We start from the raw sequence: 50,230 nt of genomic DNA on the forward strand, positions 1-50,230 counted from the left end.
CGGCCCTATACTTGGGGGTCATGTCGACCGCCGATCCCGTCTTTCTGCTGTTCACCACCTGCCCCGACGTGGCCTGCGCCACGCGGCTGGCACACGCGCTGGTGGACGAACGCCTGGCGGCCTGCGTGACCCGCCTGGACGGCGCGCACTCGACGTACCGCTGGCAGGGCCAGATCAACGAGGACCCGGAGGTCCAGCTGCTGATCAAGACCACCGGCTCCCGCCTGGACGCGGCCATCGCCCGCGTGCAGGCCCTGCATCCGTATGAACTCCCCGAGTGCATTGCGGTCGAAACCCGCGCCGGCCTACCGGCGTACCTGGATTGGATTCGGGCGCAGACCCGTGAGGAAAGTGATTGATGACGCTGCTTCGTCGTGTTGCCGCGCTGTGCGCGCTGCTGGTGCTGTCCCTGCCCGCCTGGGCCGTCAGCGAGAAAGACCTGCTTCCGGTGGACGAGGCGTTCGGGCTGACCGCGCAGGCGCGCGACCGCGACCGCATCGAGGTGCGCTGGTCCATCGCCCCGGGTTATTACCTGTATCGCCACCGCACCACGGTCAAGCCCGAGGCCGGCTTCGCCGCCGACGCGCTGCAGATGCCGGCCGGCAAGAAGCATCACGATGACTTCTTCGGCGAAGTGGAAACCTACCGCGAGCGCCTGGTCGCGGTCCTGCCCGGCAAGGCCGCCGATGGCACCGATACCGTCACCCTGGAAGTGCGTTACCAGGGCTGCGCCGACGCCGGCGTCTGCTACCCGCCGCAGAAGCGCACGCTGCAGGTGAAGCTGCCGGGCGCCGCAGCGGGCCGCACCGATGCTCCCGCCGCGCTGCCTGCCGCCGCGCCGGGCGCTGCCTTCAACACTCCGCTGTCCGGCGGCCTGCGCCTGCCCGGCATGGCCGCCAGCCAGGCGCTGCCACTGCCCTCGGAAAAGGCCTTCGGCTTCGATGCGATCGTTGGCGACGGCAACACCGTGCTGCTGCGCTTCAGCCCCGCGCCGGGCTACTACCTGTATCGCGACCGCACCTCGCTGAAGCTCGAAGGCGCTGCCGGCATCCGTGCGGACAAGCCGCAGTGGCCGGCCGCACGCTCGCACCGTGACGAGCATTTCGGCGACGTGGCCGTGTATTTCGACCAGATCGACGTGCCGCTGCCGCTGCACCGCAGCCGTCCCGACGCGGCCGATGCCACCCTGGTGATCACCTTCCAGGGCTGCCAGACCGACGGCATCTGCTACCCGCCGATGACCCGGCGGGTGAAGCTGTCGCTGCCGGCGGGCAAGGTCAATGGCACCAGCAGCGATGCCAGCGTCAAGCAGGAGGTGATCGCCCCGCTGCCCAGCCGCGACAAGCGTGCGCTGGCGCGCGACCGTGCCGACAACGGCATCGCCACCCAGCCGATGCTGATCCGCCCCAATGAACCGGTGCTGCCGGTGGCCGAGCAGGCCGCCCCCGACGCCAGCGCCGACAACGCGCTGCGCACGCCGCCGCCGGGCAGCAACGACACCACGCCGACCAGCCTGGTGGTGGCGCTGCTGCTGTCCCTGCTGGGCGGGCTGATCCTCAACCTGATGCCGTGTGTCCTGCCGATCCTGTCGCTGAAGGTGCTGGGCGTGGCGCAGAGCGGGGAAAGCCGCCAGCGCGCGCGCAGCCATGCGCTGTGGTACACCGCCGGCGTGCTGGTCGCGTTCGCCGCGATCGGCGGGCTGGTGCTGGCCCTGCGCGCGGCCGGCCAGGCCGCAGGCTGGGGCTTCCAGCTGCAGCATCCGTGGTTCATCGCCGCACTGGTCTACCTGATGTTCGCCGTTGGCCTGAGCCTGTCCGGGGTGTTCACCCTGGGCGGCAGCCTGGGCGGCATCGGCCAGTCGCTGGCCTCGCGCAGCGGGCCGATGGGCGATTTCTTCACCGGCGTACTGGCCTGCGTGGTCGCCAGCCCGTGCGTGGCCCCGTTCATGGGCCCGGCGCTGGGCTTTGCCTTCACCGCGCCGGCACCGCAGGCGATGCTGGTGTTCCTGGCACTGGGCCTGGGCCTGGCGCTGCCGTTCCTGCTGATCGGCTTTGTGCCGTCGCTGGCACGTCGCCTGCCGCGCCCGGGGGCGTGGATGGAAACGCTCAAGCACGTGCTGGCCTTCCCGATGTACGGCACCGCGATCTGGCTGCTGTGGGTCCTGGGCCAGCAGCGCGGCGTGGATGCGATGACCCTGGTGCTGGGCGGCCTGGTGGTCCTGGCGCTGGCGCTGTGGTGGTTCGAGCGCAGCCGCTGGCGCAGCCAGCGCGTGGCCGGCCTGCTGGCCACGCTGCTGATCCTCGCCGCGCTCTACCCGGTGTGGGGCGTCACCCGTCTGGCACCGCCGGCCAAGGCCGCGCAGGTGGCCAGCGACAACGTGGTGGCCTACTCCCCGCAGATGCTCGATCGCCTGCGTCAGGACAACCGCGTGGTGTTCGTCAACATCACCGCCGACTGGTGCGTGACCTGCAAGGCCAACGAGCGCACGGTGCTGGCCACCCATGCCTTCGAGGACACCCTGCGCCGCACCAACGCGGTGTACATGCGCGGCGACTACACCAACGTGGACGAGCAGCTCACCGCCTTCCTCAACGAGCACAAGGCCGTGGGCGTGCCGTTGTATGTGGTGTACGGCCCCGGCGCTCCGCCGACCGTGCTGCCGACCGTGCTGACCCAGGCCATCGTCGAAGAAGCCCTGCTGCGCACCGCGCGATGAGCATGCGGCTGCCACGCCGGTATCTGGTGGTGGCCGCCCTGGCGGCCGCCGCCGGCATCGCCGCCGGTACCTGGCTGCATGGCACGCCACCCAACGCCGTACCGGCCCCATCGCGCGAGGCGCCGGTGGCCGGCCCCGGTGATCGTCTGCCGGCGATCACCCTGCCCGATCTGGATGGCCGCCCGGTTGACCTGTCGCGCTTTGCCGGGCGACCGCTGCTGATCAACGTGTGGGCCAGCTGGTGCGGCCCGTGCGTGGAGGAAATGCCGGTGCTGGCCGCGTTCGCCGCCGCACAACCGGCCGACGGCGTGCAGGTGCTCGGGCTGGCCCTGGACACCGCCGAGGGCGTGCGCACATTCCTGGCGCAGGTGCCGGTGGACTACCCGATCGTGCTCGATACCCCGGGCCCGGCCGACGCCAGCGTGCGGCTGGGCAATGCCCAGGGGCTGCTGCCCTACACCGTGCTGGTGGATGCACAGGGGCGCATCGTCAAACAGAAGCTGGGGCCCTTCGCCCACGGCGAGATCGAGGCCTGGGCCGACACGCCCTGACTGACCGGCATGTTCAAGTCCCTTGTGTTCCAGCTGCACTGGCTGTTGGGCATCACCGCCGGCACCGTGCTCGCGGTGATGGGCCTGACCGGCGCCACGTTGGCGTTCGAAGACGAGATCATGCGCGCGGCAAATCCGGCCTTCGCGCACGTTGCCGCGCAGCATGATGCCGGTGCGCAGCCGCTGGAACTGACCACACTGGTGCCGATGCTGCAGCAGGGGCAGGCGCGTGAGATGCAGCGCCTGCGCGTGGACGCCACCGGCAAGCGCCTGTCGGTGGCACGCTTCGCGGGCGGCCAGGAACACTGGCGCTACTTCGATCCCTATACCGGCGCGCCGCTGGACGATCTGCGCGGGCTGGGCTTTTTCGCCTTCGTCGAAGACCTGCACCGGCACCTGGCCAGCGGCGAGCGCGGCAGTCTGGTCACCGGCAGCTGCGCGATCGCGCTGGTGTTCTTCTGCCTGTCCGGCCTGTACCTGCGCTGGCCGCGCCGGTGGTGGCACTGGCGCACCTGGCTGGCAGTGGAATGGGCACGCAGCGGGCGCAGCTTCCTGTGGAGCCTGCATTCGGTGGTGGGCACGTGGGTCCTGCTGGTGTACCTGATGATCGCGCTGACCGGGTTGTGGTGGTCGTTCGACTGGTACCGCAGCGGCGTCACCCGGCTGCTGGGCGGCACCGATACCGGGCAGCGCGTGGCACCGGTCGGGCGCGGCGCGCTGGATCTGCACAAGGTCCAGGCCACGCTGTATGCGCTGGACGGCGTGCGTGGCGGCTACATCGACCTGCGCTTCCCCGCGAAGCCCGGCACGCCGCTGACCGCACGCGTGCAGGGCGACAACGCCGCGCACGACCGCGCGCAGGACCTGGTGCAGCTCGACCCCGCCAGCGGCGCCCTGCTCGACTATGCGCCCTATGCCGGCCAGGATGCGGGCGGCAAGGCGATGGTCAGCGTGTTCGCGCTGCACTCGGGCAGCTTCTTCGGGCTGCCCGGGCGCATTGTGGTGATGCTCTCCAGCCTGTGCATGCTGGTGTTCTTCATCACCGGCTGGATGCTGTATCTGGACCGCCGCCGGAAAAAGCGCGAGGTACGCGCTTCGCGCCTGCCGCTGGCCACCGCACCGGGCGATGGGCAGGCGTGGCTGGTGGCATTCGCCAGCCAGAGCGGGTTCGCCGAACAGCTGGCCTGGCGCGCCGCCGCGCAGCTGCAGGCGGCCGGGTTGACGGTGCAGGTGCGCCCGTTCGGGCAGCTGGATGACGCCGCCCTGCAGCAGGCACGCAGGGCGTTGCTGGTCATCAGTACGTTCGGCGATGGCGAGGCACCGGATGCCGCGCGTGCCGCCGAACGCCGCCTGCTGACGCGATCGCTGCCGCTGGCGGGCCTGGACTACGCCCTGTTGGGCCTGGGCGATCGCGAGTACGCCCGTTTCTGCGGTTTCTCGCGCAGCGTGGACGCCTGGCTGCAGGCGCAGGGTGCGCAGCGCCTGTTCGCCCCGGTGGAGGTGGACCGCGAGGACCCGCAGGCGCTTGCGCGCTGGCAACAGCAGCTCGCCGAGATCAGCGGCATCGACGATCACGCACCGTTGCCCCTGCAGCCCGCGCTGCAGGCATGGACGCTGCACGCACGCCACCTGCTCAACGCGGGCAGCGCAGCGGGGGCGATCTGGCAGGTGGCGCTGCTCCCGCCGGCCCACACGCACTGGCAGGCCGGCGACATTCTCGAGGTGGCGCCGCGCCATGACGCCGCGCATGTCCGCGCGGTGCTGGCCAGGCACGGACTGGACCCGGCACAGCCGATCACGCTGGACGACACCGCCACGACGCTGGGCGACGCTGCGGCAGGGCGCGTGCTGCCCGACACCGCCACGCCGGTGGCTGACGCCACTGCCTGGGTGACCGCGCTGCCGCGGCTGCCGCATCGCGACTACTCCATCGCCTCGGTGCCCGGCGACGACCACCTGCACCTGGTGATCCGCGTGACGGCGCTGCCCGATGGCCGGCATGGTCTGGGCTCGGGCTGGCTGTGCGTGCACGCGGAGACCGATGGCACCGTGCACGCGCGCGTGCGCCGCAACACCGGCTTCCACCGCCATCCCGAACACGCGCCGATGCTGCTGATCGGCAACGGCACCGGCATTGCCGGGCTGCGCAGCCTGCTGCGTGAGGCGGCCGCGCAGGGCGACCGCGGCCACTGGCTGGTGTTCGGCGAACGGACCCGCGCCCACGATCATCTCTACCGCGACGAGATCGCCACCTGGCAGCAGGACGGGCATCTGGCCCGCGTCGACCTGGCCTTCTCGCGCGATGCCGACGGCGGCGGCTACGTGCAGCACCGCCTGCGTGACGCGGCCGGAGCCGTGCAGGCCTGGGTGGCGATGGGCGGCAGCGTGTACGTCTGCGGCTCGCTGCACGGCATGGCCGAGGGCGTGGATGCGGTCCTGCGCGAGGTACTCGGCGAGGACACGGTGGACCGCCTGCTCGACGACGGCCGCTACCGCCGCGACGTGTACTGAGCCGCGGCGGAAGGCCGGTAGACCGGCGTCACTCGAACCAGCGGCGCAGGTAACGCGCGGTGGCGCCGTGGCGCGCGCGGCTCACCTGCGCAGGCGTGCCTTCGGCCACGATCGTGCCGCCCGCCTCACCCGCCCCCGGGCCGATGTCGATCACCCAGTCGGCATCGGCGACCACGCGCAGATCGTGTTCGACCACCACCACGCTGTTGCCCGCGTCCACCAGCCCGTGCAGCTGCGCCATCAGCTTGTCCACATCGGCCGGATGCAGGCCGGTGGTCGGCTCGTCGAGCACGTACAGCGTGCTGCCGCGCTGGCTGCGCTGCAGCTCGGTGGCCAGCTTGATGCGCTGCGCCTCGCCCCCGGACAGCTCGGTGGCCGGCTGGCCCAGGCGCAGGTAACCCAGCCCGATATCGCGCAGCAGCTGCAGCGGCCGCTGCACGGCGGGCTCATCGGCAAAGAACGCGAGCGCTTCCGCCACGGTCATCGCCAGCACCTGCGCGATGTTGCGACCGTTCCACTGCACCTCCAGCGTGCGGGCGTTGTAGCGCTGCCCGTGGCAGGTCGGGCACGGCGCATACACGCTGGGCATGAACAGCAGTTCCACATGCACAGAGCCTTCGCCTTCGCAGGTGTCGCAGCGGCCCTGGGCGACGTTGAACGAGAAGCGCCCGGCACCGTAGCGGCGTGCCTTGGCCATGCGCGTGGCCGCGAACAGGCGGCGCACGTGGTCGAACAGGCCGGTGTAGGTGGCCAGGTTGGAGCGCGGTGTGCGTCCGATCGGCTTCTGGTCGACATTGACCAGCCGGGTGATCCCATCCACATCGCCCTGCAGCCGCCCACGCGTGCGCACGATGGTGTTCGGCTGCGGCAGATCGCTGTCGCTCTCTTCCACCGCCGGCTCGTGGCCGAGGTGCTCGCCGACCAGCTCCACCAGCGCCTGGCTGACCAGGCTGGACTTGCCGGAGCCGGACACGCCGGTCACTGCGGTGAACGCACCCAGCGGAAAACGCGCGTCCAGCCCTTTCAGGTTGTTGCGATGCAGCCCGCGCAGGGCCAGCCAGCCCGATGGCGGGCGCGGCGTGCGGCGTGGCGTTGCGTGATCCTCAAACAGGTACGGCGCGGTCACCGACGCGGCGACCGTGCGCAGGCCGTCCGGCGGCCCGCTGTACAGCACCTGCCCGCCCTGCTCGCCGGCGCCGGGGCCGACATCGACCAGCCAGTCGGCGCGGCGCAGCATCTCCAGGTCGTGTTCAACCACGAACAACGTGTTGCCGGCGGCCTTGAGCTGGTCCAGCGCACGATGCAGTGCTTCGCCGTCGGCGGGGTGCAGGCCGGCGGTAGGCTCATCGAGCACGTAGACCACGCCGAACAGGCTGGAGCGGATCTGTGTGGCCAGGCGCAGCCGCTGCAGCTCGCCCGGCGACAGCGTGGGCGTGGCGCGGTCCATCGACAGATAGCCCAGGCCAAGATCTTCCAGGGTACCGATGCGATCGACCAGGTCGCGCGCGATGCGCTGGGCGGCGATGCGCTTCTCTTCGGACAGGTCCGGGGTACGACGCACGTCGCTGCCGCCGGCATGCGCGTTGCCCCCTGCCGCCACGCGCTGGGCCGTGGCCTTGCGCCCCGCCGCGCGGCTGCGCGAGGCGCGCGCCACCGGCACCTCGAAACGCCCCTCTGCGGCCGGACGCAGCACCTGCGCCATCGCCGCGAGCGACAGCTGCGACAGCGCGCCGATGTCCAGGCCCGCGAACGTGACCGACAGCGCCTCGCGCTTGAGGCGCTTGCCCTCGCACACCGGGCAGGCCGCGCCGATCATGTAGCGTGCCACGCGCTTCTTCATCATCGCGCTCTGCGTGGTGGCAAAGGTGTGCAGCACGTAGCGGCGTGCACCGCTGAAGGTGCCCATGTAGCTGGGCTCTTCCTTGCGGCGCAGGGCGGCGCGGGTTTCGGCCGGAGTGAAGCCTGCATAGACCGGCGCCACCGGTTGTTCCTCGGTGAACAGAATCCAGTCGCGCTGCTTCTTCGGCAGCTCGCGCCAGGGAATGTCCACGTCGTAGCCGAGTGTGACCAGGATGTCGCGCTGGTTCTGCCCGTGCCAGGCCGGCGGCCACGCGGCGATCGCGCGCTCGCGGATGCTCAGCGACGGATCGGGCACCATCGACTGCTCGGTCACTTCGTACACATACCCCAGCCCGTGGCAGTTCGGGCAGGCGCCCTGCGGCGTATTCGGCGAGAAGTCTTCGGCATACAGCATCGGCTGCGCGGCCGGATAGGTGCCGGCGCGCGAATACAGCATGCGCAGCAGGCTGGACAGCGTGGTCACGCTGCCCACGCTGGACCGCACGCTGGCGGTGCCCCGCTGCTGCTGCAGCGCCACCGCCGGCGGCAGGCCCTCGATCGCATCCACGTCCGGCACCCCGACCTGGTCGATCAGCCGCCGCGCGTACGGCGACAACGACTCCAGGTAGCGCCGCTGCGCCTCGGCGTACAGCGTGCCGAAGGCCAGCGAGGACTTGCCCGAACCGGAGATCCCCGAGAACACCACCAGCGCATCGCGCGGCATGTCCACGTCGACATTCCTGAGATTGTGCTCGCGCGCGCCGCGTACACGGACGAAGGCGCCGGGTTGCGCCGGTGCTGCCGGCTTCTTTCGTGTGCTCATGCCTGCAGGATAGAGACCGCCCCCGCACGCGGCCAGTGAAGGCGCGTGCGGGGGCGACCGGGCCGCGTCAGGCGCGCGCCAGGCGGGCGCCGCGCGGGGCCTGCGGCGGCTCCACCTCGAAGGCAGCCACCGCCTGGGACAGATGCCCGGCCTGGCGCTGCAGCGCCTGCGCCGATGCCGAGGCCTCTTCCACCATCGTGGCGTTCTGCTGGGTGCTGCCATCCATCTGCAGCAGCGTCTTGCCCACCAGCTCGATGCCCACGCTCTGCTGCTGCGAGGCCGCCGAGATGCCCGCCATGATCGCCGTCACCTGCTGCACGCTGCCGACGATCTGCTGCATGGTCGCGCCGGCCTGGTCCACCTGGCGCGTGCCCGCGGCGACGGTGTCCACCGAGGCCTCGATCAGGCCCTTGATCTGGCGCGCGGCATCGGCGCTGCGCTGGGCCAGCAGCCGCACCTCGCTGGCAACCACGGCGAAGCTGCGTCCCTGCTCACCGGCACGCGCAGCCTCCACGGCGGCGTTCAGCGCCAGGATGTTGGTCTGGAAGGCGATGCCATCGATCACGCTGGTGATGTCGGCGATGCGGTGCGACGCCTGGGCGATGTCGCGCATGCTCGCCACCACCTGCCCCACCGAATCGCCCCCGCGCACGGCGATGTCGGCGGCCTCGATCGCCAGGCGGTTGGCCTGCTGGGCGGACTCGGCGTTCTGACGCACCGTGGCGGTGAGTTCCTCCATCGACGATGCGGTCTCCTCCAGGTGCGCGGCCTGGCGCTCGGTGCGGTCGGCCAGGTCGTGGTTGCCGCTGACGATCTCGCCGGCGGCGCCGTTGATCGCCACCGACGCCTGCTGGATGCGCGCGACGATGTCGGTGAGCTGCTGCACGGTGGCGTTGGCATCGTCGCGCATCTGCGCGAATACGCCTTGGAAGTCGCCGCGCATGCGCACCCGCAGGTCGCCCTGGGCCAGCGCCGAGAGCAGCGCCTGCAGACCGGACAGATTGCCCTGGAAGGTATCCAGCAGGCGGTTGATGCTCACCGCCAGGGTCAGCACGAAGCCCTGTTTGCCGGCCACGTCGATGCGGCCATGCAGGTCGCCCTGCGCGGCGGCATCGACCAGCGCGGCCACTTCGGTTTCCACCGTGGTCTCCAGCGCGCGGCTGCGCCACTCCACCGCCGCGCCCAGCAGGTGGCCGTGATCGACGATCGGCGTCACCACCAGCTGGTAGCGCGTGCCGGCGTGCACGATCTCGTGGCGGACGCTGCCGGTGCCGTGCAGGGCCTGCACGATATGGGCGAACACCGGGTGCAGCGCCTGTGCGGGACGCCCGCGCCAGGCCAGCTCATCAATGCCCAGCTCCGCCTGCAGCGCGCGGTTGAGCAGGCTCACCTGGCCCTGCGGGTCCAGCACCATCAGGCCGGTCTGCGCGCTGTCCAGCGCCTGCCGCGCACGCGCATTGTCGCGTGCGGTGGCGCGCTCGGCCTCGATGCGTTCGCGCAACCGCTGCTGCATGTGCACCAGACGCTGTGCGAGCTGGCCGATCTCGTCGTGTGGGTTGTGCACGGCCAGCACCGTGTCCAGACGATCCTCGGCGATGTCCTCGGCAAAGCGCAGCGTATCGGCGATGGGCCGGCGCACGGCGCGCAGCACCAGCAGCAGCGTGGCGATCAGCACCAGCGCCACCAGCGCCAGCGTCAGCGCAAACCCCACCGTCATCGCACGGGCCTGCGCCTGCTGCCGCTGGCGGGCGGCATCCAGTGCCGCCCCCTGCGCCTGCTCCAGCTGCTGCAGCGCCGGCGCGATCTGCGCGGCGGTGTCGGCCAGCGATTGTGCCTCCACGTCCAGCCCGACCCGTGCGGCGGTGTAGGCCAGCAGTGCGCCCTGATAGGCGTCCATGCGTGCGCGCAGGTCGTCCTGCGTGGCGCCGGGCAGGCCCGCGCCCGGCAGCGCCAGCTCGAACGGCAGGCGCGCCTCGCTGGCGCGATCGGTATGGGTGGCATCGCCGCTGAGCAGCAGCAGCGCTTCTTCGCGGCGCATGCCCTGCCACTGCGCCTGCAGCAGCGGCGGTGCGGTGGCGTCCAGCACGGTGGCCACGGCCGCGGCCGTCGCCTCCAGCTGCGCGCGCAGGCCCGCGTCGCCGCGGCCCATTTCATCGGCACGGGCATTGAGTGCGGCAATGCCCTCGGCAAACTCACCGGCGCGTGCGGCCAACGCATGCAGCGCCTTGGCCGTGCCCGGGTCGTGCGGGTCGCGCTGCAACTGCGCCAGCGTTGCCTGCAGACGCTGCTGTGCCTGCTGCAGCGCGGTGCGGTCGGTGTCGTCGAACGTGATCGCATAACGGGTCTGCAAGCGCCGTGCATCGGCCACCTGCGCGGCCAGGGCGGCGGCCAGCGCGGCATCCTGCTGGTGCGCGTCGAACGTCGCCGCCGCCCGTTCGCTGCTGTAGCGGGTGCCGGCGTAGACCAGGGCCACCACCAGCAGGCCGATGCCGCAGACCACCAGGCTGGCCTTCAGTTTGCGTGCGACACTGAGCCGCTGCAGCAGCCCACGGGCGCGGCGGATGAGAGAGACGGGCGATGCGCGTCCGCCGGGGCGGGCGAACGAGGGGAACAGGCGGCGGGGAACGGCCGACATCACGTACTCCAGGCGGAATGACGCATCGGTATCGGCCGCATCTGCCACGTCTTTAGCACTTTCTTCGCCTCGACCCGCCAGCGGTCGCGACTGCGCCCGTTGTACCCGGCGCAGGCGACGGCAAGATGACGGCCGCAGACCGCCCACCACCGCGCGACGCAGCGTTCCATCTGCTCCGGTGCGGCCGGCTTGACCTCAACCACGGTTGAGCCGCCACAGTGGCGGCACCTTCCCCCGTGGTGTCCGGCCCATGACCCCGCACGACTTTCACGCCTACCTGCAGCGACTCGGCGAAGCCACGCCACCGCCGCCCACGCTGGCAACGCTGGCCCGCCTGCAGCAGCGCCACAACGCCACCTTCCCGTTCGATACGCTCACCACCCTGCTGCGCGATGCCGTGGCCATCGACCTGCCCAGCGTGGCGCACAAGGTGCTGAACGAAGGGCGCGGCGGGTACTGCTACGAGCTCAATGGCCTGTTCCTGGCGCTGCTGCAGCAGCTGGGTTTCCAGGCACGCGCGATTGCCGCGCGGGTGGTGATGGGGGCGACCGACGACGTGCCGCCGCCGCGTACACACATGCTGCTGCTCGTCACCGTGGACGGGGTGGACTACAGCGTGGATGTCGGTTTCGGTGGCAACACGCCGACCGGGCCGCTGCGGCTGGACCAGCGCTTCCCGCAGGCAACGCCTCACGAGCGCTACCGGCTGGACCGGCACGGGGACACGTATTTACTGCAGGTGGAGGTGGGTGGCGAGTGGCGGCCGTTGTACCGCTTCGACCTGCAGGTGCAGGAGGCCGTGGATCACATCGTCGGCAACTGGTATGTCTGCACCCATCCGGCCTCGTCCTTCCCAGGCCAGCTGCGGGCGGCACTGGCCGGGCCCGGCTGGCGGCGAACGATCGGCGCCGCCAGCTATGCGGTACACCGCATCGGCCAGCCGAGCGAGCGGCGCGCACTGGTCGATGTGGATGATGTACTGCAGGTGCTGCGCGAAGACTTCGGCATCACCCCGCCCCCGCACCCGCGCCTGCGCGAGGCGATTGCCGCGTGGCTGCGCGGCGGGGCCTGACGGTCAGGCCTGGGTATCCACCTGGCTGCCGGTGGCCGGTTACTGCTCGGCATCCAGCCGTTGTACCGGCAGCGCCAGCACGGCGGCGGTGGGCATGACGCTGCCGAACGCATCGGCAATTTCGGTCAGCGCGGCGCGGTGCAGCGCGTCGGCGCTCACCACCCCGTTGCCGTCGTAGGCCTGCACGCTGCGGGTGGCGACCGCGTCGGACGGTACGATCACCTCATAGCCCAACGGCGCCGCGTCGCGGGCGGTGGTGGCCACACAGGCATGGCTCATCAGGCCGGTGATGATCAGCGTGCGGATGCCCCTGGCCTTCAACTGGGCGTCCAGGTCGGTGCTGGCGAAGGAACTCACCGTGGTCTTCCTGATGAGCGCGTGGTGGGCCGCCGGCTGCATGCCGGGGACGAGCTGCACACCCGCGCTGCCTTCGGCAAACACGGGTGCAGCGGCCGGATTGACGTGCTGTACGTGGATCACCGCGATGCCGTTGGCGTCGGCCATGCGCACCAGCCGCTGGCTGTTGGCCAGCGCGGCGTCGCCGTCGGGGATCGGCAGCCGGCCGGTGTAGTACTCGTTCTGGAAATCGATCACCAGCAGCGCGGTGCTGCCGGCGTGCAGCTGCTGCGGCGCGGTGGCGCCGCCGAGGGCGCGCAGTGTGGGTGCGTCGGCGGCGGTCGCAGCGCCACTGGCAGCGGCCAGACTCATGCCGGCGACGAGGGGAAGGATCAGACCTTTCATGCGGGGAACTCCGGTGCAGGGATGCGGGACGGGCGGCGATGTGCCGACGGCCGCCATTGTTCCGCCGCCCTGCACGGGCCAACAGTGGCCCGGATGCCATTCACTGCTAGGATCGGGCCATGTTGACCGCACCCGCCCCGCACCACGTCGCCGTGGTGGCCTACCAGCAGATCAGCCCTTTCCACCTCGCCGTGCCGTGCATGGTGTTCGGTGAGGACCTGCTCCGCCTCGGCGCGCCCCGCTACCGGCTGAGCGTGTGCGCCGCCGAGCGCGGGCCGCTGCAGACCCCGGCCGGCTTCAGCATCGACGTGGCGCAGGGGCTGGAGGCGCTCGCCGACGCCGACACCATCGTGGTGCCCGCCTGGCGCGACCCGGCCGAGCCGGCACCGCCTGCGCTGCTGGAGGCCCTGCGCACGGCCCACGCGCGCGGCGCGCGGCTGGTCGGGCTGTGCCTGGGCGCGGTGGTGCTGGCCCAGGCCGGGCTGCTCGACGGGCGCCGCGCCTCGACCCACTGGGTGTTCATGGACGATGTGGCCGCGCTGCACCCGCAGGTGCAGCTGCAACGCGATGTGCTCTACGTGGAGGACGGCACCCTGCTGACCTCGGCCGGTACCGCAGCGGCAATCGACTGCTGCCTGCATCTGCTGCGTCAGGACCACGGCGCCGAGATCGCCAGCCGCGTGGCCCGCCGCATGGTGGTCGCGCCGCACCGCCAGGGCGGCCAGGCGCAGTACATCGAACAGCCGCTGCCGGCCACGTTCGGCGACGACCGTCTGGCCGGGGTACTGGAATGGGCGCGGTTCCACCTGGCCGAGCCGATCGACATCGATACCCTGGCCGCGCGCGCCAGCATGAGCCGCCGTACCTTCACCCGGCACTTCCGCAACCTCACCGGCACCACCTTCACCCCGTGGCTGCTCGACCAGCGCCTGGCCCGCGCGCAACGCCTGCTGGAAACCAGCGACACCGCGCTGGAGCGCATCGCCGGCCAGGCCGGCTTCGGCTCCACCGCATCGCTGCGCAGCCACTTCAGCGCCGCCTACGGCGTGTCGCCGGGCACTTACCGGCGCACGTTCCAGGGCGCGCGGGCGGACTGACCATCGCGCACCGGCGCTACAGGTCGCGCCGCAGCAAGAACGGCGAAACGCGCGGCACGCCGCTGCGCTACCCTCCCCACCGGGCCATCACAAGGAGACGTGCAGGCATGGGCGCAACAGGCAGGGCGCTGTGGTACATCGAAAGCCACTACGCCACCCCGCTGGCGCTGGCCGATATCGCGCGTGCGGTGGGCCTGTCGCCGTTCCATCTGTCGCGGCTGTTCCAGGCCGGCACGGGCACGTCCATCGTGCGCTACCTGCGCGGACGCCGGTTGAGCGAAGCGGCCCGGCACCTCGCCCAGGGCGCGGGCGACATCCTCGCCGTCGCGCTGGCGGCCGGCTACGCCTCGCACGGCACCTTCACCCGTGCCTTCACCGAACAGTTCGGGCAGACCCCGGAACGGGTCCGCGCGGGCGGGCTGGACGGCATCGCGCTGGTGGAGGCGATCAAGCTCGACGACACCGCGCAGCCCTGCGCGGCGCGGCCCCAGGTGACGCGCGCCGGTCCCCTGCGGATCGCAGGCATCAACGCACGCTACAGCACGGCCACGGTGGCCGGGATTCCGGCGCAGTGGCAGCGCCTGGCGCTGGCGCACCCTGCGCCGTCCGCGGTGAGCTTCGGCATCTGCCACAACGGCGATGCAGACGGCCATTTCGACTATCTGGCCGGCATCCCGTGTCAGCCCGGACACACGCCGCCGCCGGGCTGGCACACGCTGGACATCCCCCCGCGCGACTATCTGGTCGCCTGGCATGCCGGGCACATCTCCACCATCCGCGCCACTTGGCGCTGGCTGCTGGACGTGCACCTGCCGGCCGCCGGCCTGCACCTGGCCAACGCGCCTGACCTGGAACGCTACGACGCCCGCTTTGACGACCGCACCGGCCACGGCGGCGTGGAAATCTGGCTGCCGCTGGACACCTCGAAGGAACACACCGCATGCGCATGAGTCCCCTGCTGCTGTCACTGGCCCTGTGGTCGACGACCGCCCTTGCCGACGATGCCGCCCCGGTGGCCGGCGAGCGCCACGGCCTGGCATCGCTGGCGAGCGCGGCGGTGCGCGATGAAGCGCATCGCGACCAGCTGCGCTACACCGTGTGGTACCCGGCCCAGGCCGGCAGCCAGGAGCGCGCCCTCCAGATCGGCCCGCCACAGGCACCGCTGTTCGAGGTGGGCCGTGCCGCCGGCGATGCCGCGCCGGCACCGGGCACATGGCCGGTGCTGCTGCTCTCTCACGGCAACGGCGGCAGCGCGCGGATGATGGGCTGGTTCGGCACCGCGATGGCGCGCGCCGGCTTCGTGGTGATCGCCGTGGACCATCCCGGCAACAACGGCGTGGATGCCATGACCGTCGCCGGCAGCACCCTGACCTGGGAACGCGCGGGCGATCTCAAGGCCGCGCTGGCCGCCGCACACGCCGATCCGGTGCTGTCGGCCCACATGGACATGGCACGCCTCGGCGTGGCCGGCTACTCCGCCGGCGGGTTCACCGCGCTGCTCGCCGCCGGCGCACGCATGGACCTGCAACGCCTGCTTGATTTCTGCCGTGCGCAGCCGCAGGACGGTGTCTGCCAGCCGCAGGCCGAGTTCCCCACGCTCACCCTGCAGGCGCGCCTGGACGCCGCCGCCACGCCTGCCCTGCAGCCCTATTTGCGCCAGGCCGGCGCCAACCACGCCATCCCCGGCGTGCGCGCGGTGTTCCTGATGGCCCCGGCCATCGTGCAGGCGTTCGCGCCGGCCGAGCTGGAGCAGGTGGTGCAGCCGGTGGGCATCGTGGTCGGCGAACGCGACACCGTTGCCGCGCCGTCCACCAATGCCGACGTCGCCGCCGCGTCGATTCCGCACGCGACACTGCGACCGCTGCCCGGCGTGGGCCACTACGACTTCCTGTCCGACTGCACCCCGCTGGGCCAACAGCGCCTCGGGCCGCTGTGCGCAGTGGACGTGCCCAAGGCACAGACGCACGCAACCACCATCGACGCCGCCACGCGCTTCTTCCGCGAGACCCTGTGAGCGGCATGGTCGCGAAACCTGCATCGCTGAAAGACGCCGTGGCGGTATTAACATGGGGCACTGGTACAAGGAACGACCCCGATGAAATCACTGGCCTCCCGCCTGCTGTGTATGCTGGCGCTTGCCCTCCTGCCCGTCTGGAGCGCCACCGCGTCTCCATATCCTGAGAACACGGAGAACTGGGCCGTCAATTCGGCATGGATCAAGGAGCTTCCCCGGGATGAGCAGACCATCGTGCTCGTCACCCTGGCGCTGGAGCTATCAACGCATGCCGATCAGACGCTTCTTCCCGCCGTCAAAGACCCAGCGGGAATGCGATGGGTCCTGAAAGTCTCTGGCAATGGCAACCACATGCTGATGGACATTGCCACTCGGTCCGATACCCTGCGTGCGATCTTCAGAGACAAGGCCGATGCCTATCTCAATGTCATCAATGGCCGTATGAGCGCCGATGCGTTCTCCCAGGCGATGGACGCGATCAACACGCGTATCGACGTCGCCACCACCAACATCACCGCTCAGGATATCGCGCGTGTCCGGGCCGCGTACCGCACACGGATTGCGGAAACCGAGACCACCCTGATCGCCTATGCAAAACTCCGTTCCACCTAACGGCCTGAATCAAGGACGCCGGCCCGCGGTCAGATCACCCTCAGCGTGATCGCCTTCAGCACGGCGCGGGTCCGGTCGCGCGTGCCCAGCTTGTCGAGGATGGTGGAGACGTAGTTTTTCACCGTGCCCTCGGCCAGGAACAGGCTGCGCGCGATTTCCTTGTTCGAGTAACCACCGGCCAGCAGCCGCAGGATCGCCACCTCCTTCTCGCCGAAGGTGTCGCTGGGCGGCGCCTCATCGTGGAAGCGGTAGCGCGCGCGCACCGGGTCGGTGCTGACCGGCAGCAGCAGGGTGTCGCCACGCGCCACCCGGACGATGGCGTCGTGCAGGTCTTCCGGTGCGGCATCCTTGAGCATGAATCCCTGCGCGCCCGCCTCGCTGGCACGCAGCAGCAGGTCGCTCTCATCGAAGGTGGTGAGCAGCAGCCAGGGCGTGCGATCGCCACGGGCGCGCAGCTGCTGCAGCGCCTGGATGCCGTCCATGCCCGGCATGCGGATGTCGCTGAGCACCACGTCCACCGGCTGGGTCTGCAGGCCGTCCAGCAGCGCCTGGCCATCCTCGGCTTCCAGCACCACCTGCACGCCCAGGCCCTGCAGCAACGCGCGCAGGCCGGCGCGGACCAGCGCCTGGTCGTCGGCCAGGGCCACGCGCAGCGGCACCGCGCTCATGCCGGCACCCGCGCGGTGAGGTGCATGCCGCCGGCATCGGTGCGGGCAATCTCCAGCTGCCCCTGCAGTTCAGCCAGGCGCTCGCGCATGCCGGTGATGCCGTTGCCTTCACGGATGCGCTCGGTGCGCTGGCCGTCGTCGCGGATGTCGATACGCACGCAGTGATCTTCCTTGTCGATGTCCAGCCATACCGTCGCGGCATCGCCGTGCCGGGCCGCGTTGGTGAGCGCCTCCTGGGCCAGCCGCAGCACGGCATCGGCCACCAGCGGGTTGGTGATACGCACCTGTTCGGCGATGCGCAGGCGCAGCCCCGGCCGCGGAAACGGGGCGGCCAGCGCCTGCAGCGCGGTGGCCAGGTCCAGCCCGCGATCATCGCGCATGGACTGCACCACCTGCCGGATATCGCCGAGCAGTTCACCGGACAGGCGCTCGGCCAGCAGCAACGGCTCACGCCCCGCCAGCAGGGGCTCGGTGGCCAGTGCGCGCAGGTTCAAGCGCATCGCCGTGAGCTTGTGTCCGGCGACGTCGTGCAGTTCGCGGGCCAGCCGCAGCCGTTCGGCATCGCGGGCGCCATCGGCCAGCAGCGCGCGCGTGGCCAGCAGGTCGGCGTTGACGCGGACCAGTGCATCGCGGGCCTGTTCGGCGCTGCGCGCGTAGTGGGCGGTAAGCGCCGCGAAGGCCTGGAAGCCGGCGTAGATCGCCACGATCAGCAGCGGATGACTGAACCCACTGTGGCGCAGCACCAGGTACAGGCTGACGTTGAGCGCCAACGTGGTGGCCAGCACCGCGCGCGGTGGCCAATGCTCGGCGAGATGCGCCACCAGCACCACCAGCAGCACCGGCACGGTCCCTACGCGCGGCTCCAGCCAGGCCAGCCACAGCGCCAGCAGCGCCTGCAGCACATCGCTCGCCAGGCGCAGCGGCGAGCGCGCCGGCAGGTGGTCGTAGGCCAGGAACAGAACGATGAACGCACCGAGCACGCCCCAGCGCAGCGCGCCGTTGGCGTCGGATGGAAGGCCCAGCGACAGCCCCACCCCCAGGATGGTGAGCAGGCCGGCCAGGCTGAGCGGGCTGATAAGGGTGCGCAGGAAAGTAGGCATGCCGCATGCTGCCCGCCCAGTGCCCTGCACGGCAATGGGCCGCACGCAGAAAGTGACTTCCGGCACTGCGGATCGATGACCACTGGGCATGGGGCTGCGGCCACCTGCTGGGCAGACTGGCTCCACACCCACCGGAGCTACCGCCATGATCCGCACCGTCCTGTTCTGCCTTCCGTTCGCCGGCCTGCTGCTGGCCACCTCCGCCTCCGCCGGCGATCTGCAGGTCGACCTGCAGGGCATCCGCGTCCACACCGGCACCGTCCGCCTGGCGCTGGTGGACAGCGCCGACGGGTGGGACGGCAAGGCCGCCCCGGTGCAGGGGCAGACGCTGACCCCGGACGCCGATGCGGCGCACGTAGTGTTCAAGAGCCTGCCCGCCGGCGACTACGCGGTGCTGGTCACCCACGACGAGAACGACAACGGCAAGCTCGATACCAACGTCGTCGGCATCCCGGTGGAAGGCTACGGCTTCAGCAACAACCCGAAGGTGCAGCGCAAGCCCACCTTCGCCGAGGCCCGCGTGCACGTGCCGGCCAGCGGTGCGTCCATCACCATCGCGCTGCGCTGATCCCGCGTCTTCCGCTCGCCGCCCCGCCGCCCCGCCGCCCCGCCGCCACCGAGATTCCTGCATGGACCGCCGCCGTTTCCTCCGCTCGCTGCTGTCGGCCACCACCACCGCCGTGATCGGCGCCAGTGCGCTGCGCAGCCTGCCTGCCTTCGCCGGCGATGCCGCCCACTTCGCCGCCGCCCGCGACCAGCACCCGTGGCTGACCGGCTGGCGCAGCGTTACCACCGAGACCCTGGGCCCGGCCACGGTGCCGTTGCAGGGCCGCCTGCCGGCGGGCCTGGCCGGCACGCTGTACCGCAACGGCCCGGCCTGGACCGAACGCAACGGCTTCCGCTACGACCACTGGTTCGACGGCGACGGCATGGTCCACGGCTGGCACTTCAACGGCGATGGCACCCTCACCCACCGTGCGCGCATGGTGGCCACGCCCAAGTTCACCCGCGAGCAGAAGGCCGGGCGCTTCCTGTATCCAGCCGCCGGCACCGTGGTGCCGGACGTGCAGCCGGTGCGCAACAACGACGATGCCAACGCCGCCAACACCTCGGTCATCCGCATCAACGGCCGCCTGTTCGCGCTGTGCGAGGCCGGCTCGGCGTTCGAACTGGATCCGGATGAACTGACCACACTCGGCCCGACCACCTGGCGCGCCGACCTCGCCACCGTGCCGTTCTCGGCACACCCGCTGGTGGACCGTGACGGCACGGTATGGAACTTCGGCTCGCTGTCGCTGCTCGGCGGCACCGGCCTGCTGGTCTGGAAGATCGGTGCGGACGGCCAGCTGGGCTCGGCCAGCGTGCTCGATACGCCGTTCATGGGCTACCTGCACGCGTTCGCCATGACCGACACGCACCTGGTCTTCATGCTGATGCCGTTCGACTACAAGGAAGACGGCGGCGCCTTCTTCGAGCGCCTCCGCTTTGCCCCGGACCGCGCGTGCCGCATCGCGGTGGTGCCCAAGGCCGCACCGGACACGGCGCAGTGGTTCGAGGCGGCGTTCACGGCCGCCTACCATTTCGGCGATGCCTTCGAGCGCAACGGCCGCATCGTGATGCGCACCGTGCGCCACGACAACATGGACGAGGCGCGTTCGCCGATGCACGAGGCGATGGCCGGCGATGCCGCGCACGCGGTCAATTCCAACGCGACGCTGCGCGAGCTGCACCTGGACCTGCGCACCGGCAAGGCGCACTGGGAAGACACCGGCATCCAGGGCATCGAGTTCCCGCTGTTCGATACCCGCAGTGCCGGCAACCGCGGCGCACGTCTGTACGCCCCGGCCATGCAGGGCGAAACCACGGCGCCGTACTTCAATGCGGTGGCCGGCTACGACGTGGCCCGCGGCCGCCGCGAGGTGCATCGCTATGGCCGCGACATCCTCGCCGAAGAACACGTGTTCGTGCCGCGCCCGGGCAGCCGCAACGCCGACGACGGCTGGCTGGTCGGCACCCTGCTCGACGCAGCCAACCAGCGCAGCGGCATCGCCGTGCTGGATGCCCAGCGCATCGACGAGGGCCCGGTGGCACAGGCGTGGCTGCCGTACGCGGTACCGCTGGGCTTCCACGGTACGTTCGCCGCGCAGGGGTGAGCGCGTCGCTCAGTCGCCCGCGGCCACCGCCCACCGCGTGCCTTGGCGATTGAAGCGGACCACGCGCATGCCCCCACTGCGGTCGCAGTAGCGGTCCAGCACCATCGCCAGCGCCGGGCCATCCGGCGCTTGGACCACGCCCCGGCTGATGCGGATCAGGTGCCCCATGCGCGCCGATGGCACCGCGCACGCGCCGGCGAACGCATTGTCGGCCGTCGCGTCCAGGCGGGTGACGCCCGGGAGATGCGGATCGCGGTTATGCGTGCGTATCTGCGTCTGGCGATCGAGCACCTGCTGCAGCGCCAATGGCAGGCGGTGGTCGGCGGCATCGACCAGCGCGCCCGTCCGTTCCACGGCGAGATACTCCTGCGCATCGCAGGGGCCGGCGGCGTCAACGGCGCAGAAGGCCGCGGCCCGGGTGTCGAAGTAGAGCGCTTCATGGACCGCATGGCCGGCAATGACCTGCGGCGGGCGACGCAGGACGTGCGCCAGATAGGTACGGACCAGGTCGGCCTGCAGCGCCTCGTCAGCCAACCGCACCGACCGCCGTGCATCGCGGTCGCGGACATGCCCGGCGACCAGCGGCCATGCCATCGCCGCCGCGCACACCAGTACAAGCGCGCAGGCGGCCCCGAGCACCCGCGCCGGCGCGATGCCTGCCAGGCGCGCGCGACGGAACGTCGGCTTCGGAGGCGGGATCACAGCCAACGCCGCACCTGCCGGCAGTACCGGGCATAGCCCGGGAAGCGCCGCGCCAGCGCGCGCTCTTCCGGCTGGATCTGGAAGCGGGCGACGAACAGCAGGAAGGCCGGCAGGGCGATCAGGGCGAGCGCATTGCCGAGATGGAGGGTCCACCCGGCCAGGATCAGCGCATGCCCCAGATACATCGGGTTGCGTGTGTAGCGGTAGATGCCCGCCGTCACCAGTTGGGTGGACGCGGCGGGACGCAGCGGGTTGACCGTGGTGCCGGCGCGACGGAACGCGCGCTTGGGCAGCAGGTTCAGGGCAAGGCCGAGCACGGCAACCGCGAGGGCAAGCGCGGTCTGCAGCGGCACATCGAAGGCGAATGCCGGCGCGCACCTCGCCACCCCCAGCGCGGCCAGGCCGAGCAGCAGCATGACGATGGGGGGTGGAATGCGGGTTTCAAGCCAGTGCATGCCGCGCCTTATGTCTGCACATCGTGTCTGTGTCGCTGCTCACGGCGGACCGTGGCAATACACGAATGAACCCCTGGGTTTGTAGATATTGCTGTCGCGCGAGCGCCTCGATGATCGCCTCCGGCAGGGAGGCGACATCTTTCCGAATCAAGCCACGGTGGCCTCTTGGGAGAGCACGACATCGTCTCCCTCAGAGCGCTTCTTCGCCTGGCTTTTCGCATTCTTCGACGCTGCTTTTCGAATGCGCTGCTGAGCGTCCTTGACCTTCTCGCCGTCGAGCACTTCCCGTTTCAATATGTCATTGTTGAGCAGCTCGACAATTGCCTCTGACTCGATCCGGAGCTCCGGGAACAAGCGGCGCAGCTCACGACGAATCACGGAAACGACGGGTTCACCCAGCACAACCTGCGCTACGGTGAATTTGTTGAGAACCGAGATGTGCTGGTGGTAAAGCCCCATCGCGTCCGAGGTAATCCCCTCCCTGCACAGCAGAAAGAGGCGACGCTGGTCCTCTTCATTTTTCAGATTGATATCTGCAATACAGAAGGACGAAACAAGCTCGTACTCGATCGGCTGACCAAATTTGATCCGATAGAGGCGCCATTCCAGCGCATTGGTCAGCACAATCCATTCGACGCCTTCGTGAGCACCGTAGTTGATGGCCTGACGAAGATGCGTTTCATTAAGTGCCAACGCAGCGGCTTTTACTTCAATCAAGACACGGATCTTTCCGTCAATCTTGACTGCCAAATCGCAGAAGGTCCCGCGGATCTGTTGCTCGCTGGTCAATTCGTTGTACTTGTCGTACCCGAAGACCTCGGCAAGCATATCCTTGACCAGGGTAACTGTATCGGCTTCTGAAACATCTCTTGTCTTATGCGATGCCGCGACCGCGACCAGAGATTTCACCGTGGCAGGCCACCTGTCCAGAACCTTCTTCGGAATCTTCAACATACCCCCCCCTTCCTTTGGCAGTTACTCCATAGTGGCGTGTTGGGGAAGTGAGCGCAACGGACCGACTCAGGCCCTGTCCGCATCAGTCGGCGATGAGCCGCACATTCTGTTTTCGCTCTGTGCGGGCCTCGGCACTCTCCAACATGCAGCGTTGGCTTCCATCCACGTCATGGCCGCACCGCACGACGGCACCGGACCCATCGGGTCCGATGCCGCAGCAGGCATCACGGTGTTGCGGCAGGGTCACCGGCGGCGCGGATCGACCATGTCGGCTGCGCTGCGGGCGAACGTCAGCGGGGTGGCGTCCACCACCGCATCGCCTACGGGGCGGCCGGCCAGGAAGTCGACGATGCTGCGGGCGATGGTGGGGTTGCCCACCCACATCTCGTTGTCGTGCGCGGCGTTGCGCACCAGCAGCGAGCGGTGGTTGGACAGCCCCGGGCGCAGTGCGTCGGCGTTGGCCGGCGGCGTGCGCCCGTCGAGGGTGCCGCTGATCAACAGCACCGGCACGTCACTGCGCAGCGGCGCGCGGAACCCCTCGCCGAGGTCGACCAGACCGAGGCCGTCGCCCAGCGACGGGAACGGAACGTTCATCGCGTCGCCGAACAGGCTCTGGCGCGCCTGTGCCTCGGCCAGCGCGCGGCGCTGCGGGCTCTGCCCGGAGGCCACGTCCATCGCCAGCGACATCGCATTGGACGAACCGTACTGGCTGCGCAGCATCACTACCAGGTCGGCCAGCGGATCGTAGTTGCCCTGCTCCGCCTCGCGCAGCACCATCGGCAACCACTGCTGGGTCATGCGCTGGCCCAGCGACAGGGCGATGGCCAGCTGGCCGTCGAACGCGCCGATCATGACGGTGCGCCCGTCCTGCATGCGGCTGGTGCCCCGGCGCGGCTGTTCGCGCAGCGCCGCCAGCACACGCACCGCCGACCCCTGCAGATCCTCGACACCGGCCGGCTTGGCCACCGCCGCCAGTTCGCCGAGCAGTGCGTCGGCTGCCAGCGGCAGCTTCAACGTATCGTCCGGCCCTTCGACGCCCATCAGCACCACGCGCTCCAGTCCGTCGCCGTGCAGGCGCATCGTGGCCAGCGCCAGGTGGGTGCCGTAACTCATGCCCCACAGACTGATCCGGGGCACGCCCAGTGCCTGGCGCAGCGCGTCCAGGTCGCCCGCGCTCTCCACGGTGGTGTACGCGGCCAGGTCCACGCCCGCCTCGCGCCAGTACGCAACACAGCGCGCGGTGGTGGCGCGCAGCGTGGCAAGCATGGCCTCGCGCTGCAGCGGCTGGGCGTCGTCGAAACGGTCCTGGTAGGGGCACTCCGGCGGCGGTTCGGAGGCGCCGGCGCCCCGTTGGTCGAGCAGCAGCACGTCGGCCTCGCGGCGCACCTGGTCGAACACCGGCCAGCGCGGTCCGCGCGCGGTTCCGATTCCCGAGCCGCCGGGGCCACCGGCCAGATACACCACCGGTGCGGCACTGCCGTCGCCGCCGGTCGCACGCAGACGCACCACGCGCAGCCGCATGCGCGGCCCCTGCGGCTGGTCATGGTGACGCGGCACGTCCAGGTAGGTGGCTTCGGCGGCGATGCTGCCGTGCCCCTGGGTGACCAGCTCGTAGGGCTCGAACACCAGCGACGTCGGCGCATCACCGGCCAGTGCGGGCAGTGCAGTGGCGAGGGCCAGGCACAGCGCCGCCAGGCGGGCGGCCGGTGCCACGGTGGCCGCGAACGGGGCACGGCGACGCAGGCAGGACAGGAACATCGGGACGGTACGCATGGCGGGCTCCGGGGTGGGTGGATGGGTTCGACGCCAGCATCGCGTCCCGGGTCCGGGTGCGGGCGGGGCCGTCGGTCCAACGTCTCCAAACGGGGGCCCAGTGTCTCCACGCACCCGATACGATGGACGCATGCACATCGTCCGCACCCTGACCGCCCTCGTCGTCCTGCTCGCTGCCGTCGCGGCATGGTTGTCGGTCGCGGGCCCACCGCCGCAGACGGTGTTCCTGCAGCCCGCCGCGATGGCACCGGCGACGGTGGCCGCGTCGGGCCGCATTCCGGCAACCCCGCCGGAGGGGCTGGACTGGCGCCCGCTCGATCAACGCCTGCTGGCCGGCTGGCGCGGTCCCTACTGGCTGCGCTGGCAGGTACCGGCCGCAGCAGCCGGCACCACCGACCGGGCGCTGCGTCTGTCGCTGCGCGCCGCCAGCCAGCCGTACTGGAACGGGCAGCCGTTGGCCCCCAACGGCGTGGTGGGCAGCACGGCCGCGCAGGAGCGGCCCGGCCGTGTGGATGTGCTGCGCGTGCTGCCCGCCGCATCGGGCAACGGCGGCGACACGCTGGTGGTGCTCGCCTCCAGCCACCAGCCGGGGTGGCGGCTGCACAGCGCCGATGCGTTCATCGCCGTGGGGCCGGTGGCGTCGCTGTACGGCCATCCCGTTGCGCCGTGGCTGATCGCGGCACTGGCCACCGGCGCGCTCGCTGCGGCGTGTCTGTATTTTCTGGCCGCGCAGCACGGGCGGCCGCGCGTTCCCGGCGCCCGCCTGCTGCTCGCGCTTGGCGTGGTGGGACTGGCCTTGCCGGTGGTCGAAGCCTGGCGCCCCCTCTTCGGTTACCCGTACCCGTGGCATGCACCGCGCCTGCTGGCACTGCAGGCGCTGCACCTGGCCGGCGCGGTCCTGCTGCCCGCCTATCTCGCCCGGCGCTTTGCTGTGGCGGTACCGGTCGGCGTACGCCTCGCCTACGTGGCCACGCTGCTGGCCGTGATCGCGTTCGTGCCGGGCTTCGATGGCCGTGGCGCAGCCCTGTTGCTGCTGAGTCTGCTCAGCGCGACCGCGTTGCTGCTGCGCGCCCGCGGCGAGCCGGACGAGCGCTGGCCGATCCTGACGTTGGTGCTGGCCGGCGCGCTGGCCATTCCGCTGTTGGGCGGCGCCTTCCTGGATGGGCCCTACTTCCTGTTCCTGGCCGTGCTGATGGGCTTCCTGCTGCTGCGCCACGCCGCCCAGCTGCGGGCGCTGGACCAGCACAACGCGCTTCTGCGGGAGGAGCGCGCGCGGCTGTCGCTGCAGCTGCTGCAGCGGGGCATCCAGCCGCACTGGCTGATGAACACCCTGACCTGCCTGCAGGAGCTGATCGAGCAGGCGCCGATGCGCGCCAGCCGGCTGGTCGAATCGCTGGCCGAACAGTTCGACCGCCTGCGCGAGAGCAGCAGCCGGCAGACGGTGCCGCTGGAGGAAGAGCTGGCGCTGTGCCGCAATCATCTGGACATCGTGGGCCAGGCCCTCGACCGCCCGCTGCGCCTGGACGTGGATGCCGACTCTGTCGGGCTGTGGCTGCCGCCGGGCGTACTGCATGCCCAGGTCGAGAACGCCCTGACCCATGCCGGTGCGGTGGCCTGCGCGCAGCACCCGTTCCGCCTGCGCGTGCAGCGCGACGGCCAGCGCTGGACCCTGGAACTGCGCAGCGCGCGCGGCTCGGCACCGCATCGCGGCCACGGCACCGGCACGCGCTACATCGAGGCCAGCCTCGCGGCGGCCTGCCCGGGGGGCTGGCGCTTCGTGCAGGGGGCCGACGGCGCGGACTGGTGCGGACGGATGGAACTGACATGCGCATCCTGATCGTCGAGGACGAACTGCTGGTGCGCCAGCGCCTGCTGCGCCTGTGCACCGAGCTGGCCGGTACGCGAGCGCGCTTCGACGCGGTTGCCGATCTGGACGCGGCCGGCGACCGCCTCGCGCGCAGTGTCTACGACGGCCTGCTGCTGGACCTCAACCTCGGCGGCGAAGACGGTTTCGACCTGCTGCGCCGCGCGGTCGCCGGGCGCTACCACTGCGTGGTGGTGTCGGCCCACCGCGACCGTGCGCTGCAGGCCTTCGAGCATGGCGTGCTGGACTTCGTGCCCAAGCCGTTCTCGCGCGAACGTCTGGGCCAGGCCCTGGAGCGCCTGCTCGACGTGGGCCGCTACCGTGCGGGCGGCGCGCGGTATCTCGGCATCTGGCGCGCGCAGGGGACGGCGCTGGTGGAACTGGCCGAGGTGCAGTGGATCCGTGCCGATGGCGATTACAGCGAACTGCGCCTGGCCAACGGGCGCAGCGAGCTGCACGACAAATCCCTGGCCAGCCTGACCGCCGTGCTGCCGCCGGACTTCGTGCGCTGCCATCGCTCCTACCTGGTCAATCTGCGTCACGTGCGCACGCTGCATGCCGGCTCGGGCAGCCGCTACTGGCTGGTGCTCAACGATGGTGCGGAACTGCCGGTAGGGCGCGCGCACGTGGCCGCGCTGCGCGGAGAGCTGGCGCTGGGCTGAGCGCTGCCGCTCGTGCCGGCCCGGTCAACGCCGCGCGGGCGTTCTCCGGCTCAGGCCGATGCGGACGCCGAGCCAGGCACCGGCCGCCGCGCTGAAGAGCGAGTAGGCCACCGGGGCGGCATTCCAGCGCACCAGCTCGCTCAGCGGCGCCTCGGGCGCCACGCGATGCAGGAAGCCGAACGCGAGCGCCCAGTAGATGGCGTGGATGGCGACCGCCATGCCCACGAATGCGTCGCGGCGCGCCACGGCGCCACCGCACAGACACAGCACGAACCCCAGCAGCCCCGCCCAGAGATCGGCCATCTGCAGCGCACCTCCCGTTCGGGCCTGCACGGCGATGCCGAAAAATTCGGTCGCCACCACCGTGGGCAGCACCATGATGCAGATCGCCATGATCAGTCGCATTCCCGTCTCCGTTGATCCCACGTCGCGCGGGCTCAGTTGCCGCACGGCAGCGGGCTGCCGGGCGTCAGCCGCCACCCCGCCGCGTGCCGCCCCAGCCGCCAGCCTTCATTGAGGGTCAGTGTCCAGCCGGGCCCCGTCCACGCGGCGCCACAGCCGTCCACCGCGCCACCCTGCACGCTCACCAGCGACCACTCCTTCAACAGCAATCCGCCGGCAGGCGCGGTCAGCTCGCCCCACGCATCGCGCACGGTGATCGGCAGATACACCGTGCCGATGTCGTCGAGCGGGAACAGCGTGCGTGGATCGAACGACACCGACGGCTGGCGCAGCGGCAGCCTGACCGCCTCCTCGCCGAGGAACCGCACGCGGTAGTCGGCGCTGCGCTGCTCACGCTGCGTGGCGCGCACCCGCTCTTCGCTACGCACTGCCGCCAATCCATACGCGCTGCCGACCTGCCCGGTGTCTGTCGGCAGCGCGCCGATCCGCCGGGCCAGCAGCGTGGGCAGATCCGCGTCGGCCGGCAGGCCGCTGCGCCACTGTGGCGACCAGCGGTCGAGCAGAAGCCCGTACGCCGGGCCCGTTGCATACGCGGCGGAGCGCACGAAGCTCCCGGCAGTGTCGGCCTTGTCCAATGCCGCCACCACGGCAGGTGCGGCATCGCCCTCGCTTCCCGCTGCGGCCACCACGCGACCGGTGTACTCGGCCAGCCCCTCGTTGCGTTCCACGCGCGCCTCTTCCGCCAGCGCCTGGATGCCGGGCACCGCCGCGCCCGACCGCTGCGCCCGGAAGGCCACGGCAGCGGCGGCATGGCGCCGCGCGTCCGCCTCGTCGTCCGCAGAAAGGGCCTGTGCCAGCGCGCGCAGTTCCAGGCGCAACCAGGTGCGGCCAGCCTCGCTGTCCAGGTGCGCGGTATCACCTTCGGACGACGGCAGGCCCAGCGCGGCCTGCGCGCAATGCCACTGTTCGTGCCAGTAGAGTGTGGCCAGTCCATCGCGGTCAGCCGGCAGTGGCAGCAGCAGCAGGACGGTCGGCGTGCCCGCGAGCGCGATGCAGGTATTGGCCGGCGGTTGATCCCTGCGCAGCGCCACGGCCGCGACCCTGCCGGTCGTCGGGTCACGGCGCCAACTCGTTGCCGACGCCCGGTCATGCACGATCACCGGCGCGTGCAGCGGCACGCCCCACAACCGCTCGGCGGCACGCGTCGATGCAGGTGTGTCGGCGATGGCGGCAATGCGGTGCACCGCTTGCTCGATCCCGGCGGGCGGCACCTGTGCGATGGCCGGAAACGCCAGCGCGCCCCAGCCGGCGATGGCGGCGGCAATGCGTCCGGTGCCGGAGCACCACTGACGCGTCTTCTTCCCTGGCCAACCTGCGTTCGACGTCCTTGTCATGATCCGCGCGCATCTCCCTGAAGGCGTGGTGGATGGTGCTGCGGCTCAGGCTAGCGCCCGCGCCGCACCGTGGCAACGATCAGACGCTCCAGCTCCGCTTCGGCGGCCGGCTGCGCCACCACGCCGGCGGCCACCGCGTCGGACAGCGATTCGGCGGCGCCCAGGATCGCCCAGAAACCCGCGACCGGCACGCGCCCCTCGGGCGCGAAGCCATCGAGCCACTCCGCGCACTTGGCGATGAAGTCCTGCTGGTAGCGCCGCTTCACCTGCAGCAGTTCCGGCGAGCCGGCCAGCGCGGCGAGAATGCCCTGGATCTCGCTGCCCTGTGAAAGCACGCAATCGATGTAGCCGCCCGCAATGGCGTGCGCCCGGTCCTTCAACTGCACCTTCGCCGCGCCGATGCGCTCGTCGAAAACGACAGTCTGGCGCGCGTCGTAATCCTGGTAGAGCGCGGCCAGCAGACCGTTGCGGGTCACGAAGTGGTCGTACGCTACCGGCTTGGTGACGCCTGCCGCCTCGGCCAACCGCCCCAGCGAGAGCGCATCGGTGCCTTCGGCGCCCACCAGTGCCCAGGCCACATCGAGCAGCTGGCGGGCGCGTTGTTCGCGCGGCAGGCGGCGGCGGGGTGGCTCAGGGCGTGCAGGCATCGAGAAAGGTCATGCGGCGGCGGACACCCCAATGGTACGTCCGATGTCGGCCGCGGTACGCAGGTGCGCCTCGGCAGCGCCACTGTCCGCATCGAGCAGCAGCGTGGACGACAGCACGCGGGCACCGCAGTAGTCGAAGATGCCCATGTCGATCTGCGTCTTCATCGCCGCGCCGTAGCCGCGTCGCTCGATCATCTCCGCGCCGGCGCCGCCCAGCCCCACCAGATGCACCTGCAGGCGCTGCAGCTTCTTGGTCACCTTGCCATCGGGGTTGTCGGCGTAAGCCCAGCCCTGGGTGAACACACGGTCGATCCAGCCCTTCAGCAGCGCCGGGAACGACCACCAGTACAGCGGATAGACCAGCACCAGCGCGTCGGCGCGATCAAGGCGCGCATGTTCGGCGGCCACATCGGCCGGCGCGGCCGCCGTCTGGTGGAACAGCGCGTTGTCGGCCGGGTTGAAGCGGGGGTCGAAGCCCTCCGCGGCGAGATCGGCGATCTCCACCGTGTTGCCGGGGCCGGCGGCAAGGACGGCATCACCGATGCGGTGCGCTACCGCATGGGTCAGCGAACCGGGGTTGGGATGGGCTACAACGATCAGACTGTGCATGGAGTGGACTCTCTGGAAGACGTTACCTACTAAAAGTAACATCGGATATCCGCAGGACCAGCGCCGCCGGCGGAACGCTGTTTCTGCCTCCCGGCTTCATCCCGGCCACACACACGCCCCTTCATGGCCTCATGCGCCCGGCCCACGCTGGGCACCCTCCACCTTCGAGGGGTTCCCGTGTCGTCCATCGCTGGCCATGCGGCCGCCGGCATCACCGCGTATCTGTGCTGCAACCGCTGGGCGTGCGCGCGTTCGCGCTGGGCGGTGCTGCCGTTCGTGTTCCTGGCGATCTGCCCTGACCTGGACTACCTGGCCGTGTGGCTGCTCGGCTATGCCGCCGCGCCGCGCGTCACGCACAGCATCGCCTTCGCGCTGGCGGCCAGCCTGCTTGTGCACCTGCGCACGCGCCGGCACACCTCCGCACGCCTGCCGGCCGCGTGGCTGATGGCCGCGAGCCTGTCGCATCCGCTGATGGACCTGCTGGTCGGCGCCCATCCGGTGCCGCTGTTCTGGCCCGTGGGCAGGGAGGTCGCCGTTGCAGTCGGCGTGCTTCCCAGCGCGGGCGCACTGGCCCCGGGCAACTACTATCTGTGGCGCAACCTGATCATTGAACTCGGGGTGTTGCTGCCGCCATTCGCGCTGGGGGTGGCGGTGACCCGGCAGGCCACGCCGCGCCGGGTCCTGGCCTGGGCCGTTGGCATCGCGCCGGTCTGGGTGGCGTTCCTGGTCGTCTCGCTGGGTCTGGCCCGCTGAGCACGTGTTTTAAAAGGTTCAGCCGCCCAATCTCCCGCCGCCCAATCCTCTTCGCGTAATTCAAACGCTCGATTGAAACACGCGCAACTTCGCCGAACTGGACACGATCAGCAGGTTCCGCCAGACTGCCGCCCTTTCCCGTCGTTCGGCACTCATGGCGAAACTGCTGGTCCTGCATGGCCCCAACCTCAACCTGCTCGGCACCCGCGAGCCGGGGGTGTATGGGCACACCACGCTGGCGCAGATCGACCAGGCCCTGCTGGCCCAGGCGCAGGCCGCCGGGCACGCGGTGGACGCCCTGCAGTCCAATGCAGAGCACGTGCTGGTGGACCGGGTGCAGGCCGCCCGTACCGATGGCACCGCGTTCATCCTGATCAACCCGGCCGCGTTCACGCATACCTCGGTGGCCCTGCGCGATGCGCTGGCGGCGGTGGACGTGCCGTTCATCGAGATCCACCTGTCCAATCCGCATGCACGCGAGCCCTTCCGCCAGCACAGCTATTTCAGCGACAAGGCGGTCGGGGTGATCTGTGGGTTTGGTGCGGACAGTTATCGCTATGCGATGGATGCGGCGCTGACCCGGCTGGCGGCCGCCTCCGCGTGATGACACTGCCGCGTGTCCTCGCCAGCGTCGTGCTGTGGGGCTGCCTGAGTGGCGCCGCCATCGCCGGCGACCGCGAGGACGAGGGCATCGACTGCGCGCACCCGGTCACCACGATGGAGAGCGACCTGTGCGCCTCGGACGTGGCTGCCGCCGCCGACGTCACGCTCAACACTGTGTACGCGCAGGCGCGCCGCCAGCTGCGTACCCCGGAAAACGGCGGCACCTGCAGCTATTGCGGCACCGCCGAGCAAGAGCTGGTGGTGGCACAGCGGGCCTGGGTGCAGCTGCGCGACCACGACTGCCAGGCGGTGTATGCGCTCAATTCCGACGGCACCGCCCGCAACGGCGCGCAGATGCGCTGCCTGACCACCCACGCGCGCGACCGTACCCGGCAGCTGCGCGACTTCTACGAATTACGTTGACCCGAGCGCAACGCGCTTCCCACCACACTGACACCACGAGCTGAAGAGGCCCCTATGGATCTCCGTAAAATCAAGAAGCTGATCGACCTGCTGGAAGAGTCGAACCTCGCCGAAATCGAAATCAAGGAAGGCGAAGAGTCCGTGCGTCTGTCGCGCGCCCCGGTCTCCGGCTACGGCATGGTCCAGGCCCAGCCGCAGATGATGATGGCGCCGGCCCCGGCCCAGCAGGCCGCCCCGGCGATGCCGATGCAGTCGCCCACCGAAGCCTCCACCGGCGGCACCGCCAAGCCGGGCAATGCCCTGCCGGACGGCCACGTGCTGCGCGCGCCGATGGTCGGCACCTTCTACGCCTCGTCGTCCCCGGACAAGCCGGCCTTCGTCACCGTCGGCCAGCAGGTCAAGGCCGGTGACACGCTGGCCATCATCGAAGCGATGAAGATGTTCAACCCGATCGAGGCCGATGTCTCCGGCACCATCGTCGCCATCCTGGGCGAAAACGGCCAGCCGGTCGAATTCGACCAGCCGCTGTTCGTGATCGGCTAAGGATCCGTCCATGCTCGACAAAGTCGTTATTGCCAACCGAGGGGAAATCGCGCTGCGCATCCTGCGCGCGTGCCACACCCTGGGCATCCGCACGGTGGCCGTGCATTCCACGGTCGACCGCAATCTCAAGCACGTGGCGATGGCCGACGAGTCGGTCTGCATCGGTCCGGCGCCGTCCTCGGAGAGCTACCTCAACATTCCGGCCCTGATCGCCGCGGCTGAAGTCACCGACGCCCAGGCCATCCACCCGGGCTACGGCTTCCTGTCGGAGAACGCCGACTTCGCCGAGCGCGTGGAAGAGTCCGGTTTCATCTTCATCGGCCCCAAGGCCGACACCATCCGCCTGATGGGCGACAAGGTCGAAGCGATCCGCGCGATGAAGGCCGCCGGCGTGCCGTGCGTGCCCGGTTCGGGCGGCCCGCTGGGCGACGACATCGTGGCCAACACCAAGATTGCCCGTGAGATCGGCTACCCGGTCATCATCAAGGCAGCCGGTGGTGGTGGCGGTCGCGGCATGCGCGTGGTGCATGCCGAAGCATCGTTGAAGGCCGCCATCGAGACCACCAAGTCCGAAGCCAAGGCCGCTTTCAGCAACGACCAGGTGTACATGGAGAAGTTCCTGGAGAATCCGCGTCACGTGGAGATCCAGGTGCTGGCCGATGGCCAGGGCAACGCCATCCACCTCGGCGAACGCGACTGCTCGATGCAGCGCCGCCACCAGAAGGTGGTGGAAGAAGCGCCAGCACCGGGCATCACCCCCGAACTGCGCGAGCAGATCGGCAAGGTGTGCGTGGAAGCCTGCATCCGCATCGGCTACCGCGGCGCGGGTACCTTCGAGTTCCTGTACGAAGACGGCCGTTTCTACTTCATCGAAATGAACACCCGCGTGCAGGTGGAACATCCGGTGACGGAAATGGTGACCGGCATCGACCTGGTCTGCGAGCAGCTGCGCATCGCTGCCGGCCAGAAGCTGAGCATCAAGCAGAGCGACGTGGTGCTGACCGGCCACGCGATCGAGTGCCGCATCAACGCCGAAGACGCTGAAACCTTCGTGCCGAGCCCGGGCCAGATCACCGCCTTCCATCCGCCGGGTGGCCCTGGCGTGCGCGTGGACACCCACATCTACAGTGGTTACCGCGTGCCGCCGAACTACGACTCGATGATCGGCAAGCTGATCGTGCACGGCCCGGATCGCGAGACCGCGATCGCGCGCATGCGCGTGGCGCTGAGCGAACTGGTCGTGGACGGCATCAAGACCAACGTCGCGCTGCAGCAGCGCATCATGCGCGACAAGGGCTTCCAGGCCGGTGGCCAGAACATCCACTACCTGGAAAAGCGCCTGGCCGAACGCAAGAACAAGTCGATCGCGTTGACCTGATCGACGGCGTCCTGCAACACAGCAGAAAGGCGGGGATATCCCCGCCTTTTTGTTTGCCTGGACGCCGCCCTGCCTCAGCGCAGCAGCGCGATCAGCAGCAGGATCGGAATCGGGATGCCCAGCATCCACAGCAGCAGATATTTCATGGTTGCGTCTCCTCGTTGAACGTCGGGGTCACAGGTCGCGGCGGCGGCCGCCCCAGGTGGCGAACAGGCTGGCGCTGAAGGCACCGATCAGCAGCGTGATGAACAGCCACAGCGCGGCGTAGGCCGTGGCCTTGCGCGCGTCGTCGGCGGCCTGCTTGGCCTCCGCCTTGGCCTTCTCCAGCGCGGCGCGCAGACGGGTCTGCATGTCGGCCACGCGTGCCTGCGCCTCGGTCTGGCTCAGCCCGGTATGCGCGGCCACCAGCTGGGACAGGTACTGCGTATCGGCCGGGTCCATGCTGTTGGACGTCAGGCTGTTGACCACGATCCGGTTGACCTCGGCACGTACCTCATTGCCACGACCGGGGCCCGGTCCGGGACCACGCTCGGCGCCTGCCATCGGGCGCGGCGGCGGCGGCGCGAGGGTACCCGGTGCGACAGCCGCCTGGGCCGGATCGGCCGGGGCCGCCGGCGCCATCGGCGCTGCCGGTGCGCCCGGCGTGGGGCGGAACAGGCCATCGACCCAATACTGCAGGTCGCCGTTGTCGCCGCCCGCCGCAGTACCGGACGCCATCGCGGCCAGGCCACCGGCGGTGGTGGCGGCGGCACCGGCAGACGCGCCGGCCACCTTGGCACCCGCGCCCAGCACGCCGCCGATGGCGGTGGTGAGCAGCCCGGCGGTCAGCAGCGTCGCCACGGACCACGACAGGAACCCATGCGCGGTATCGCGGAAGTAGGTCTCATCGCCGTGCAGATTGCTCCAGCGGCTGCGCAGCCGCCCGGCGAGATAGCCACCGAGTCCGGACGCGGCAATGGCGGTAAATGTCAGCCAGGCGATGCTCGACCAGCCGAACGTTTCGGCGCTGACCCCTTCGTACGCCCACGGCGATACCGATGACAGCCCGAGGCCGACGCCCAGGATCAACAGCACCAGCGACAGCGCGGCCGCCGCGGCGGCACCGGCAAAGATCGCGGCCCAGGACACGGCATTGTCGCGCGGCGGTTCGATCACCGGCGCAGGCGTGACCACTGCGACCGTCGCAGTGGCATGGGGTTCGGGGAGGGCATGATCGCCTCGGATATTCATTCGACGGGGTCTCCAGCAGAGGTGCTGCGGATGCAGCCAACACCGTCAGGCTGCGCGTCGATGCGTGAAATACCCGAGAGCTGTGGGAGAAGATCGCGTCAGGACAGCGCGTCGATGAACGCGGCGACCGTCGCTGCGGCAGCCTCCGGACGCGCCTGCAGCAGCAGGTGCGGGCCCGCGAGCCACGTCGTGTCCTGCGCCGGCAGCAGCGCGGACACGTGACGCTGGCAGCGTGTGGGCAACAACCGGTCATCGGTGGCATGCAGGCACAACGTGGGCACGCGCAGCGCGGATGCGCAGCTGGCGACGTCAACCCCGAGCGCGGCCACCGCGCGCGTGCGCAACACATCGGCATGTACGCGCGACAGCGCAGCCGCCAAGGCGTCACGCAGCGCGGGCGTGCTCCAGCGCCCGAGCAGCAGCCAGGACAGCGCGCCCATCGGCAGCGTGCGCACCGGTGCCCAGTACAGAAGGGATTGCAGACGCCGCCACGCATACCAGGGCGAGCGCGCGAACGTCGTGGACAGAACCAGGCCGCGCAGGCGCGCCGGGTGCGCAGCGGCGATCCTCAGGGCCAACGGGCCGGAGAACGACTCGCCGAGCAGCACATACTCGCCCTCCGCGGGCAGTGCCGCCTGCACGATGTCGGCCAGTGCGTCGTAACCCAACGCGCGGTCCACCGGATAGGCGATCACCGTGGTGGCGATGCCGTGACGCTGCATCGCCGCAGTGAACGCCCACTGCTGGGTGCCGGTGGCATCCAGCCCGGGCAATACCACCAGACGCGCCGGTCGACGCGCGCCAGGGCTTGCGACGCCCTCGCCTTCAGGGATCAACGGCTGCTGTCTGCGGCCGTGATCTGGGTGTTCTTGACCGGCTCCACGCCCAGCGAGGAGGTCGGGTCCATGATCACCATCGTTTCGGTGGAGCCGTCCGGCCACACCACCTGGAAGGTACTGCCGGCCGGCAGCGACGCGAACGGCATGCCGCTCTGCGCGCGGTACACCGCGGCTACCTGGCTGGCACCGGCACGACGCACGTCGGCGTCGGCTTTCACCGAGGTCAACTGCACCTTGGACAGGCTCCGGTATCGATCATCGTAGGTATCGATCATCACCAGACCCACTGCGCCAGCCGAGTAGGCGACAAACAACACCACCCAGAACCAGAACTTGGCGCCATGCAGGAATCGACGGTAGTTCATCGCCCTTTCCTCTGCTTGATCAGCTGTTCCACCAACGCTTTCATTTTCCCCGCACCTTGCCGCGAGACCGCGGCGTCATACACGAAAGTGGCAAAGTCCTGCCCACCGTCCTGCGAACAAATCCCTCCGTTCGCGCAGAAATTGTTCATCAACACACTGTCTGGCCCGCACGCCATGCCCAGCTCGCAGGCTGCCAGGCGCCAGGCCAGTTCGCTGAACTGGTCCCCGGCCACCAGGCCCTGCAGCGCCGCGTCGCCGCTGGCACGTTGACCCATGCCCGAGGACAGGGCCATGTAGGCTTCCGGGTCGCGCGAATCGAGCACCCGCTCGACCAGCCCGCGCCGATAGCCCGGCGAATCTTCCAGCGCCTTGCCTTCAGCGAACAGCGAGGCTTCGGCGGCGAGGTTGCCGGCCTTGGCCGCCTGCATGCGCTGGGCAAGAATCAGCTGGCGCCCGAGGTTGTCGCTGCTGACAAAGCCCGTGCAGCGGCGCGCCACGCGCTCGCGCGCCTGCACCATGCCGACCGACGCCTTCAGGCCCAGCCCGGACAGCACGGTGTTGTCCAGCTGGTAACCGCCCGGGTCCATCGCATACAGCGCGCAGTAGTCGTACACCCGGCTGACCATCCATGCCGCCTCGGCGTTGCCGTTGGCGGCCTGCAGCTGCAGGCGCTGGGCGTAGGCGTACAGATCGGTGTCGCCTTCGATGTCGGCGCGGATGTCCAGCGGCAGCCCGGAGGCGATCGCATTGCCACGCTCGTTGGCCAGCAGCCGGCGCGCCAGCTGCTGCGCCTCGGCCGGCACCTGGGAGGTGGCCGACCCGGTCGTGTCCATCATCTCCGCGCCGGGCCGCTCGGCGTGCAGCACCCGATCGCCCGCGCGATAGCCCACCACCCCGAGCAGCGCCAGGGCAGGCACAACCAGCAGCCAGGTTTTCAGGGTGGGAACAAGCGCCATGAACGTACGCCGGGACTGCCAGTGGCCGACAACGGAACGCCCAGTTTAGCAAGCGTATTCGCGGCTGTCTGAACCGGCATTCGGCCCCCATCTCAGCCGCCCGGGAGACGATGTCGTGATCGGCACGCCGGGACCGCCCGCGCGCAATGGTCTAGCATGCACGGTTTTCCGCAGGCCTCGTCCCCCATGCCCTTCCTGGAACTCACCCTCCGCTGCACCGAAACCACGCAGCCCCGCTATGAGAATGCGCTGGACGACGTCGGTGCGCTGGCGGTGACCCTGCTCGATGCCGACGCCGACACCAGCAACGAGCAGGCGATCCTGGAACCCGGCGTGGGCGAGACCCCGCTGTGGAACGACCTGGTGCTGACCGCCCTGTTCCCGGCCGACACCAATGCGCTGGCCCTGCTGGCCGCCCTGGATGCGTTCGACCCGGGCCTGGACTGGGGCAACGCCAGCTTCCGTGCGGTGCAGGACGAAGACTGGGAACGCGCCTGGCTGGACCAGTTCCAGCCGATGGCCTTCGGCGAGCGCACCTGGATCGTGCCGTGGAACCATGACCTGCCCGAGGCCGCGCAGGCCGACGACGCCGCCGTGGTCCGGCTCGACCCGGGCCTGGCCTTCGGCTCGGGCACCCACCCGACCACCGCGCTGTGCCTGCGCTGGCTCGACGGCCTGGCCACCGAGGGCGCGCTGGACGGCCAGACCGTGCTCGACTTCGGCTGCGGCTCGGGCATCCTGGCGCTGGCCGCGCTGAAGCTCGGCGCCGCCCGCGCCGTGGGCGTGGACAACGACCCGCAGGCGGTGATCGCCACCGGCGACAACGCCGAGCGCAACGGCCTGCAGGACCGCATCGCGGTGTACCTGCCGGCCGACGAACCGCAGGCCACCTATCCGGTGGTGGTGGCCAACATCCTGGCCTCGGCGCTGGACGCGCTGGCCGAGGTGCTCGCCGCGCGCGTCGCGCCCGGTGGCCGCATTGCGCTGTCGGGCATCCTGCACGGCCAGGAAGGCGAACTGCTGGAACGCTACGCGCCGTGGTTCGAGGCGCTGGACGTGGCCCAGGACGACGACTGGATGCGCATCACCGGCACCCGCCGTGCTTGAATAAGGCGTCCTTCGCCCGGTCCCGCGCCCATGTCCGAGCCCACGCAGCCTCCGCGACGTCCGCTTGCCACCTTCCTGCGCCCTGCGCAGGAGGCAGCGGCCGTCGACGCGGGCGACATCCCGGTGCCGGGCGATGCACGCCCGGATGACACCGCCGAGGCCCGCATCGACGACACGCACGAACGGCCATCGCCGGGCGATGCGGTAGCGCCAGCGCACGCCGCCTGGGACGACGCGCCGGCGCCGGCCGTGTCGCCGGAATCCAACCCCGATGCGGCGATCGATGCCGCACCGGCCGCCGACGATCCGGCGCCTTCCATCAGCGCCGATGACGCTCCGGCGGCCACCGCACCGAGTTTCCTGCAGGCGCCGCGTGCGCGGCTGCGCACCCCGCGCTGGCAATGGGGACTGGTCGCCGGCCTGGGCCTCCTGTTGTTGCTGCAGATCGCGGTGGCCGACCGCGCGCGGTTGGCCGCCGATGCCGGCACCCGCCCGTGGATCGCCGGGCTGTGCAGCGTGCTGCGCTGTACGTTGCCGGCGTGGCGCGAACCGGCAGCGTTCAGCATGATCAGCCGCGATGTACGGCCCGTACCGGGCCAGCCCGGTGCGTTGCAGGTGCAGGCCAGCTTCCGCAACGATGCGCGTTGGGCACAGGCATGGCCCGCGCTGCGGCTGTCGTTGTCCGATGCCGATGGCCGCCTGATCGGCACCGGCGAGTTCGCGCCGGCCGACTACCTGGGCCACGCCAGCGCCAGCGGCAACACGCTGGAACCGGGACAGAGCGCGCGCATCGCCTTCCGCGTCCGCGAGCCGGCGGCGTCGACCGTCGCATTCACCTTCGAGTTCCTGTGACCCTGCCGTTCGTCCGGTTCGGCGTGGCAGCCTGCCGACGCACACGGTAGACTGGCCCCATCATCATTCCGCCGAGGGCTGTTGTCCGCCCCGGCTCCTGCATCGGGATCCTCCTTGAACGCTGTCCTTCCTCGTCCTGACACCAGTCGTGGCGCTCCCAAGCCACCGCTGCGCGAACATGTAGCCCAGTCGGTGAGGCGGTACCTGCGGGACCTGGATGGCTGCGACGCCGACGATGTCTACGAGATCGTCCTGCGTGAAATGGAGATCCCGCTGTTCGTGGAGGTGCTCAACCACTGCGAAGGCAACCAGAGCCGCGCCGCGGCGATGCTGGGCATCCATCGCGCCACGCTGCGCAAGAAGCTCAAGGAATACGGCATCACCACCTGAGCGGGTGTGCCCCTGCCGGTACACCGATCAACCGCTCCAGAAATACCGCACCAGGTGGAAGAACACCGGCGCGGCGAAGCACACCGAATCCAGCCGGTCGAGCATGCCGCCGTGGCCCTCGATCATGTGGCCCCAGTCCTTGATGCCGCGGTCGCGTTTGATCGCCGACATCACCAGGCCGCCCCAGAAGCCCATCAGGTTGACCACCAGCGACATGCCGAACGCCTGCCACGGCGTGAACGGGGTGAGCCAGCACAGTGCCGCGCCCAGCGCGCTGGCCGACAGCACCCCGCCGATGAACCCCTCCACGGTCTTGGACGGCGACAGCTTCGGCGCGATCAACCGCCGCCCGATCAGCTTGCCCCACACGTACTGGAGCACGTCCGAGGACTGCACCACGATCACCAGGAAGGCGAACAGCAGCAGGTTGCGTGCCGGTTCCACGCCGGCCAGGCGAAGGTTCAGCAGCGCCGGCACGTGGGAGATGCAGAACACGCAGATCATCAGCCCCCACTGCACCTTGGACGTGCGCTCCAGGTAATCGGTGGTGTCACCGCCGATGGTGGCCAGGATCGGCAGGAACAGGAACGCGTAGACCGGGATCAGCAGCGTGTACAGGCCGTACCAGTCGGTCCACACCAGCCAGTACTGCCAAGGCAGCACGATGTAGAACGCCGCGAGCAGCGCGTAGTAATCGCCGGCCCGGGTCGGTGTGAGGGTGATGAACTCGCGCAGCGCGAACAGCGACACCACCGCGAACAGCACCACCACGCCGGTACGCCCGAAGAAGAACGCCAGCGCCACCACGGCGGCCATCACCCACCAGGCGCGGATGCGCGAGACCAGGTTGGCCAGCACCGGGCTGGGTGCATGCCGCGCGCGCCAGCGCAGGGTCTCGGCGATCACCGTGGCCACCACCAGCACCGCCGCGATACCGGCAAACAGCAGCCGGGTCTGCGCGTGCGTGGACAGCTGGGCCACGTCGGTGGACAGCACCTGGAACACCGTCATGCGCGGCTCCTGCGCGGCTGCGGGTCCAACGCCAGCAGCGACACCCGGGCCCGCTCCAGGAAGCGGTCCTTGTCTTCGTCGGCCTTCAGCCGCAACGGTTCACCGAAGGTGGTGGTGCACAGCAGCGGCAACGGCAGCCAGCGGCCCTTGGGCATCACCCGCTTGAGGTTGTCGATCCACACCGGCACGAACTCCAGCTCCGGGCGTTGCCGTGCCAGGTGGTAGATGCCGCTCTTGAACGGCAGCACGCCCTCCTCGGTGTTGCGGGTGCCCTCGGGGAACAGGATCAGCGAGTTGCCCTCGTCCACCGCCTGGCACAGACAGGCGATGGGGTCGTGCTCGCGCTTGGCCGCATCGCGCTCGATCAGCACGCCGTTGAACACCGCATGGATCAGGTAGCGGCGCAGGGCGTCGCGCTGCCAGTAGTCGGCCGCGGCCACCGGCCGCACCTGGCGGCGCAGCGTGATCGGCAGCGCCGACCAGATCAGCACGAAGTCGCCGTGGCTGGCGTGGTTGCCGTAGTACACGCGGTGGTCGCTGGACGGCGCACAGCCCTGCCACAGTGCGCGCGCGCCGGTCAGCGCGCGGATCGCGCCACTGCAGCTGCGTGCGATCAGGTCAGCGATCACCACGGCACCGACCGGCACAGGTGCGCCGCCAGCAGCAGCAGGGCCTGCGCCCCCAGTGCGAGCAGTTGCCAGCGCATCAGCCGGCGCATGCCCTGCCACCGCGCCTGCCAGCCACGGCTGGTCGCCTGCGCGTCACGCAGGCCCAGCTTCTGCAGCACATCGTCGATCACGCCGGGGGCGGCGTCCGGATGGCACGCCTGCATGGCCTCCAGCAGCGCCGCATCGAAGCCGACGCGGGCGGCGTAGTACGCCTGCACGCCGGCGGCCAGCAGCGAGGCCAGCGCCAGCGTCAGCGCCACCAGGCCAGGGGCCGACGACAGGCTTGCCAGCAGCAGCGCGGCGGCCGCCAGCAGGGTGGATATCACGGCCGCCAGGCGTGCCTGGCGCAGGACGGCGGTCATCACCCGCAGTTGGAACAGCATGCTCATGCACTCACCTGTGTCTGTCCATTGGCCGCGGCGCCCTCGCGCACGGCCTGTTCAATCGCCCGGCGGTGGCGTGCGTGCAGCACGATCCGTGGGCAGTCCTGTGCCAGCAGGGTGATGGCGGCATCGGCGCTGGCGGTATGGCCGCTGCGGCACAGCCACGTGGCCACCGCAGCGGCGCTGCGCGAATAGCCCAGTGCACAGCACACCAGCACCTCGCCACGGCGACGGCCATGCGCGATGGCATCGGCGGCCTGGCGCAGCGCGGCCGGCGATGGCGTGGCCAGATCGAGCATCGGCACGCTGCGGTAGTGCCGCACCTGCGTGCGGAACGGCAGCTCGGCGCACACATCCACCACGGTCGCCACGGTGAGCGTGACGTCCGCGTCCGGCAGCCGGCCCAGCCATACACCGTCGATCACCAGCTGCGGCTGCGGCGCGCGTCGTGTCCACCAGCGCGCATTGAGCCAGGCAGCGCCCAGGTACGGCGCCAGCAGCCAGGTCGCGGCCATGCTCAGCCGCCCGTCCTCCTGCTTCTGGAAAACGGCGGTCCCCAGGCCGGCGTACGCCAGCGCCACCAGCAGCAGCGACAGGGCCGGCCAGGCCAGCCACAACGCCCAGCCGCCAACGGCCCACGCCAGGGCCGCACAGCCTGCACTACCGGCCAGGTAGAGCGCGGCCAGCCGCCAGCGCGTGGCCTCGTGCGCCCACTGCCAGTGCCGCAGCGGCGACGGTCCCTGCAGCGGCCACAGCCACACGCACAGCCAACCGACCGCCACGCCGGTCGGCACGTCGATGAAGTGATGCTGCCAGGTGGTCAGCACCGACAGCCCGATCAAGGCGAACCAGAGATGCAGCGCGGTCCGCCACAGGCCGTGCAGGTGCTGCTGGAAGCGCACCCACAGCACCACCAGCAGCACGATGTGCAGCGACGGCGCCTGGTTGAAGGGCTTGTCGAAGCCCAGCAGCACATCGAACAGCCAGCCAAACACGCCGCCGGTTTCCGGCCGCTCCAGGTTGAAGCGCAGTGGCCACAGCAGGAAGCACGCCACCGACAGCAGCTGCGCGGTCAGCAGCCGGCGCGCGTGCGCGTCCAGCTCGGCGCGCTGCGTGCAGACAAAGAACGACGCCACGTAGAACAGGTCGATGGACCAGTACGGCACGATGGTCCAGGCCTGGAACGGAATGCGCGCCTCCCAGTCGAACACGATCGAGGGCACGAACGGCAGACGCGCCGCCATCGCATTGGCGAAGCCGTAGCTGAGGAAGAAGAACGGCCCCAGCAGGGCCAGCCACAGCAGCGCGCGCCGCCAGGGACGCACGCCCTCAGTCATGGCCCACCCGGCGCGCCAGCGACACGGTGAAGATGCCGAAGCGGTCGATACGCTGGGTCACCTTCTCGAACCCGGCCAGACGCACCAGTTCGTCCATCTCCTGCTGGGTACGGCGGCGCATCACCCATGCCGCGCCCGCACGGTGGCTGGTCAGCGCGCGGGCGATGAATTCCAGCTGCGGGTGCCACGGCTGGCCGGTGTAGACCAGGTAGCCGCCCTCACGCATGGCGGCAGCGATACCCTGGAGCGAGCGCGCCACCGCATCGTTGTCGGCGAACAGTTCGTACAGGCCCGACACGATCGACAGCGTCGGCGTGTCCGGCAGCGCCGCCAGCGCCTCGGCATCGAAGGCATCGCCCTGCTCGAAGCGGGCGATGTCGGCCGCGCCGAACGCCTCGATCAGCGCGCGGCCTTCCACCACGTTGCGTTCACTGAAATCGCGCAGCAGGATCGCATCGGCACGCTGTTCGCCTTGGGCCAGCGCATCCAGATCGTAGCGCCCGTGGCCGGCGGCCACATCGAGCACGCGCACCGCCTTCCCCTCGCCGCGCAGGCGCAGCGCCGCCAGCTGCAGCAGCTCGCGCACGTGGGTGCGGCGCACCCGGATGCCGCGCCAGCCGATGGCGTCGAGGTAGTTGCGATCCACAAACCGGCCCAGCGGGCCGCGCCCGCGCGCCTGGTCGCGGTAGATGTAGTCCAGGGTACTGCCCGAATCGAAACCGGTCTCCAGCCCCAGCGCGATGCCCTCGGACAGGCGGCCGCCCACGCGCAGGCCGGCGCGGGTGAAGCGCCAGTACAGATCCTTCAGGCTGTTGCGCTGCGGGGGCCAGGCCAGCACCTCGGCCTCGTCGAAGGTGGGGCCGTGGCGATGCGCGTTGCGCAGGCTCGGCCGCACCAGCGGCGCGGCGAAGCGCTCGCCGATGAAGCGGCGGATGGCGGCCACGGCCGGGGCGCGGTCGCGCTCGCCGAGGGTGTCATGGAAGAAACCGGGCAGCAGGTGGCGTTCCTTGACCGGTGAACTCAGGCGCTCGTAGAAGCGGTCCTGCGGCGCACGGTGCACCACGAAGTCCGCGCCGGAAACCAGCAGCTGGGTCGGCACGGTGATCGCCTGCGCATCGCCGACCACACGATCGGCGGCGTCGTACAGCCCCAGCAGTACGCGCACCGAGATCGGCCGGGTGATCAGCGGGTCGGTGCGGTAGCTAGCCACCCGCTCCGGGTCGTGGGTGAGCCACTGCGGCTTGACGTAGCTGTTGACGAAGAAGTTGCCGCGCAGTTTCTGCATCAGCGCCAGGCCAGGGCGCGCGAACGGCACGTACAGCTTCACCTTGAACGCCGGCGAAGCGAGCACCAGCGCGCGCAGCGGCGGCGCGTAGTCGTGCACCCAGGTCGCGGCGACCACCGCGCCCACGCTCTGGGCGATGATCGCGATGTCTTCCACGGCAATGCCGTGGTGCTCGCGCAGGTGCGCGATGAAGCTATCCAGATCGCGCACCAGCGCGTCGAAGCCGGGCGCATCGCCGCGCACGCCGGGCGATTGGCCGTTGCCGCGGGCATCCCAGGCGAACACCTCCATCCCGGGCAGGTCCAGCTCATCGACCAGATGCGCGACACGGCCGGAATGCTCGTGCCCGCGATGCAGCAGCACCAGCGCGCGCCGGGGCGAGGTCGCGGTCGGGTCGGTGGCAGGCCAATGCCGGTAGAACAGCGGCTGTGCGTCGAAACTGTGGAACTGCAGGTGTTGCTGTGCGCGCATGCATCACTCCGTTGTGCATCCGGCGGAATCCGCCGTTGATCGACTGCCGGCTGGGTCAGCCGGCCTCCGCCAATCCTGTCCTTACCCGGCGCACCGTGGTCCAGGCGCACAAGGCGGCCGCAGCCCACGCGATCCAGGTCACCCCTGGCGCCGCAATCCAGCCCAGGGCCAACAGCGCCCCGGTCACGCCCACGACGAAGGCGCGATCGCTTTTGCCCATCGGCCCGTCGTAGCGGCGGCTTGCCCCCACCATCAGGCCGAGGACGCCAGCGTACTCGCAAACCGCCGCCAGCCACGCCAATGTCCACAGCGCAGCGGCGGCCACGCCCGGCAGGCTCAGCAGCGACAGGTACAGCGCCGCGTCGGCGATGACGTCGCAGAGTTCATTGAGATAGGCACCCAGCCGCGACTGCTGCCCGAACTCGCGGGCAAGCATGCCGTCCACGGCATTGAGCGCCATGCGCAGCAGCATCCACACCGGCAGCGCCAGGTACCACAGCGGCTGCGCCGGGCCCCACACGTACACCGCAGCGGCCACCGCCAGCGAGACCAGCGCGGCCGCCAGCGTGACCGCGTTGGCGGTGACCCCGGCGCGGTACAGGCCAGCAACGGCGGGCCGCAGCAGCGCCTGGAAGCGTCCCTTCAATGCATAGATCGACACGATTCCCTGTCCTGCAGTTCATGGCGGATGCCGGGGAGCCTACAATATGCACCCGCTCCGCTTCGATCTCCTGCCCCCATGAGTTCCGATCTGCTGCCCGTGCGCCGGGCCCTGCTGTCCGTTTCCGACAAAACCGGTCTGATCGACCTGGCCCGCGCCCTCGCCGCCCGCAACGTCGAGCTGCTGTCCACCGGCGGCACCGCCAAGGCGATCCGCGACGCCGGCCTGGCCGTCAAGGACGTGGCCGATGTCACCGGCTTCCCGGAAATGATGGACGGCCGGGTCAAGACCCTGCATCCGCTGGTCCACGGTGGCCTGCTCGGCCGCGCCGGGCTGGACGAGGCGGTGATGGCCGAACACGGCATCGGCGCGATCGACCTGCTGGTACTGAACCTGTATCCGTTCGAGTCGGTCACCGCCAAGGCCGGCTGCACGCTCGACGATGCGGTGGAGAACATCGACATCGGCGGCCCGGCGATGCTGCGCTCGGCGGCCAAGAACTTCGCCCGCGTCGCGGTGGCCACCGCCCCGTCGCAGTACGCCGAGCTGCTTGCCGAGCTGGACGCCAACGATGGCCAGCTGTCGGCCGCCAAGCGCTTCGCCTTCTCCGTGGCCGCGTTCAACCGCGTGGCCCAGTACGACGCGGCGATCAGCAACTACCTGTCCGCCGTGGCCAGCACCGAGGCGGCCGTGCCGGTGCGCACCGAGTTCCCGGCGCAGATGAACAGCAGTTTCGTGAAGGTGATGGACCTGCGCTACGGCGAAAATCCGCACCAGAGCGGCGCGTTCTACCGCGACCTGCACCCGGTGCCGGGCACGCTGGCGACCTTCCAGCAGCTGCAGGGCAAGGAGCTGAGCTACAACAACCTGGCCGATGCCGATGCCGCGTGGGAATGCGTGCGTCAGTTCGACGCGCCGGCCTGCGTGATCGTCAAGCATGCCAATCCGTGCGGCGTGGCCGTGGGCGCCGGCAACGGCGATGCCTACGAGCTGGCCTACGCAACCGATCCGACCAGCGCGTTCGGCGGCATCATCGCCTTCAACCGCCCGCTCGACGCCGCCACCGCCAAGGTGATCCTGGACCGCCAGTTCGTCGAAGTGCTGATCGCTCCGGACTACGAGCCGGCCGCGCTCGAGTACGCGCAGAAGAAGGCCAACGTGCGCGTGCTGCGCATTCCGCACGGCGACGGCCGCAACAACTACGACACCAAGTGCATCGGCTCGGGCCTGCTGGTGCAGAGCGCCGACAACCGCGGCATGACGCGCGATGAACTGACCGTGGTCAGCACGCTGGCGCCCACCGACAAGCAGTTCGCCGACCTGCTGTTTGCGTGGAAGGTGGCCAAGTTCGTCAAGTCCAACGCCATCGTCTACGCCAAGGACAACCGCACCATCGGTGTTGGCGCCGGCCAGATGAGCCGGGTCTACTCGGCACGCATCGCCGGCATCAAGGCGGCCGACGCGAACCTGGTGGTGGAAGGATCGGTGATGGCCTCCGACGCCTTCTTCCCGTTCCGCGACGGCATCGATGCCGCGGCGGCCGCCGGTATCAAGGCGGTGATCCAGCCGGGTGGCTCGATGCGCGACAACGAAGTGATCGCCGCGGCCAACGAGCATGGTCTGGCGATGGTGTTCACCGGCGTGCGCCACTTCCGCCACTGACGCCGCGATGACCACGACAGGGAATGTCGACCGCCGCGCCTGCCGCTATTGGCTGGGCGCGGCACTGACGGTACTGCTGGCCGGGTGTGGCGATGCGCCCCCGGCCGATCCGGGCAAACCGGCGCGTCGGCTCGACAGCCACGCACCGGCCACACCGGCGCCAGCCGCGCCGGTCAACGACGATCAACGCCTGCTGGCCTTCCTGCACGACCGCTACGGCGCCAAGGCCACGCTGGACACGGCGTGGAAGGACCAGTGGGACGACCCGGACCAGGAGGCCACACGCCCGGTGGAGCGCCGCCTGTGCGCCCGGCAGACGGTGGCGGTGACCGGGCAGGCGCATCAGCTGGTAGCGGTCTGCCAGACCATTGAAGACGTCGCCAGCGTCGAACCGGGCCGTATCGACCTGTACGTGCTGCGCGACGGCGAGGCGGTAGCCGAGCACCTGCTGATGTACTCGGGGATGCGCGGCATGCCCGGCACGGTGGCGATCGACACGCTGGGGCCCGAGCGGCCGGCGTTCCGCATCACCGACGGCTGGTACGGGCAGGGCTATTCGCTGGTGTCGCGCACCTACGTCGCCCTGCACGACAACCGCCTCACCCCGGTCGCCAGCTTCCGCGACCACATCGACAACGACAGCGCGTACGACTGCGACGAGGACCCGTCCGCCTGCGCGAACCGGCTGTTCAACATCGATTTCAGCGTGACGGCGGACATGCAGGCACTGCAGGACGGCTACGCCGCGCTGGATGTCCGTGGCCAGGGGCCGGAATGCGCCGGCCCCACCGACGAGCACTACCGCCTGGTGTACGACCCGGCCAAAGGCGCCTACCCGATCCCGGACGCGCTGCTGCGCGAACAATGCCGCGAGTAGGTACTACGCTGCAGGGCAGCGCCCTTCCCTTCTGACGTCCCCATGACCATGACAACCACCCGCATCCACCGCACCGCTCTCCCCGCCTGCATTGCGCTGGCGGTGGCCCTGCTGGCCGGGTGCGGCAAGGACGGCCCGGCGGCGCAGGAAGCGGCGAAGCGCCAGCTGGATACCACCGCCCCGATCGTGGAAACGGTGCTGGCCAGCGGCGATGCCGACGCGCGCCTGCTGACCTTCCTGCACCAGCGCTATGGCGCCAAGGCGCAACTGGACGGCGCCTGGAAGGACCGCTGGGAAGACACCGAGGTGGTGGCGATGCGGCCGGTGGAGCGCGCGGTCTGCGCCCGCCAGCGCGTGACGGTCGATGACCAGGCCCACACCCTGCTGGCCATCTGCCAGACCATCGAGGATGCCGCGAGTGTTGAACCGGGCCGGGTCGACCTGTTCGTGCTGCGCGACGGCGAGCGTGGCGGCGCCACCGACAGCCAGCCGTGGCCGCTGCTGGTGGTGGACCAGCGCCTGCTGGTCAACGCCGGCGGCGATGGCGCCCCCGGTACGGTGCAGGTGGAAACGCTGGGGCCGCAGCGCCCCGCCTTCCACCTCACCCAGCGCTGGAACGGCCGCGGCGGTACGCTGGTCGACCGCAGCTACATCGCCCTGCACAACAACCGCCTGCGCGATGTGGCCCGCTACCGCGACCATCTCGACAACCTGGCCCGCTATGACTGCGACAGCGATCCGGACGACTGCGAGGGCGCCGTCTTCAATATCGACTTCAGCACGACGGTGGAGCAGCAGGAGCCCGTGGACGGCTACTGGCCGATCACCGTGCGTGGCCGCGGCCAGGACTGCGCCGGGGCGGCGCATGAGTTCCACCAGCTGATGTTCGACCCGGCAACGCGGGCCTACCAGGTGCCCGAGGCGCTGCAGCGGGACGACTGCGGCGGCAGCTGACCGGCGCGTGGCCCGGCGACCGTGCCATGCACCCGGCACCGGCACCGCGTAAAATCGCCGGTCTGCCCCCCTTACGCGAGAAGTGCATTGAAGATCCTGGTCATCGGCGCTGGCGGCCGTGAACACGCCCTGGCCTGGAAGCTGGCCCAGTCGACGAAGGTGAGCGAGGTGCTGGTCGCGCCCGGCAATGCCGGTACCGCCACCGAAACCAAGTGCCGCAACGTGCCGGTCAAGGTCACCGACCTGGACGGCCTGCTCGCGCTGGTGGCCGCCGAGGGCGTGGCGCTGACCGTGGTCGGCCCGGAAGTACCGCTGGTGGCCGGCGTGGTCGACCGCTTCCGCGCGGCCGGTCACCGCATCTTCGGGCCCACCGCCGCCGCCGCGCAGCTGGAAGGCAGCAAGGCGTACGCCAAGGACTTCCTGGCCCGCCACGGCATTCCGACCGCGTTCTATGCGGTGCACACCGAGGTGGAGCCGGCCCTGGCCTACCTGCGCCAGAAGGGCGCGCCGATCGTGGTCAAGGCCGACGGCCTGGCCGCCGGCAAGGGCGTGATCGTGGCGATGACCCTGGCCGAGGCCGAAGACGCGGTGCGCGACATGCTCTCGGGCAACGCCTTCGGCGATGCCGGCGCCCGCGTGGTGATCGAGGAGTTCCTCGACGGCGAGGAAGCCAGTTTCATCTCGATGGTGGACGGCCGCACCGCGTTGCCGATGGCCACCTCGCAGGACCACAAGCGCGTGGGCGACGGCGATACCGGCCCGAACACCGGCGGCATGGGCGCCTATTCGCCCGCACCGGTAGTCACCGACGAGGTGCATGCGCGGGTGATGCGCGAGGTGGTCAACCCGACCGTGCAGGGCATGATCGCCGACGGGATTCCGTTCACCGGTTTCCTCTACGCGGGGCTGATGATCGATGCCAGCGGCGCGCCGAAGGTGATCGAATTCAACGTGCGCTTCGGCGATCCGGAAACGCAGCCGGTAATGCTGCGTCTGCAGTCGGACCTGGTGGATCTGGTCGAGGCGGCCATCGATGCGCGCCTGGACGCGGTGCAGGCCGAGTGGGACCCGCGCCCGTCGCTGGGCGTGGTGATGGCGGCAGCGCCCTACCCCGAATCACCGATCACCGGCGATGTGATCCACGGGCTGGACCAGGTGCCGGCGACGGCCAAGGTGTTCCATGCCGGCACGACGCTGGACGCGCAGGGCCAGGTGCTCAGCGCCGGCGGCCGTGTGCTGTGCGTGGCCGCGCTGGGTGACAGCGTGGGCGACGCACAGACCAACGCCTATGCAGGCGTGGCGGCGGTGACGTGGGCCAACGAGTTCCACCGCAACGACATCGGCTGGCGGGCAGTGGCGCGCGAGCGCGGTTGAGGCGTTGGGGGCTTGGCGCTTAGCGCTTGGCGCCTTGATGTTGGCGCGCGGTCCGGGGTGGGTATGCCTGCCCAGGACACGCCGTGAACCCATCCCTGGGGGCTCGTCCACAAC

At 70.2% G+C, this 50,230-nt stretch carries 48 protein-coding genes; 25 read left to right on the top strand and 23 right to left on the bottom strand.

Annotated elements, in window-relative coordinates; all coding sequences use genetic code 11:
* Nucleotides 1-20 precede the first annotated feature (20 nt).
* From cutA to ACO6VK_RS18440, 4 genes are read left to right on the top strand one after another with little or no spacing between them, the layout of a single operon-like run.
* The gene (cutA, locus tag ACO6VK_RS18425) at nt 21-359 is read left to right on the top strand and encodes a divalent-cation tolerance protein CutA (RefSeq protein ID WP_422509737.1); all 339 of its coding nucleotides are present in this window, start codon (nt 21-23) and stop codon (nt 357-359) included.
* Nucleotides 359-2,716, top strand: a complete 2,358-nt coding sequence (locus ACO6VK_RS18430; RefSeq protein ID WP_422509654.1) for a protein-disulfide reductase DsbD domain-containing protein — start codon at nt 359-361, stop codon at nt 2,714-2,716. Before cutA ends, ACO6VK_RS18430 begins: the two co-directional genes overlap by 1 nt.
* A gap of 2 nt (nt 2,717-2,718) precedes the next feature.
* The gene (locus ACO6VK_RS18435) at nt 2,719-3,267 is read left to right on the top strand and encodes a TlpA family protein disulfide reductase (protein ID WP_422509739.1); all 549 of its coding nucleotides are present in this window, start codon (nt 2,719-2,721) and stop codon (nt 3,265-3,267) included.
* Nucleotides 3,268-3,276: 9 nt separating this feature from the next.
* Entirely contained in the window at nt 3,277-5,778 is a 2,502-nt protein-coding gene (locus ACO6VK_RS18440) for a PepSY domain-containing protein (RefSeq protein WP_422509656.1), read from the top strand.
* 28 nt (nt 5,779-5,806) lie between these two features.
* Here the strand turns inward: ACO6VK_RS18440 and ACO6VK_RS18445 are convergent, their stop codons facing one another.
* Together ACO6VK_RS18445 and ACO6VK_RS18450 are read right to left on the bottom strand one after the other, a co-directional pair.
* Nucleotides 5,807-8,440 carry an excinuclease ABC subunit A gene (locus ACO6VK_RS18445; RefSeq protein ID WP_422509658.1) on the bottom strand — a complete coding sequence of 878 codons (2,634 nt, stop codon included), beginning with the start codon at nt 8,438-8,440 and terminating at the stop codon, nt 5,807-5,809.
* Between the two features lie 67 nt (nt 8,441-8,507).
* A complete protein-coding gene (locus ACO6VK_RS18450; protein ID WP_422509660.1) occupies nt 8,508-11,075 on the bottom strand; it encodes a methyl-accepting chemotaxis protein in 2,568 nt (855 codons plus the stop codon).
* A 250-nt stretch (nt 11,076-11,325) separates the two neighbouring features.
* Between ACO6VK_RS18450 and ACO6VK_RS18455 the strand changes: the two genes are divergently transcribed.
* On the top strand, nt 11,326-12,147 hold the full coding sequence (locus ACO6VK_RS18455) for an arylamine N-acetyltransferase family protein (protein ID WP_422509662.1): 822 nt from the start codon (nt 11,326-11,328) through the stop codon (nt 12,145-12,147).
* A gap of 39 nt (nt 12,148-12,186) precedes the next feature.
* Here ACO6VK_RS18455 and ACO6VK_RS18460 read toward each other — a convergent pair whose 3' ends face one another.
* Nucleotides 12,187-12,888 carry a cysteine hydrolase family protein gene (locus ACO6VK_RS18460; protein WP_422509664.1) on the bottom strand — a complete coding sequence of 234 codons (702 nt, stop codon included), beginning with the start codon at nt 12,886-12,888 and terminating at the stop codon, nt 12,187-12,189.
* A gap of 119 nt (nt 12,889-13,007) precedes the next feature.
* Here ACO6VK_RS18460 and ACO6VK_RS18465 point away from each other — a divergent pair, with 119 nt between their 5' ends.
* The 4 genes from ACO6VK_RS18465 (at nt 13,008) to ACO6VK_RS18480 (ending at nt 16,611) form a co-directional block, all read left to right on the top strand.
* Complete coding sequence (locus ACO6VK_RS18465; RefSeq protein ID WP_422509666.1) at nt 13,008-13,985, top strand: helix-turn-helix domain-containing protein; 978 nt, start codon at nt 13,008-13,010, stop codon at nt 13,983-13,985.
* 107 nt (nt 13,986-14,092) lie between these two features.
* Nucleotides 14,093-14,935 carry an AraC family transcriptional regulator gene (locus tag ACO6VK_RS18470; protein ID WP_422509668.1) on the top strand — a complete coding sequence of 281 codons (843 nt, stop codon included), beginning with the start codon at nt 14,093-14,095 and terminating at the stop codon, nt 14,933-14,935.
* The gene (locus tag ACO6VK_RS18475; RefSeq protein ID WP_422509670.1) at nt 14,926-15,999 is read left to right on the top strand and encodes an alpha/beta hydrolase family protein; all 1,074 of its coding nucleotides are present in this window, start codon (nt 14,926-14,928) and stop codon (nt 15,997-15,999) included. The genes ACO6VK_RS18470 and ACO6VK_RS18475 overlap by 10 nt, the downstream gene beginning before the upstream one ends.
* An 81-nt stretch (nt 16,000-16,080) precedes the next feature.
* The gene (locus tag ACO6VK_RS18480) at nt 16,081-16,611 is read left to right on the top strand and encodes a hypothetical protein (RefSeq protein WP_422509672.1); all 531 of its coding nucleotides are present in this window, start codon (nt 16,081-16,083) and stop codon (nt 16,609-16,611) included.
* Between the two features lie 29 nt (nt 16,612-16,640).
* Here the strand turns inward: ACO6VK_RS18480 and ACO6VK_RS18485 are convergent, their stop codons facing one another.
* Entirely contained in the window at nt 16,641-17,279 is a 639-nt protein-coding gene (locus ACO6VK_RS18485) for a response regulator (RefSeq protein ID WP_422509674.1), read from the bottom strand.
* Nucleotides 17,276-18,526 (bottom strand): sensor histidine kinase, encoded by a 1,251-nt coding sequence (locus ACO6VK_RS18490; protein WP_422509676.1) that lies wholly within the window; start codon nt 18,524-18,526, stop codon nt 17,276-17,278. The genes ACO6VK_RS18485 and ACO6VK_RS18490 overlap by 4 nt, the downstream gene beginning before the upstream one ends.
* Between ACO6VK_RS18490 and ACO6VK_RS18495 the strand changes: the two genes are divergently transcribed.
* Nucleotides 18,525-18,947: a DUF2141 domain-containing protein gene (locus ACO6VK_RS18495; protein ID WP_422509678.1), complete on the top strand. Its 423-nt coding sequence runs from the start codon at nt 18,525-18,527 to the stop codon at nt 18,945-18,947. The genes ACO6VK_RS18490 and ACO6VK_RS18495 overlap by 2 nt on opposite strands.
* Before the next feature lie 61 nt (nt 18,948-19,008).
* A complete protein-coding gene (locus tag ACO6VK_RS18500; RefSeq protein ID WP_422509680.1) occupies nt 19,009-20,532 on the top strand; it encodes a carotenoid oxygenase family protein in 1,524 nt (507 codons plus the stop codon).
* A gap of 9 nt (nt 20,533-20,541) precedes the next feature.
* Here the strand turns inward: ACO6VK_RS18500 and ACO6VK_RS18505 are convergent, their stop codons facing one another.
* The 4 genes from ACO6VK_RS18505 to ACO6VK_RS18520 all read right to left on the bottom strand — a co-directional run bounded on the left by ACO6VK_RS18505 (nt 20,542) and on the right by ACO6VK_RS18520 (nt 24,416).
* Nucleotides 20,542-21,234, bottom strand: a complete 693-nt coding sequence (locus tag ACO6VK_RS18505; RefSeq protein ID WP_422509682.1) for a hypothetical protein — start codon at nt 21,232-21,234, stop codon at nt 20,542-20,544.
* Nucleotides 21,231-21,689, bottom strand: coding sequence for a methyltransferase family protein (locus tag ACO6VK_RS18510; protein ID WP_422509684.1), 459 nt, complete (start codon nt 21,687-21,689; stop codon nt 21,231-21,233). Before ACO6VK_RS18510 ends, ACO6VK_RS18505 begins: the two co-directional genes overlap by 4 nt.
* 147 nt (nt 21,690-21,836) lie before the next feature.
* Nucleotides 21,837-22,643: a type I restriction enzyme HsdR N-terminal domain-containing protein gene (locus ACO6VK_RS18515; RefSeq protein ID WP_422509686.1), complete on the bottom strand. Its 807-nt coding sequence runs from the start codon at nt 22,641-22,643 to the stop codon at nt 21,837-21,839.
* 243 nt (nt 22,644-22,886) lie between these two features.
* A complete protein-coding gene (locus tag ACO6VK_RS18520; protein ID WP_422509688.1) occupies nt 22,887-24,416 on the bottom strand; it encodes an alpha/beta hydrolase in 1,530 nt (509 codons plus the stop codon).
* Between the two features lie 130 nt (nt 24,417-24,546).
* On the opposite strand from ACO6VK_RS18520, the gene ACO6VK_RS18525 reads away from it, so the two are divergent.
* Together ACO6VK_RS18525 and ACO6VK_RS18530 are read left to right on the top strand one after the other, a co-directional pair.
* Complete coding sequence (locus tag ACO6VK_RS18525) at nt 24,547-26,253, top strand: histidine kinase (protein WP_422509690.1); 1,707 nt, start codon at nt 24,547-24,549, stop codon at nt 26,251-26,253.
* The gene (locus ACO6VK_RS18530; protein WP_422509692.1) at nt 26,241-26,942 is read left to right on the top strand and encodes a LytTR family transcriptional regulator DNA-binding domain-containing protein; all 702 of its coding nucleotides are present in this window, start codon (nt 26,241-26,243) and stop codon (nt 26,940-26,942) included. The genes ACO6VK_RS18525 and ACO6VK_RS18530 overlap by 13 nt, the downstream gene beginning before the upstream one ends.
* Before the next feature lie 24 nt (nt 26,943-26,966).
* Here ACO6VK_RS18530 and ACO6VK_RS18535 read toward each other — a convergent pair whose 3' ends face one another.
* Genes ACO6VK_RS18535 through ACO6VK_RS18550 form a run of 4 tightly spaced genes read right to left on the bottom strand, consistent with a single transcriptional unit; the run spans nt 26,967 to nt 29,994 of the window.
* A complete protein-coding gene (locus ACO6VK_RS18535) occupies nt 26,967-27,347 on the bottom strand; it encodes a hypothetical protein (protein ID WP_422509694.1) in 381 nt (126 codons plus the stop codon).
* 32 nt (nt 27,348-27,379) lie between these two features.
* Nucleotides 27,380-28,738 carry a hypothetical protein gene (locus ACO6VK_RS18540; protein ID WP_422509696.1) on the bottom strand — a complete coding sequence of 453 codons (1,359 nt, stop codon included), beginning with the start codon at nt 28,736-28,738 and terminating at the stop codon, nt 27,380-27,382.
* A gap of 50 nt (nt 28,739-28,788) precedes the next feature.
* Nucleotides 28,789-29,385, bottom strand: coding sequence for a TetR/AcrR family transcriptional regulator (locus tag ACO6VK_RS18545; protein WP_422509698.1), 597 nt, complete (start codon nt 29,383-29,385; stop codon nt 28,789-28,791).
* A gap of 9 nt (nt 29,386-29,394) precedes the next feature.
* On the bottom strand, nt 29,395-29,994 hold the full coding sequence (locus ACO6VK_RS18550; protein WP_422509700.1) for an NAD(P)H-dependent oxidoreductase: 600 nt from the start codon (nt 29,992-29,994) through the stop codon (nt 29,395-29,397).
* A gap of 177 nt (nt 29,995-30,171) precedes the next feature.
* On the opposite strand from ACO6VK_RS18550, the gene ACO6VK_RS18555 reads away from it, so the two are divergent.
* From ACO6VK_RS18555 to accC, 5 genes are all read left to right on the top strand, one after another.
* A complete protein-coding gene (locus ACO6VK_RS18555; RefSeq protein ID WP_422509702.1) occupies nt 30,172-30,747 on the top strand; it encodes a metal-dependent hydrolase in 576 nt (191 codons plus the stop codon).
* Between the two features lie 154 nt (nt 30,748-30,901).
* Entirely contained in the window at nt 30,902-31,351 is a 450-nt protein-coding gene (gene aroQ / locus ACO6VK_RS18560) for a type II 3-dehydroquinate dehydratase (RefSeq protein ID WP_422509704.1), read from the top strand.
* On the top strand, nt 31,351-31,773 hold the full coding sequence (locus ACO6VK_RS18565; RefSeq protein WP_422509706.1) for a lysozyme inhibitor LprI family protein: 423 nt from the start codon (nt 31,351-31,353) through the stop codon (nt 31,771-31,773). The genes aroQ and ACO6VK_RS18565 overlap by 1 nt, the downstream gene beginning before the upstream one ends.
* Nucleotides 31,774-31,827: 54 nt before the next feature.
* Nucleotides 31,828-32,316 carry an acetyl-CoA carboxylase biotin carboxyl carrier protein gene (accB, locus tag ACO6VK_RS18570; protein ID WP_422509708.1) on the top strand — a complete coding sequence of 163 codons (489 nt, stop codon included), beginning with the start codon at nt 31,828-31,830 and terminating at the stop codon, nt 32,314-32,316.
* 10 nt (nt 32,317-32,326) lie between these two features.
* The gene (gene accC, locus ACO6VK_RS18575) at nt 32,327-33,694 is read left to right on the top strand and encodes an acetyl-CoA carboxylase biotin carboxylase subunit (protein WP_411852359.1); all 1,368 of its coding nucleotides are present in this window, start codon (nt 32,327-32,329) and stop codon (nt 33,692-33,694) included.
* Nucleotides 33,695-33,868: 174 nt separating this feature from the next.
* Here the strand turns inward: accC and ACO6VK_RS18580 are convergent, their stop codons facing one another.
* The 4 genes from ACO6VK_RS18580 to ACO6VK_RS18595 all read right to left on the bottom strand — a co-directional run bounded on the left by ACO6VK_RS18580 (nt 33,869) and on the right by ACO6VK_RS18595 (nt 37,084).
* Nucleotides 33,869-34,924, bottom strand: coding sequence for a hypothetical protein (locus tag ACO6VK_RS18580; RefSeq protein ID WP_422509710.1), 1,056 nt, complete (start codon nt 34,922-34,924; stop codon nt 33,869-33,871).
* 98 nt (nt 34,925-35,022) lie between these two features.
* Entirely contained in the window at nt 35,023-35,703 is a 681-nt protein-coding gene (locus ACO6VK_RS18585) for an alpha/beta fold hydrolase (RefSeq protein WP_422509712.1), read from the bottom strand.
* 53 nt (nt 35,704-35,756) lie between these two features.
* Nucleotides 35,757-36,128 (bottom strand): hypothetical protein, encoded by a 372-nt coding sequence (locus ACO6VK_RS18590; protein ID WP_411852362.1) that lies wholly within the window; start codon nt 36,126-36,128, stop codon nt 35,757-35,759.
* Nucleotides 36,125-37,084, bottom strand: coding sequence for a hypothetical protein (locus ACO6VK_RS18595; RefSeq protein WP_422509714.1), 960 nt, complete (start codon nt 37,082-37,084; stop codon nt 36,125-36,127). Before ACO6VK_RS18595 ends, ACO6VK_RS18590 begins: the two co-directional genes overlap by 4 nt.
* Nucleotides 37,085-37,270: 186 nt before the next feature.
* Here ACO6VK_RS18595 and prmA point away from each other — a divergent pair, with 186 nt between their 5' ends.
* The 3 genes from prmA (at nt 37,271) to fis (ending at nt 39,433) form a co-directional block, all read left to right on the top strand.
* A complete protein-coding gene (gene prmA, locus ACO6VK_RS18600; protein WP_422509716.1) occupies nt 37,271-38,191 on the top strand; it encodes a 50S ribosomal protein L11 methyltransferase in 921 nt (306 codons plus the stop codon).
* 30 nt (nt 38,192-38,221) lie between these two features.
* Nucleotides 38,222-39,043, top strand: coding sequence for a DUF3426 domain-containing protein (locus ACO6VK_RS18605; RefSeq protein WP_422509718.1), 822 nt, complete (start codon nt 38,222-38,224; stop codon nt 39,041-39,043).
* Between the two features lie 114 nt (nt 39,044-39,157).
* Nucleotides 39,158-39,433 carry a DNA-binding transcriptional regulator Fis gene (gene fis, locus ACO6VK_RS18610; protein ID WP_026071038.1) on the top strand — a complete coding sequence of 92 codons (276 nt, stop codon included), beginning with the start codon at nt 39,158-39,160 and terminating at the stop codon, nt 39,431-39,433.
* A gap of 27 nt (nt 39,434-39,460) precedes the next feature.
* On the opposite strand, the gene ACO6VK_RS18615 is transcribed toward fis, so the two are convergent.
* From ACO6VK_RS18615 to ACO6VK_RS18640, 6 genes are read right to left on the bottom strand one after another with little or no spacing between them, the layout of a single operon-like run.
* Complete coding sequence (locus ACO6VK_RS18615; RefSeq protein ID WP_017357620.1) at nt 39,461-40,444, bottom strand: phosphatidate cytidylyltransferase; 984 nt, start codon at nt 40,442-40,444, stop codon at nt 39,461-39,463.
* Nucleotides 40,441-41,073, bottom strand: a complete 633-nt coding sequence (locus ACO6VK_RS18620) for a lysophospholipid acyltransferase family protein (protein WP_422509721.1) — start codon at nt 41,071-41,073, stop codon at nt 40,441-40,443. Before ACO6VK_RS18620 ends, ACO6VK_RS18615 begins: the two co-directional genes overlap by 4 nt.
* Entirely contained in the window at nt 41,070-41,501 is a 432-nt protein-coding gene (locus tag ACO6VK_RS18625) for a hypothetical protein (RefSeq protein ID WP_422509723.1), read from the bottom strand. The genes ACO6VK_RS18620 and ACO6VK_RS18625 overlap by 4 nt, the downstream gene beginning before the upstream one ends.
* Nucleotides 41,498-42,832 carry a phosphatase PAP2/dual specificity phosphatase family protein gene (locus ACO6VK_RS18630; RefSeq protein ID WP_422509725.1) on the bottom strand — a complete coding sequence of 445 codons (1,335 nt, stop codon included), beginning with the start codon at nt 42,830-42,832 and terminating at the stop codon, nt 41,498-41,500. Before ACO6VK_RS18630 ends, ACO6VK_RS18625 begins: the two co-directional genes overlap by 4 nt.
* Nucleotides 42,825-44,588 carry a bifunctional alpha/beta hydrolase/class I SAM-dependent methyltransferase gene (locus tag ACO6VK_RS18635; RefSeq protein ID WP_422509727.1) on the bottom strand — a complete coding sequence of 588 codons (1,764 nt, stop codon included), beginning with the start codon at nt 44,586-44,588 and terminating at the stop codon, nt 42,825-42,827. The genes ACO6VK_RS18630 and ACO6VK_RS18635 overlap by 8 nt, the downstream gene beginning before the upstream one ends.
* Before the next feature lie 55 nt (nt 44,589-44,643).
* Nucleotides 44,644-45,252 carry a CDP-alcohol phosphatidyltransferase family protein gene (locus ACO6VK_RS18640; RefSeq protein WP_422509741.1) on the bottom strand — a complete coding sequence of 203 codons (609 nt, stop codon included), beginning with the start codon at nt 45,250-45,252 and terminating at the stop codon, nt 44,644-44,646.
* Nucleotides 45,253-45,327: 75 nt separating this feature from the next.
* Here ACO6VK_RS18640 and purH point away from each other — a divergent pair, with 75 nt between their 5' ends.
* From purH to purD, 4 genes are all read left to right on the top strand, one after another.
* Nucleotides 45,328-46,911, top strand: coding sequence for a bifunctional phosphoribosylaminoimidazolecarboxamide formyltransferase/IMP cyclohydrolase (purH, locus tag ACO6VK_RS18645; RefSeq protein ID WP_422509729.1), 1,584 nt, complete (start codon nt 45,328-45,330; stop codon nt 46,909-46,911).
* Nucleotides 46,912-46,918: 7 nt separating this feature from the next.
* Nucleotides 46,919-47,788: a hypothetical protein gene (locus tag ACO6VK_RS18650; protein WP_422509731.1), complete on the top strand. Its 870-nt coding sequence runs from the start codon at nt 46,919-46,921 to the stop codon at nt 47,786-47,788.
* A 42-nt stretch (nt 47,789-47,830) separates the two neighbouring features.
* Complete coding sequence (locus tag ACO6VK_RS18655) at nt 47,831-48,742, top strand: hypothetical protein (protein WP_422509733.1); 912 nt, start codon at nt 47,831-47,833, stop codon at nt 48,740-48,742.
* A gap of 87 nt (nt 48,743-48,829) precedes the next feature.
* Nucleotides 48,830-50,116, top strand: a complete 1,287-nt coding sequence (gene purD, locus ACO6VK_RS18660) for a phosphoribosylamine--glycine ligase (protein WP_422509735.1) — start codon at nt 48,830-48,832, stop codon at nt 50,114-50,116.
* Nucleotides 50,117-50,230 lie beyond the last annotated feature (114 nt).

The sequence above is a fragment of the Stenotrophomonas sp. GZD-301 genome (genome assembly GCF_049310345.1).
Classification (GTDB): domain Bacteria; phylum Pseudomonadota; class Gammaproteobacteria; order Xanthomonadales; family Xanthomonadaceae; genus Stenotrophomonas.

Coding starts and splice junctions, on each gene's coding strand:
- prmA (WP_422509716.1), top strand. CDS start 37,271: ATGCCCTTCCTGGAACTCACCCTCCGCTGCACCGAAACCACGCAGCCC.
- ACO6VK_RS18470 (WP_422509668.1), top strand. CDS start 14,093: ATGGGCGCAACAGGCAGGGCGCTGTGGTACATCGAAAGCCACTACGCC.
- ACO6VK_RS18430 (WP_422509654.1), top strand. CDS start 359: ATGACGCTGCTTCGTCGTGTTGCCGCGCTGTGCGCGCTGCTGGTGCTG.
- ACO6VK_RS18595 (WP_422509714.1), bottom strand. CDS start 37,084: ATGGCGCTTGTTCCCACCCTGAAAACCTGGCTGCTGGTTGTGCCTGCC.
- ACO6VK_RS18525 (WP_422509690.1), top strand. CDS start 24,547: ATGCACATCGTCCGCACCCTGACCGCCCTCGTCGTCCTGCTCGCTGCC.
- ACO6VK_RS18500 (WP_422509680.1), top strand. CDS start 19,009: ATGGACCGCCGCCGTTTCCTCCGCTCGCTGCTGTCGGCCACCACCACC.
- ACO6VK_RS18475 (WP_422509670.1), top strand. CDS start 14,926: ATGCGCATGAGTCCCCTGCTGCTGTCACTGGCCCTGTGGTCGACGACC.
- ACO6VK_RS18545 (WP_422509698.1), bottom strand. CDS start 29,385: ATGCCTGCACGCCCTGAGCCACCCCGCCGCCGCCTGCCGCGCGAACAA.
- purH (WP_422509729.1), top strand. CDS start 45,328: ATGAGTTCCGATCTGCTGCCCGTGCGCCGGGCCCTGCTGTCCGTTTCC.
- ACO6VK_RS18550 (WP_422509700.1), bottom strand. CDS start 29,994: ATGCACAGTCTGATCGTTGTAGCCCATCCCAACCCCGGTTCGCTGACC.
- ACO6VK_RS18465 (WP_422509666.1), top strand. CDS start 13,008: ATGTTGACCGCACCCGCCCCGCACCACGTCGCCGTGGTGGCCTACCAG.
- ACO6VK_RS18655 (WP_422509733.1), top strand. CDS start 47,831: ATGACCATGACAACCACCCGCATCCACCGCACCGCTCTCCCCGCCTGC.
- ACO6VK_RS18650 (WP_422509731.1), top strand. CDS start 46,919: ATGACCACGACAGGGAATGTCGACCGCCGCGCCTGCCGCTATTGGCTG.
- aroQ (WP_422509704.1), top strand. CDS start 30,902: ATGGCGAAACTGCTGGTCCTGCATGGCCCCAACCTCAACCTGCTCGGC.
- ACO6VK_RS18520 (WP_422509688.1), bottom strand. CDS start 24,416: ATGCGTACCGTCCCGATGTTCCTGTCCTGCCTGCGTCGCCGTGCCCCG.
- ACO6VK_RS18580 (WP_422509710.1), bottom strand. CDS start 34,924: ATGAATATCCGAGGCGATCATGCCCTCCCCGAACCCCATGCCACTGCG.
- ACO6VK_RS18630 (WP_422509725.1), bottom strand. CDS start 42,832: ATGACTGAGGGCGTGCGTCCCTGGCGGCGCGCGCTGCTGTGGCTGGCC.
- ACO6VK_RS18485 (WP_422509674.1), bottom strand. CDS start 17,279: ATGAGCGCGGTGCCGCTGCGCGTGGCCCTGGCCGACGACCAGGCGCTG.
- ACO6VK_RS18530 (WP_422509692.1), top strand. CDS start 26,241: ATGCGCATCCTGATCGTCGAGGACGAACTGCTGGTGCGCCAGCGCCTG.
- ACO6VK_RS18435 (WP_422509739.1), top strand. CDS start 2,719: ATGCGGCTGCCACGCCGGTATCTGGTGGTGGCCGCCCTGGCGGCCGCC.
- ACO6VK_RS18605 (WP_422509718.1), top strand. CDS start 38,222: ATGTCCGAGCCCACGCAGCCTCCGCGACGTCCGCTTGCCACCTTCCTG.
- ACO6VK_RS18510 (WP_422509684.1), bottom strand. CDS start 21,689: ATGCACTGGCTTGAAACCCGCATTCCACCCCCCATCGTCATGCTGCTG.
- ACO6VK_RS18625 (WP_422509723.1), bottom strand. CDS start 41,501: ATGAGCATGCTGTTCCAACTGCGGGTGATGACCGCCGTCCTGCGCCAG.
- ACO6VK_RS18535 (WP_422509694.1), bottom strand. CDS start 27,347: ATGCGACTGATCATGGCGATCTGCATCATGGTGCTGCCCACGGTGGTG.
- cutA (WP_422509737.1), top strand. CDS start 21: ATGTCGACCGCCGATCCCGTCTTTCTGCTGTTCACCACCTGCCCCGAC.
- ACO6VK_RS18515 (WP_422509686.1), bottom strand. CDS start 22,643: ATGTTGAAGATTCCGAAGAAGGTTCTGGACAGGTGGCCTGCCACGGTG.
- ACO6VK_RS18495 (WP_422509678.1), top strand. CDS start 18,525: ATGATCCGCACCGTCCTGTTCTGCCTTCCGTTCGCCGGCCTGCTGCTG.
- ACO6VK_RS18460 (WP_422509664.1), bottom strand. CDS start 12,888: ATGAAAGGTCTGATCCTTCCCCTCGTCGCCGGCATGAGTCTGGCCGCT.
- accC (WP_411852359.1), top strand. CDS start 32,327: ATGCTCGACAAAGTCGTTATTGCCAACCGAGGGGAAATCGCGCTGCGC.
- ACO6VK_RS18540 (WP_422509696.1), bottom strand. CDS start 28,738: ATGACAAGGACGTCGAACGCAGGTTGGCCAGGGAAGAAGACGCGTCAG.
- ACO6VK_RS18635 (WP_422509727.1), bottom strand. CDS start 44,588: ATGCGCGCACAGCAACACCTGCAGTTCCACAGTTTCGACGCACAGCCG.
- ACO6VK_RS18615 (WP_017357620.1), bottom strand. CDS start 40,444: ATGACGGTGTTCCAGGTGCTGTCCACCGACGTGGCCCAGCTGTCCACG.
- ACO6VK_RS18490 (WP_422509676.1), bottom strand. CDS start 18,526: ATGGCGGTAGCTCCGGTGGGTGTGGAGCCAGTCTGCCCAGCAGGTGGC.
- ACO6VK_RS18440 (WP_422509656.1), top strand. CDS start 3,277: ATGTTCAAGTCCCTTGTGTTCCAGCTGCACTGGCTGTTGGGCATCACC.
- ACO6VK_RS18480 (WP_422509672.1), top strand. CDS start 16,081: ATGAAATCACTGGCCTCCCGCCTGCTGTGTATGCTGGCGCTTGCCCTC.
- ACO6VK_RS18450 (WP_422509660.1), bottom strand. CDS start 11,075: ATGTCGGCCGTTCCCCGCCGCCTGTTCCCCTCGTTCGCCCGCCCCGGC.
- ACO6VK_RS18590 (WP_411852362.1), bottom strand. CDS start 36,128: ATGAACTACCGTCGATTCCTGCATGGCGCCAAGTTCTGGTTCTGGGTG.
- accB (WP_422509708.1), top strand. CDS start 31,828: ATGGATCTCCGTAAAATCAAGAAGCTGATCGACCTGCTGGAAGAGTCG.
- ACO6VK_RS18445 (WP_422509658.1), bottom strand. CDS start 8,440: ATGAGCACACGAAAGAAGCCGGCAGCACCGGCGCAACCCGGCGCCTTC.
- ACO6VK_RS18455 (WP_422509662.1), top strand. CDS start 11,326: ATGACCCCGCACGACTTTCACGCCTACCTGCAGCGACTCGGCGAAGCC.
- ACO6VK_RS18565 (WP_422509706.1), top strand. CDS start 31,351: ATGACACTGCCGCGTGTCCTCGCCAGCGTCGTGCTGTGGGGCTGCCTG.